A 57671-nucleotide genomic window follows, 5' to 3' on the forward strand; every position below is an offset into this window, starting at 1 on the left:
AATAATAAGTGGATGTGGGCCTCTGGACGGACATTGGCGTTAGAGGCAGCTCTCGTTTATTCAGCTTGAAAGATTGTCATAAAGCGCCTCCTAGAACGTTCAATATGTTGGCGCATTGCCCGCTCAGCTGCAGCTGGATCGCGCGCCTTGATCGATTGAATGATGAGGGCGTGCTCGTCATTGGCGTCACTCGTTGCTCTTGAATGAAAATAGAGCCGGAAGAGATGTACATGCGTGTGAAGCCGGGCCAGGGTTTCATGGATGAGCGCGTTGCCGCTACCAAGGGCAATCATGTCATGGAACAGCCCATCGCTTTGCGCAAACTGTCCATAGGCGAGTCTCGCATCGCCCTTGCGGACTGAGCGCATTTCGACGTCGACGGTTTCCAGTGCGGCGATTGCATCCTCGGTCATCGCCTCTGCGGCACGGGCCGCCGCATACGGCTCGACCAGAAGCCTCAATTCATAAAGTTGCTCGAGGCGCTGTCTGTCCAACTGCGCCGCCGCACTATAACCGATCAGATGCGTCTTGATGACTAAGCCCTGGGCTTCCAGCCGCGAGAGCGCCTCACGGATCGGCGTCTGGGAAACGCCGAGTTCGCGCACCAGATTGTCGACCGAAATGCGGCCGCCTGGCGGGATCTTCAGCGACATCAGCTGCGCGTAGATCGCATTATAGACCTCTTCTCCAAGGCGCGGTGGGCGCCGCAGAAGTCCTGTTTCTCCGCTTGCAATGTCCTTTAGGTCTTTTGTCATTCTTCAAATTGCTCCTTGACGTGCCTCTTTCTTATCAGCATGATGCGCTCATCGCAATCAGATATCCGATCGGATTTTATATTTTGGCGGTAGTTCAGGCGGATCTTCTGAGGCGTGTTGCGCACGAGGTGCTGCGGCGCGCCGGCGTCAGAGACGAGCACCGGCAGCAGCAGATCGATCTATTGATGGAGGCGGATCTGCGGGGCGTTTCCTCGCATGGTCTCCTGCGGCTCGAGCGCATAGTCCAGCGCATCAGCAATGGCGTCTCCGATCCACATGCAAAGGGAAGCCACGTCTGGCGCGCGCCGGGCTTCCTTGCCGTCGATGGCGAGCGGGGACTTGGCCCGGTCGTCGCCAATCACGCACTCGAAGCCTTGAAGCCCCGTGCCAGGGAAAATGGCGTGGCGCTCGCAGCCATCACCAATTCCAACCATATCGGCATGCTCGGCTGGTATGCGGAGCGCATGGCGCAGGAGGGCTATACGTTGATCGCTCTCTCTACCAGCGAAGCGCTCGTCCATCCGTGGGGCGGCAGGATGGCGATGCTCGGTACGAATCCGATTGCCATCGGCATTCCGACCGGGGATGCGCCGTTCATGATGGATACGGCGACCAGCGTCGTCTCGATGGGGGAGATCCACGACCACGCCAATCGCGGACAGCCAATCCCCTCGGGCTGGGCAGTAGATCGTGCTGGCAACCCGACCACGGATGCCAATGCTGCCAAACAGGGGGCCATCGGCCCCTTCGGCCAGGCCAAGGGATATGCACTCGGCCTTGCATTCGAGCTGATCGTCAGCAGTCTTTCTGGAGCAGCCATCGGACGCGAGGTTCGCGGAACCCTCGACGATACCAGTATTTGCAACAAGGGTGACGTTTTCATCGTCATCGATGGCCCGAGGCGAGACCTGCAGGCCTATCTCGAGGAAATCCGGAAACTGCCGCCGGCCGAAGGTTATGACGCAGTACTGATTCCCGGCGAACGCGGAAGAGCCTGTCGCGAGAAGCGATTGAACGAGGGCGTTCCTGTCGCCGACGAGGTCTGGAACCGCCTGCAGGCGCTGGCCTGCATTGAAGCCACAGCCTAGCAAGATCGGGGAGGATGGATTTTGTCGCTGTTTGGAACTTTGCGAAACACACGTAACTTAGTCTTCGGCCCGGGCCAGCGAGCCGCCATGCCGGGATATGCTGCCCAGCTTGGCCGAAAGGCGCTCGTCGTCACCGATGAACGGCTGAGCGCGGAAGCCGATTTCCGCGCGCTCGTCGACGGCTTGAAGAAGGCTGGTATCGAGACCAAGGTCTTTGACCAAACAATCGCGGAGCTGCCGCTCGACTGCATCAACAGGGCGCTGGAAGCGGGCTCCTCCTTTGGCGCCGACATGGTGATCGGCATTGGCGGCGGCAGTTGCCTCGATGCCGCCAAGGTCGCCGCCCTTCTTCTCACTCATGGCGGACGGGCCTCGGACTATTACGGCGAGTTCAAGGTCCCCGGTCCAGTGCTGCCGCTGATCCTCCTGCCGACGACCGCCGGGACCGGATCGGAAGTCACTCCCGTTGCCGTCATCACCGATCCCGACCGGGCCGTCAAAGTCGGCATCGCCAGCCCGCATCTGATCTGCCACACGGCGATCTGCGATCCGGAACTCACCTATTCCTGCCCGCCCGGGCTGACCGCAGTCTCCGGTGCCGACGCGCTGACACACGCGATCGAGGCCTTTACCACCATCAGGCGTGAACTCTCGGCCGATCTCGTCCACCAACATGTGTTCCTCGGCAAGAATGCGCTGAGCGATCATTATGCGCTTCTGGCGATCTCGAATATTTCCGCCAGCCTCAAGCGCAGCTATGACAATGGCCAGGATCTCGAGGCACGCCAGCAGTTGATGTTCGGCGCAACCGCCGCAGGGCTTGCCTTCGGCGTTGCGGGCACGGCTGCCGCGCATGCCGTCCAGTATCCGGTCGGCGCCATGACCCACACCGCCCATGGTGCCGGCGTTGCCGTGATGATGCCCTATGTCATGGAATTCAACCGCAACTATTGCGAACAGGAGCTTGCCGAGATCGGCCAGGCCATGGGGCTCGACCTCAAGGGTCATTCGCTCGAGCAGCAGGCCGACGCGACCATCGATGCGGTGGCGAGGCTCTTTGCCGATATCGGCATCCCCCGGACCATCGCCGACCTCGGCGTCGCAAAAGACCAGCTCTCCCAGGTGGCCGAACAGGCCATGGGCAGTGCCCGGCTGATCAAGAACAATCCCCGTCCGCTCGATCCGGCCTCGATGGCCGTTCTGGTGGAGGCTTCGTTCCACGGCAATCGCGATGCGTTGCGGGCCGACTCTCGCTTAAGGAAGGCAAGCTGATCATGACGATCATGGAAAAAATCACCCCGCAGATCGGCTTCGACATCGGCTCGATCCCGACCGATCTGTTCATCGACGGCAAGTGGCGCAATGGTGCCACGGGCAAGCGGCTCGACGTGATCGATCCCTCGACGGGTGCCGTCATTGCTGCGGTTGCCGATGCCTCGGTCGATGACGCCATGGACGCGGTAGCCGCTGCCTACGCAGCCGGCCCGTCCTGGGCGGCAACGGCGCCGCGCAAGCGCTCGGAAATTTCACGGCGCTGCTTCGAACTGATGATCGAGCGCAAGCAGATGCTTGCTGAGCTTATCAGTCTTGAAAACGGTAAGGCCCTTAGCGACGCGCAGGGCGAAGTTGCCTATGCCGCGGAGTTCTTCCGCTGGTTTTCGGAAGAGGCGGTGCGCCTCAATGGCGAAATCTCGACGGCGCCTTCCGGCGCGAACAAGATCATCGTGCAGCATCAGCCAATCGGCGTCGCCGTTCTCGTCACTCCCTGGAACTTCCCGGCGGCGATGGCGACGCGCAAGATCGCTCCGGCTCTCGCTGCCGGCTGCACCTGCGTGCTGAAACCGGCAACGGAGACGCCTCTCACCGCCTATGCGCTTGCCGCCCTCTATGCGGAGGCCGGAGTACCTGAAGGTGTGGTCAATGTCATCACCACGGAGCAATCTGGGCCTGTCGTCAGCAAGATGCTCCATGATCCACGCGTCCGCAAACTGTCGTTCACCGGTTCGACAGAGGTGGGCCGCAAGCTGCTTCATGAGGCCGCCGATTCGGTGATCTCATGCTCGATGGAACTTGGCGGCAACGCGCCATTCATCGTCTTCGACGATGCCGACATCGATGCTGCGATCGAAGGCGCGATGGTCGCCAAGATGCGCAATGGCGGCGAAGCCTGCACAGCCGCCAATCGCTTTTACGTCCATGCCGATGTCGTAGACGAGTTTTCCTCCAAGCTTGCGACCCGGATGGGCGCCATGGCCGTCGGTCCCGGATATGACAAGGCCACGCAATGCGGGCCGGTCATCAATCGCAAGGCGCTGGATCGAATCGACGGTCTCGTTGCCGATGCGGCTGGACGCGGCGCAAAGGTTCTGACCGGCGGCAAGCCGCTTGAGCGAGATGGATTCTACTATCCGCCGACCGTCATTCGCGACGTTCTGGCCGGGGCCAAGATAGCCCGCGAGGAAATCTTCGGACCGATCGCAGCGCTGACGACTTTCACCTCGGAGGAGGAGGTGATCTCGGCGGCAAATGATACCGAATATGGTCTGATTTCGTACGTCTATACCCGGGATCTCGCCCGCGGGCTCAGGGTCTCTGAGAGGTTGGAGGCCGGGATGGTCGGGCTGAATCGCGGCCTGGTCTCCGATCCGGCCGCTCCTTTCGGAGGTGTCAAACAGAGCGGTCTTGGGCGGGAGGGCGCCCATCACGGCATCCTGGAATTTTCGGAGACGAAATACATCGCCGTCACATGGTGATCAGCAGCATTGGGAGGAAATACGTTGAAGATAACCAAGATAGAGCCATTCCAGCTGGTGCTGGGAGATGGCCCGAACGCGTCGAAAAGCGCTTTTGTCCGCATTGAAACCGAAGACGGCCTGTTTGGTCTCGGTGAAGCGTCGCCGATGCAGGGAGGCTATGCTTCGCTCGTCGTCATTGCGCGAGACATGGCGCCGTTCCTGATCGGCAAGGACGCTCTCGATCATGCTGTCCTGCTGGATGAGCTCTTTCATCGCTGCGTGAAGCTCGGACCTGAAGGCATCGCGACAGCTGCTCTTGCAGCGCTCGATATCGCACTTTGGGATCTGAAGGGAAAGTACTTCGAGCAGCCGGTCTACAAGCTGCTCGGCGGTGCCTGGAAGACCAGCCTTACTTGCTATGCCTCGGTCGGCGGAAACGCGGCTCGAACCGTCGACGAGGTGGTGCGCGTAGTCGAACGGCGCGTCGCCAAGGAAAACCCCGCCGCCGTCAAGATCCGCTGGGATGGCGACCGCAGTCGGCAGGATGTCGATATCCCCGGCGATATCGCCAAGGCAAAGGCTGTCCGCAAGCTGCTCGGCGATGATTTCGTTCTCGGTTTCGATGCCAACAATGGCTATTCCGTGGGCGGCGCCATGCGCGTCGGCCGAGTGCTGGAGGATCTCGGCTACACATGGTTCGAAGAGCCGGTGCAGCACTACAATGTGCGCGCCATGGGAGAGGTGGCGCAGCGTCTCGACATTACCGTTTCGGCGGGAGAGCAGACCTACACGCTGCAGGCGCTTCGCGATCTCATCGACGCAGGCGTCCGCATGGTCCAACCTGACATCATCAAGATGGGCGGGATCACCGGCCTGATGAAATGCGCAGCCGTCGCGCATGCGGCGGGCGTCGAGCTCGTGCCGCATCAGACGCAGCCGACTGTTGGCCATCTCGCCAACATCCATGTGCTGAGCACGATCATGCATTTGGCCAAGCCGGTGGAACTGGCGGATAACTGGGAGAGGGGAGCTTCCGTATTCGTCAATCCGTCCGAGCCGAAGAATGGCCGGTTCGAGCTGCCGCAGTCGCCGGGTCTCGGAATGGAATTCGATGCGGCTGAACTGGAGCGTCGCAAGATCGCCATCCAGCACTGAACCACACCAACAGTATCCTTGGGAGGAAGGAAAATGACCACATCACGCAGAGAGTTTCTCATCCGGTCCGGACTTGCCGTCACCACGGCGGTCGTCGCATCAAGGGTCGGGCACGGCTCGGCCTTGGCGGCGGAGGGAGATACCATTTCGATCGCACTGGCGTCGCGAGCGCCGGTCGGCCTCAATCCGCAGCAGTCGGGCCTCAATGGCGGCGACAACTGGGCCATCAACCAGTTGTTCGACACGCTGGTGACCCAGCCGGAAGGCCGCTGGGCCGTCAAGCCGGACGAGTTTCTGCCCTGCATCGCCGAGAGCTGGGAATCGTCCCAGGATGCCAAGACCTGGACCTACAAGATCCGCAAGGGCGTCAAGTTTCACAAGAATTATGGCGAAGTCGCCGCCGATGACGTGGTCTTCACCTTCCAGCGGCAGCTCGATCCCAAGCAGGTGACTGCCAACAAGGTCTTCTATTCGAATATCGCCACCTGCGAGGCGGTCGATCCGATGACGGTGCGCTTCACGCTGAAGAGTGCCGATCCGCTCTTCAACGGCAGCTGTGCTTCGACGCTCAGCGTCTCGATCATGTCGAAGAAGGCCTTCGAGGAGAAGGGCGACGGATTCAATACGGATCCGATCGGCACCGGCCCGTTCCAGCTCCAGTCCTTCAGTCCGACGGACGGCCTGCTGCTGACAGCCTTCCCGGAGCATTTCGACGGCCCGCCTGCAACGCCGAACCTGCGCATCACCTTCATCGCCGATACGACGGCGCGTACGCTTGCCTTTGCCGCAGGCCAGGTGGACATGATCGAAGGCGTGCGGGCGCCGGGCTGGGTCAACTCGATGAAACAGCGCTCGCCCAATACGATCTTCGACGCGACCGCGCCCGGATCCCACAATGCACTCAACATCAACCTGACGCGCAAGCCGCTCGACAACCTGAAAGTTCGCCAGGCGATCCGCTACGGCATCGACAATGCGGCGATTGCCGCCGCCTTCCAAGGTATTGCCAGCCCGATGGTCGGCGCCATCGCCTCGCAATTTGCCGGTTCTGTCAGGGTCGAGGACCTGCCGCCGGAACTGCAGTACAAGCCTGATCCGGCCAAGGCGAAGGCGCTGCTTGCCGAAGCGGGCTTCCCGGATGGCGTGACCATTCCCTGCTATGTCAGCCAGCGTGAGGACTATGCCTCGATCATGCTGATGATCCAGGAACAGCTGCGCGCCTCGAGCATCAATCTCGACCTGAAGATCATCGACCATACGACCTTCCATTCCGACAACCGCCAGGACAAGAACGCGCTTGCGCTCTATTCCTCGAGCTTCCCGCCGGTACCGACGCTGACGCTCGCCTCGCAGCTGGCCGCCTCCGCCGAGGTCAAGGCCGATGGCAAGGGGCAGGGCAACTACAGCCATTACGGCGTTGCCATTCCCGGCATCGACGATCTCCTGGCCAAGGCGCAGAACGAGCCCGATTTCGACAAGCGCATCGCGATCATCCAGGAGGCGGAAAAGAAGGTCCTGACCGATCTGCCGCTTCTCGGCATCATCGCGCTCTCCTATGTGATCGCCCGCAATCCGCGTGTCGATATCGGCTACAAAGTCGAGTCGGGGCCGGCCTACTGGTCGCTTTCCAAAGCCAAGCGCGTCGCTTGAGGCGAGGTCGTCATGCCCGGTATGATCTCCGTCAAGCTTCTCGACGCTATTCCGACCATCTTTCTGGTCCTCACCCTCGTCTTCGTGGCGCTGAGGATATTGCCGGGTGATCCCGCGCTGGTAGCCCTTGGAGATTACGCGACCCCGGAGCAGCTCGCGCTGTTCCGGGCGCAGACGGGTCTCGATGCCCCGTTGTGGCAGCAGTATCTGTCCTTCCTGTGGGACATGATCCGGCTCGATTTCGGCCAGTCGCTGATGCAGCATCGGCCGGTTGCTGATATCCTGGCCGAAAATCTTCCCTACACGATTGAGCTCACCATCTTCGCAACCGTGCTCGGCGTCGTCTTCGGCATCCCCTTCGGCGTGCTTGCGGCCGTCAGGCGCAACCGGCTGCCGGATACGGGCATGCGCATCTTCTCTCTGATCGGTTATGCCATCCCTGACTTCTATCTCGGTGCCCTGCTGCTGATCGCCTTCGCGCTTAATCTCGGTTGGTTTCCGATCAACGGCGGCGGCGAGGGATTCGTCGATCGGCTCCACCACCTCGTCCTGCCCGCTATCACGCTTGCCATGGTCAAGATCGCCTTCCTCGGCCGCCTGACGAGGACGTCGCTGCTCGAAGTCCTCACCAAGGACTATATGCGCACGGCCAGAGCCAAGGGCGTGCCGAAGAGCAAGATCATTTTCAAGCATGGCCTGCGCAACGCACTCCTGCCCGTGGTTACCGGCCTCGGGCTCAGCCTGCTGGCGACCCTGTCGGGCTCGGTTGCGATCGAGCTTGTCTTTAACAGGCCGGGCATCGGCGAGACGCTGATCAACGCGATCTCGGTGCGCGATTATCCGCTAATCCAGGGCGGCGTCGTGGTCTTCGCCTTCTCCGTCGTGCTCGTCAATCTCGTCGTCGACATCGTTTACACGCTCGCCGACCCGCGCATCAGAGGATAAGAGATGGCTCTTGCTGACAACGCACCCGTCGTCGTCCTTGAGACGAACTATTTTCGCATCATCCGCCGGGCGATCTTCTCGAAGCCGTCGACCATTTTGGCGTCGATCGTCATCGCTCTGTTCTGCGTGATCGCGATCTTTGCACCGTGGATCGCGCCCTACGATCCGTTAAAGCAGAGCTATTTTGCGATCGGTGCCTATCCCTCCGCCGAATACTGGCTCGGCACCGATCAGTTCGGACGAGACGTGCTGTCGCGGCTGATCTACGGCTCGCGTAACTCGCTGATCTTCGGGCTCATGGCGCCGGCCCTTGCCGCCGTCATCGGCACGACGCTTGGCGTCATGGCAGGTTATTTCGGTGGGATTACCGACCGGATCATCACGCGGCTGATCGATCTGATGATGGCCTTTCCAGAACTACTACTCGCTATCATCATCTCTGCCGCGCTCGGCGGCGGCTTCTGGAATGTCGTCGGGGTGCTGACGATCGCCTTCGTGCCGGGCTTTGCCCGCGTAGCGCGCGCTTCCACGCTTTCCATCAAGCAGGAGCCCTATATCGAGTCTTCGATTGCGATCGGCGTACGCACGCCGATCATCATCCTGAGGCACATCCTGCCGAACATCTCGGCGCCGATCGTCCTGCTGCTGACGCTCTGGGTCGCCTCCGCCATCCGCCTGGAGGCGGCACTCAGCTTTCTCGGCATCGGGACGCAGCCGCCGCAGGCAAGCTGGGGCAATATCATCCGCGATGGCCTCAGCAACGTCTTCGGTTCGCCCTGGCCGATCATTGGCGCCGGCGCGTCGATTACCATCGTCGTCCTCGCCTTCAATGTCATCGGCGATTCCGTCCGTGACGCGCTCGATCCGGACGCCGCCGAATGACGGGAATCACCACAATCGAAAAGGACGGGGTAACCGCCATGTTGAAAACTGGAGCTCCGCAGCAAGGCTCGGTTCTCTCCGAGGCGGAATCGACCCCTGTCCTCTCGGTCGAGAACCTTAAGACCGCCTTCCGTTCCGCCAACGGCTGGAACGAGGTCGTCAAGGGCATCTCCTTCGATATCCGCGCCGGCGAAACACTGGCGATCGTCGGCGAATCCGGTTCCGGCAAGAGCGTGACGGCGTTTTCGATCATGCGGCTCCTGTCGGATGAGAAGACGAAGATCACCGGATCGGTACGGCTGAAGGGCCGAGAATTGCTCGGTCTATCCGAAAACGAGATGCGCGCAGTCCGTGGTAGCGGCATCGCGATGATCTTCCAGGAGGCGATGACCAGCCTCAACCCGGTGTTCACCATCGGCCAGCAGATCGTCGAGGCACTGACAGTCCACCGGCCCCTCTCGCGCACGCAAGCCGAAGCCGAGGCTCTGAAACTGCTCGACCGGGTGAAGATTCCGGCGGCGCGCAGGCGTTACAACGATTATCCGCACAATTTCTCCGGTGGCATGCGCCAGCGCGCGATGATCGCCATGGCGCTGGCCTGCAAACCGCAGCTGTTGATCGCCGACGAGCCGACGACGGCGCTGGACGTGACGATCCAGGCCGAAATCCTCAACCTGATCAAGGAACTGCAGGAGGAGGAGAGCATGGCCGTGATGTTCATCACCCATGACATGGGCGTGGTGGCGGAGATCGCCGAGCGCACGGTCGTCATGCTGCGCGGCGAGGCGGTCGAGACCGGTACCACCGAGGAGATCTTCAGCCGGGCGCATCATCCCTATACGCGTGCACTACTGCATGCCGTGCCCGTACTTGGGTCGATGAAAGGCCAGTCGGCGCCGCAGCCGCTTCCGATCGCCGACAAGGTTTCCGGCGACGTGCAAAAGCATAAGGCGCGGAAGGAAGAAGCTGCCGCTACGGGCAAGCCGCTGCTCGTTGTCAGGAATTTGACAACGCGCTTCGATATCCGCTCTGGCCTGTTCGGCAAGGTCTCGAACCGGATCCATGCTGTCGAAAACGTCTCCTTCGATCTCAGGCAAGGCGAGACGCTTTCGCTGGTCGGCGAATCCGGCTGCGGCAAGTCGACAATCGGCCGCTCGATCATGCGGCTGATCGAACCGAAGGGCGGATCGGTGCATCTGTGCGGCGAAGATGTCCTGGTGATGCCGGCCGATCGCTTGCGGGTGGCACGGCGCAATATCCAGATGATCTTCCAGGATCCCTTCGCCAGCCTCAGTCCGCGGCGCACCGTCGGCCAGGCAATCGCCGAACCCTTCCTGACGCATGGGTTGGGCACCAGGGAGGAAGCCGAAAAAAAAGTGGTCGAACTACTCGAACAGGTCGGTCTGGAGCCGGCGATGGCCGGACGTCTGCCGCATCAGTTTTCCGGTGGCCAGCGACAACGTATCTGCATTGCGCGCGCGCTTGCGCTTTCACCGAAGATGATCGTTGCCGACGAATCCGTTGCAGCGCTCGACGTCTCCATCAAGGCGCAGGTCATCAACCTGATGATGGACCTGCAGAAACGCCTCGGCATCTCCTACCTGTTCATCTCGCACGACATGGCAGTCGTCGAGCGGATCAGCCACCGAGTGGCCGTCATCTATCTCGGCGAGATCGTCGAGATTGGCACGCGAGAGGAGATCTTCAGCAACCCGCAGCATGCCTATACGCGCAAGCTATTGGATGCGGTACCGATCCCCGATCCGGAGCGGCGGAAGACCAAGCGCCGGGTCGAATCCCATGAGGTAAAAAATCCGATCCGCCCTGTCGATTACATAGCGCCGGAAAGAGCATATCGGCAAATATCCAGCACCCACAGCGTCATGGACGGCCCTGACAGCTGAACTTGCAGCGAGAGTCTGTCAAAGGGGAAAGCGCTGTTCCGGTATAGGTGGAGACGTTCGACCTTTGCGGCGCTCGCGAGCGAATAGCTGCTCAGGATTTCGTGGCTCGCCTGGCCGGCGGCTTCATTGACCCCCCCCTGGGGCCGGCAAGACTTCCGAACGAGCGCGGTGGAAAAATTCGCAGGGTTTGTATAACCCGCAGATTACTTGCCGAAATTCCGGCTGCAAACAGTCACGGAATCCAGTGGTGCGAACTGCCGGAGCGAATTAAGAAGAACGCATGTCCGTTCACCAGCTCTCACTCTATGCGCTCTGCGGTAGCCTCCGCCAAGTCTCGACCAGCCGCAGGCTGCTCGAGGCGCTTCGCGATGGCGCGCCGGATGGTGTGTCGATCGAGATTTGTACGCCTGCCGCAGGCCTTCCGATCTTCAATCCGGACGATGAAGGCGATCGCACGCCTTTATCGGTGAGGGCCTTTGCCGAGAAGATAAGAGCAGCTGACGGATTGATAGTGTCATGTCCGGAATATGCCCACGGTATTCCGGGCAGTTTCAAAAATGCTTTGGATTGGCTGGTGTCCCGCGACGAAGTGCCGTTTAAGCCAGTGATGTTCGCGCATGCTTCACATCGCGGCGATCTCGTGCTTGAGCTTCTCACGGAGGTTTTAACCACAATGTCTCTGCGCATTGTACCTGAGGCGTTCTTGCGCCTTCCGCTCGCCGGCAGGTCGGATGAGGCGCAGCGGGAGATCCTGGAGGCAGCAAGGCGGGACGGAGTTCTCGCCGCAAGCCTGGTCCGATTCCGACGTGCCGTCCTCGCCACCGAGAGATAGCTATACGAGGTCCGCTGGCGTCGAAGGAGGCCCGCTTGTACCAAACGCGGATTGTCCCGTTATCTGTTCACCGCATCCTCGAGCGCCTGGCTGGGCGGAGGCTCCACTGCCACGCGATTTCAAGCATCGCGTTCTAACATTCTGAAGCGGATCGCCTCGAAATAGGAGATGGGAGGAAGCTTTACTGTTCTGCGCTCCCCGCTTTTGCCTTCAATGGCAAGAATTTGATCGGCGACCAGCGCGTGGCAACTGGCGACCGGCAGGTCCAGCAAGAGTTCCATGTCGTGGATAGCAATTGGCTCGTCGTAGCAATTGTCGTTCTGTCCGGAATAATTCACCAGATGCACGACGAGGTCGCCGCTTTCGCGATGGCGCTGGACCGTCATTTCAAGCCGCCGGGGCGCGGACAGCGATATTTTCGCCGGCGCCAATTTCAGCGCCAGCTGCGCCAGGAGCGCGCGATGCTCAAGCAGCCCGTGCTCGTGATAGAGCACGTCAACATTCCACGGGACATAGATCGCCTGCCCCTTGCCGTAGCTTGCCTGCAGCACGCCCGGCAAGTTGGACCCGAGTTCCGGGTCGGGATAGCAGAGTTCCGGGGGGCCGAAACGCTGTGGCAGCAGGATCGAATAGAGCGTGCTGGCGCCAGCCTTCGCGCTGACACGGCGGTAGGTGCCATCCAGCAGGATGAGATCGGAATCGAGCCCGCCGACTGCGCCCGTACCCACCCTGACATAGGCGCCCCGCATATCCTCAAGAACCTCTTCGACCTCGTCGAAAGGACGGGAGTTCAGCCGGTTCTGTGATAGCGCTTCGCCCATTTCGTCGTAGCTGGCGGCATCGCCGACCATCAGCAATGTGCCGCCGGCCTCGACAAACGCGTCGAGCGACTTCGCCTCGGCTTCGCTCATGCAGCCGGCACCGGAAAGGATGATCGTATCGTAGCGGTTGTGCGCTTCGGCAAAATCCGCCTCGCCGGCGCGCAGGTCGTGGATGGTGTCAAAGACGATACCGGCATCGACGAGAGCCCGATAGGCGCCGCGGAAGGCCGCAACGGAGGCACCGCGGCGCGGATGGTAGCGGCGCGACTTATGGGAGGTATAAAGCGCGACTCGGGCGGCGGACTCCAGATCGCCATAGAGCGCCTCGTTGGCGCGATGATAATCGAAGATCGCCCGCACCGCCGGCAGGGGCTTGCGGTCGGCCTGCTCGAGCGTGCCCATGAAATAATAATGGGGGTCGGCGCCGTTGGCGAGTTGCTGGGCGAGACGCAATGCTTGTGCCGCTCCCGTCTCGGCGCTGTAGCGCCAGGGAAAGTCGATAAAATGCGTCAATGCACTGGAATAGCGGGTGCGGCCGCCGCCGAGCGAACGGAAGTTGCGGGCCTCCTCGCCGGAGATATGCACCCATTCGGGACGTGCCCGGTCAAGCCGGCGATTCACCTCGCCACGGAAGAAGTCGCTCTTTCGGCCCATGTTCGAGACGGCAACGTTCGGCCGGACGGATTTGATGACGTCGTAGATCTCGTCCGCCAGCGTCCGACTGGTGGTCTCCTGGAAGCGCAGATAGGTGCGGTAGAGCCTGTCGGAGACATCGGTGTGCACAGGCAGGTCCTCGCCCGAGAAGGCACGAAATTCGCGCCGGCAGTTCTCGCAATGGCAAAGTCCGTACTGCCTGTAGCTGTAGTCGGTGCTGAGATAGCCGAACATGTTGAAGAACAGGCCGTCGATGTCGTAGCGCCCGAGGGATTCCTTCAGCACCTGGATACCCTGATGGTGATACCAGCCGCCGTTGACGCAGGCCTGATAGGTGCCGTTATATTCGAAGGGCCGCCCGTCCCGAGCGTGGCAGAACCATTCGGGATGCGCGTCATAGGCAAGCTGCGTCGCTTTCGACAGGTCGTAGCGGCCGATGAAGCGGATATCGTGGCGGTGTGCCGCATCGATCATGCGGCCGAGCAGGTCTCCCTCCAACTTAGGGTTCTTCGCCTGCAGTGCGAGTTCGGTCGGATACCAGGCGAAGATGCCGCCGACGTTGAACAGCATCGCCGTTGCGCCGAAGGCTGCGACATCGGCGGCCAGCCGCTCGGAATCCAGGGTGCCATCGATCAGCCGCAGGTTTGTCTGGACAATGCGCTGCGTCCTGCGCCACCACTCCGTCATGATTTCCTCCCGATTTTCGGCTTCGCAGGCACGGTTCCGATGCCGGCGCACTCGTAGACGAACCGTTGCAAATAACACATAAAAACTCAATAATTATGTGTGATCTGTCAATATCAAATTTGATCGACAGCGTGTTTTGCGCAGAAGCTGTAAAAATCGTGGTCTTCACGTGTGGAATGGTGCTAGGTTTGCGAAAAGTTGCGCCCACTGCAAAGAGAGAGACCCATGGAGCAGCGCGCCGTCAGGCAACGACAGACATCCGCGGTGCGCGGCAAGGCCACTGAGAGCCGGGAGGTGCGCGAACCCGGTTACGGACGCCTGCAGCAGATGCTGCGCGACGACATTCTCGAGGGACGCATCCCCGCCGGAGCGCGGCTGAAGGTCTCCGAAATCGCCGAACGCTACCAGACGAGCACCAACCCGGCGCGCGAGGCGCTGCAGGCACTGGAAGGCGAGGGGCTGGTCGTCATAACGCACAATCGCGGTGCCCGCGTGCGGCTGATCAACGAAGATCTGGTCCAGAACATCTTCGACATACGCGGCCTGCTGGAACCATATTTCGTCAGGACCTTCGTGGAATATGCCACGCCTGAAGATGTGGCGGTGCTGCGTCGCTGCCAGGAGGGCTGTCAGACGGCCGTCGAGGCGGCCGACTATCCGAGCTTCCACCAGAACAATCTCGTCTTTCACGATTTCATCATCGAGCGGCATTTCAATGTTGAGGCGGTGCGGATCATGAAGCAGCACAATGGCTGGCTACGCGCTTTGTCGCGCAAGAACCCGCTGACGCTCGCCCATATGCGCCGCTCCAGCAACGAGCACTGGGAACTGATCGAGGCGGTGGAAAAAGGCGACCCCGACAAGGCGGTCGAGGTCATCGAGCGGCATATGCGCAATTCGCGCGCCGTCTTCCTGGCCAATATGCGGCGCGATCGCCTACGCGATGCTGGCGACGAGGCAATCTAGAGCGCAACCGATGGCTTTGCGTCGACTATTCCTATGAAATAGCACATTAAATTACCTAACTTCCGCAACTTAGTGGATTTTTGTACAAAAATCGCACACTATCCGTTATCATCCTCGATGTTTGGTGAATGTCGGCGTGGTTCCGGACGCCAGCTCGAAAGGGCGGCGGCGTAGCGGGCAGCGACGCAATCACCTTCCTGCACAAAGACTTTGGGAGGAGTCGGATGAATATGCTTGCGAGAATATTTGTGGGCGCAGGAGCAGGGCGGGCGTCGTTCGCCTGCGGCTTCGCCCTTGCCCTGGCTGCCGCGTTTCCCGCGGCAGCCGGCGAGTCGCCGATGCTGGCCAAGCGGGTCGAGGCGAAGAGCCTGCCGTCGCTTGAGCAGCGCCTGCCGAAGAACCCGCTGGTGGTCACACCTGCCGAACGCGTCGGGGAATATGGCGGCACCTGGCGCTCGGCCATGGTCGGTGGCTCCGATGACGGCTGGATCCTGAGGACGGTTTCCTATGAGAACCTGATGCGCTGGTCGCCGGACTGGAAGGATGTCGTGCCCAACATCGCCGAATCCGTCGATGTCAGCGCGGATGCGAAGAGCTTTACCATCCATCTGCGTGACGGCATGAAATGGTCGGACGGTGCGCCATTCACCGCAGACGACGTTCGCTTCTGGTACGAGGATCTCTTCACCAACAAGCAGTTCACGCCGACGCCCTCGGAACCCTTCATCAATACCGACGGTTCGCCTGTTGACTTCAAGATGGTCGACAAGACCACCTTTCAGTTCCACTTCAAGAACCCGAAGGGCATCTTCCTGCAATATCTCGCCACGGCGCGACCGCTGGACAACGCCACGGTCCGTTACCCGCGGCACTATCTGGAAAAATTTCACCCGAAATACAATCCCGACGTCCAGAAGGAGATTTCGGCCTCCGGCCAGTCCGACTGGGTTGGCCTGATGGTCAATCGCTCGAACTTTTGGTCCAATATCGACGTGCCGACGGTCAACCCGTGGATCTTCAAGACCGGTTATGGCAGCGGCTCCGCCACGCAGGCGATTGCCGAGCGTAATCCATACTATTGGAAGGTCGATACCGCGGGTAATCAGCTGCCCTATATCGACATCCGTCATTTCGACGTGCTGTCGGATCCGCAGGTCCTGGTGGCAAAGACGCTTGCCGGCGACATCGACTTCCAGGACCGCAACCTCGCCGTCGCCGCCAACAAGCCGGTGCTGTTCGAGGGTCGGGAGAAGGGCGGCTTCGAGTTCTTCGAGGAAAAGCCGGCGAGCCCGAACCTGATGATCATGATGTTCAACCTCAACCACAAGGATCCGGATACACGCGCGATCTTCCAGAACAAGGACTTCCGCATCGGCCTGTCTTACGGCATGGATCGCCAGGAGGTCCTCGACGTCGTCTGGCTTGGCCAGGGCCAGATCGCCCAGACCTCGGTGACGCCGGGCTCGGTTTACTACAATGAGCGCCTTGCCAAGCAGTACACCGAATACGACGTCGAAAAGGCCAACAGCTTCCTCGACAAGGTGCTGCCGAACAAGGGATCCGACGGCATGCGCCTGCGTCCGGACGGACGGCCCTTCGCCTTCACCTTCGCCTACAGTGCCGCAAACCCGGTCTTCGGCGATGCGCTGGAACTGGTTGCCGCCCAATGGGCCAAGGTCGGCATCGCCATGACCCCGACGCCGCTCGACCGTACGCTGATCCAGACGCGGCAGGATGCCGGCGAGCTCGAAGGCGTTGCCTGGGAGCGCGGCGGCGGATCTGGCCAGGAAGTCGTGCTCGATCCGCGCTGGTGGTTCCCGTCCAATACCGACAGCTACTACTGGGCTCCGGCCTGGGCCGCCTATTTCCTCGGCGTCAATCCGGACTCGGCGCAGGTCAAGCCCGAAAAACCGGCACCCGCGGCGCTCAAGCAGATGGAACTCTACGGACAGTTGCAGGCATCGGCGAGCGCCGACGAACAGGTCAAGCTTATGAACCAGATCCTCGATATCGCTGCCGATGAATTCTGGACGATGGGCGTTGCCTGGGAGGCGAGCGGCTACGGCGTGAAGAAGACGAATTTCCACAACGTGCCGGCCTCCATGCCTGCATCGTGGATCTACCCGACGCCCGGACCAACCAATCCCGAACAGTATTTCATGGCCAAGCAGTAAGGCTTCCCTTCCGCCCCCGTCCTATCCTTTGCCGGGGGTGGACCTTTCTTACGAATGTGCAAGCCGAGGCAGGCGCCGCCGCCCGCTTTTCCGCCAAACAGCAATCCAGGAATTTCATTGATGTCGGAACGTATTGTCTTTGTCGCACGCGACCTTCCCTTCGAAGCCGGGCACTGGCAGCGTCTGCAGGAGGCGATCGGTTCCGACCGTATGCTGCTTGTGGATACAAAGGACCCGAGCGCGGTGTCGGCAGCGCTTGCGCAGGCCGAGATCGCAATCCTTTCCGGCGACCTCGACGATCGCCATGTCCGCGCGCCGAAACTCAAATGGGTGCATTGCGACCATGCCGGTCTGACGAAATCCGCCAGACCCGAAGTCTTCGAACGCGGCCTTGAGGTCACCGGGTCCGCCGGCCGCTCCGGCCCCGCGCTTGCCGAGCACGTGATGATGTTTTCGCTGATGCTCTGCTCGCGCTACCCGGATCTCTACGATGCCCAGAAGCGCCATGAATGGCATCGCACGCCCGGGATGATGGACCTTCGCGCGCTTTACGGCCGCACCATCGGGATTCTCGGCATGGGGCATACGGGCGTCGCGCTTGCGAGCCGCGCCAAGGCCTTCGACATGCGCGTGCTCGGCTACCGCCGCCGCGATCTCGCGCCGCCGCCGGGGGTCGACCGCATGTACAGCGCCGACAAGGGGGAGGGCATCGACGAGATCCTGGAACAGGCCGACATTCTGGCGCTGGTGCTCAACCTCTCCGACGCGACCTATCGGATGATCGGCCGCGAGCAGCTCGCCCGCATGAAGACGTCGGCGATCATCGTCAACCTGTCACGCGGCGGCGTCATCGACCAGGACGCGATGATCGAGGCGCTCAAGGAGGGGCGGCTGGCCGGCGCCGGGCTCGACGTCACCACGCCCGAGCCGCTGCCGGCAGACCATCCGTTGTGGGATACGCCCAACGTGCTCATCACGCCGCATTTCACCGCGGCTTTGCCAGACAAGGTCGACCGCTCCGTCGAGGTGATCACCGAGAACTTCCGCCGCTACCGGGCCGGTGAACCGTTGCTCAACCGGATGACACAGGAAGATTTGTGGACCAAGGACGCCTAGCAGGACCGAGGGGGAGGATTGCCATGCTGCGTTATGTCTTCAAACGGCTGCTCTACATGATCCCGACTCTGATCGCGATCTCGATCGTGGCCTTTGCGCTGATCCAGCTGCCGCCTGGCGACTTCGTCACGACGCTCGCTGCGCAGATGTCGCAGGCCGGCGATACGGTCGATCCCAATACGCTGGCAATGCTGCGCCGCCAGTACGGCCTCGATGAACCGATCTGGGTGCAATACTGGATCTGGATCTCCAATATCGTGCTCTACGGTGATTTCGGCCGCTCCTTCGATTGGGATGCACCGGTCTCCGATCTGTTGTGGAACCGCCTTGGTCTGACGATCGTGCTGTCGCTGACGGCGCTCGTCTTCACCTGGGTCGTCTCGCTGCCGATCGGCATCTATTCGGCGGTGCGCAAATATTCGGTCGGTGACTATGCCGCCACATTCTTTGCCTTTGTCGGGCTTGCCATCCCGAATTTCCTTCTGGCGCTCATCCTGATGTATGCGGCGCTCCGCTTCCTCGGCATCAGTATCGACGGGCTCTTCTCCCGCGAATATGTCGACGCCCCCTGGAGCTGGGGCAAGGTCATCGACCTTGCGCAGCACCTGATCGTGCCCGTGATCGTTCTTGGCTGCTCCGGTACCGCGGCGCTGGTGCGCATCATGCGCGCCAACCTGCTCGACGAGCTTTACAAGCCCTATGTGACGACCGCGAGGGCCAAGGGCCTGTCGGAATGGCGGCTGATCCTGAAATATCCGGTGCGCGCCGCCCTCAACCCCTTTGTCTCGACGCTCGGCTGGACGCTGCCGGAGCTCGTCTCCGGCGCAACCGTCACCGCGATCGTCCTCAACCTGCCAACGACAGGCCCGCTGCTGTTGCGAGCGCTGATTTCGCAAGACGTCTATCTCGCGGGGGCCATGATCCTGATGCTCTCGGTGCTGACGGTCATCGGCACGCTGATCTCGGACCTGCTGCTCGCATGGCTCGATCCTCGCATTCGCTACAAGTGAGGAACGGGTGATGGCACGAACTGACGGAGTAAGGCCTTTGTTCACCTGGAACAGGAACAGGACCGGCAAGACCGCGGCTGCGGATGGCGCAGGCGCGCCAGAAGAAGTGGCCCACATCAAGGACGCCGAGCATGCCGGCGCCTGGCAGCTGGCCTGGTGGAAATTCAGGAAGCACCGGCTTGCAGTTGCAAGCGGCATTATAGTGATCTGCATCTATCTGGTGGCGGCCTTCGCTGAGTTTCTGGCGCCGCAGGGCGCCGGCGACTATTCGGCTCGCTACACCTACGCGCCGCCGCAGCGGCTGCACATGTGGGACAATGGCGGGTTCGGCCTCTACGTCCATGGCTACAAGGTCCGCGTCAATCCCGAGAGTTTCGCGCGCGAATTCGTCATCGACCCGGAGAGCAAGATCCCGGTCGGCCTGTTCGTGCGCGGGGCGCCCTACAAGCTCTGGAACCTCATCCCTTCCAATATTCACCTGATCGGGCCTGTGAAGGCCGGCCAGCCCATGTATCTCTGGGGCGCCGACCGCCTCGGCCGTGACATGCTGAGCCGCGTCATCTACGGCACGCGCGTATCCATGACCGTCGGTCTCGTCGGTGTCTCGCTGAGCCTTGTCTTCGGCATCATTCTCGGCGGCCTGTCAGGCTATTACGGCGGCGGCATCGACACCGCAATCCAGCGTGTCATCGAGTTCCTGCTCGCCATCCCGACCATCCCGCTCTGGATGGGGCTTGCCGCGGCGATCCCGCCGACGCTGCCGCCCCTTCAGGTCTATTTCATGATCACCATCATCCTCTCCCTCGTCGGCTGGACGGGCCTTGCACGCGTCGTGCGCGGACGTTTCCTGGCGATGAAGAATGAGGATTTCGTGACGGCGGCGCGCCTTGATGGCGCACGGGAGATGAGCGTCATCTTCCGCCATATGCTGCCCTCCTTCGCCAGCCACATCATCGCGGCGGTGACGCTGGCGATCCCGGTGATGATCCTCAGCGAAACCGCGCTTTCCTTCCTCGGCGTCGGTCTGCGTCCACCCGTCGTCAGCTGGGGCGTGCTTTTGCAGGAGGCGCAGAACATCCGCACTGTCGCGACCGCGCCCTGGCTGCTGCTGCCTGGCGTCGCCGTCATTGCGACAGTCCTGGCTCTCAATTTTCTCGGCGACGGCCTGCGCGACGCGGCCGACCCCTATTCCGACTAGGAGACAGCGATGAGCGAGCCCGTGGCCATGGACGTTCTCAAGGTGGAGAGGCTCTCGATCGAGTTCCAGCTGCGGACCTCAGTGTTCAAGGCAGTCAAGGATGTCAGCTTTTCGATCAAGCGAGGCAGCACGCGCTGCCTCGTCGGTGAAAGCGGCTCTGGCAAGTCGGTGACGGCGCGCTCGCTGCTGCAGATCGTTGACAAGCCCGGCCGCATCACATCGGGCAGGATCGTTCTGATGCGCGATGCCGAGGTCATCGATATCACCGCGCTCAAGGCGAACGGCCCGCAGATCAGAGCGGTGCGCGGCGGCAAGGTCGGGCTGATCTTCCAGGAGCCGATGGCGGCGCTATCGCCCTTCCACACGATCGGCGACCAGATCGACGAGGTTATGCAGATCCATCTTCACCTCGAAAAATCGGAGGCGCGCAAGCGCACGATCGAGCTGCTGCGCCAGGTCGAGATCAACAACCCGGCGGAGATGGCCAACCGCTATGCGTTCGAATATTCCGGCGGCATGCGCCAGCGCGTCTGTATCGCCATGGCGCTCGCCTGCAATCCCGATGTGCTGATCGCCGACGAGCCGACGACGGCGCTCGACGTGACGACGCAGGCCGAGATCCTCGATCTCATCAAGCGGCTGCAGCAGAGCCGCGGCATGGCGGTGCTGCTCATCACCCATGACATGGGCGTGGTGGCCGAAGTCGCCGACGAAGTGGCTGTGATGCGCAATGGCGAGATCGTCGAGATGGGGCCGGTCGAGGCGATATTCCACGATCCGCAGCACCCCTATACCCGCCATCTGCTGGAGGCGACCCGCAAGCTTGAACATAATTCGCGCCAGCGAAGTAATCTTTCCGACGGTGCCGCGGCCGCAATCGAACCGGTGCTTTCGGTTCGCAACCTCAGCAAATATTATGGATCGAGGCAGGCGGTCGACGGCACTTGGAGCGGCGGCCTGCGCGCCGTCGACGATGTCAGCCTTGATCTCTATCCAGGTGAAAACCTCGGTATCGTCGGCGAGAGCGGCTCCGGCAAGACGACGCTCGGCCGGCTCATCATGCAGATTGCCGAGCCCACAGCGGGCTCCGTCCGCTATCGCGACGCCAACGGCGTGGAGAGCGACGTCCTTGCGATGCGCGGTGCGGCGCTTCGCGCCTACCATGCCCAGGTACGGTTGATCTTCCAGGATCCTTTCGCATCGCTCAACCCTCGCATGACGGTGAAACAGATCGTCGGTGATCCGCTGCGGATCAATGGCATGGCTCGCGGCAAGGCCCGCGACGACCGGGTCTCAGAGCTGTTGCGCATGGTCGGCCTGTCGCCCGACATGATGGACCGTTATCCGCATGCCTTCTCGGGTGGTCAGCGGCAGCGCATCGGCATTGCCAGGGCGCTGGCGCTCGATCCGAGGGTCATCGTGGCGGACGAGGCGACCTCGGCGCTGGACGTCTCGATCCGCTCTCAGATCCTCGATCTGCTGCTCGACATCCAGACGCGTCTCGACCTGAGCTTCATCTTCATTTCCCACGACATATCGGTCATCCGCTATTTCTGCGACCGCGTGGCGGTGATGTACAAGGGCAGGGTCGTGGAGGTCGGGTCGTCGGAAAAGATATGCACAAGTCCCGACGAGCCCTATACCAAAGCGCTGATTTCGGCCGTGCCAAGTCCCGATCCACGCCAGAAGCGCATGATGCATCGCGTCCGCTTCGCACCGGAGGCGGCCATCGCACCCGCCGGCCCCTGATCGGTGTCAGGGATCAGCGCTGAAGCCGCGCCTGCCAGGATCCAGGCCCCGGCGGCCCGGATGTCTGTCGCGCCACGAGGTGCGGCACAAGGCTGATGCGCATGGGAGTCGGATCGGCAACCGGCAGGGTCAGCCCGGCCCGCGAAAGGAGCAGGCGTACCGCCGTCAATCCCATCTGCCGGTGCGGCATGTGCAGCGTGGTGAGCTTGGGCGATATCTGCGAGGCGATCGCATAGTCGGCATGGCCGATGACGCTTGCGTCCTCCGGCACCCGCAGCCCCATCCGGACGAGTTCGGAAACGACGGTGACGGCCACACCATCGCTGCCGCAGAAGAACGCCGTCGGCACGAAGCCCTCATCGACCATGGCAATGAGCAATGACCGGAAGGTCGAGGCCTCATCGTCATATTCGAAAATCATCTCGCGCGCAGTCGCATCGCCGCGGCAGGCGATCGTCCGGGCAAAGCCGTACAGTCGTGCTTCGCGGCCGGGATAGCCGGCACGCCCGTGTACATACACCATTCTGCGATGGCCGAGGCCGATCAGGAAATCCGCGACGAATTCGCCGGCCTCGACATCGGTGGCAGTGACCTGGTCCATGCCGTCGAGCGGTGGAACGCGGTGATTGACGGTGACGGCGGGTCGATGGCTGTCACGCACCGCCTTGTGCATATCGGTGTCGTGTGGGCCGACGAGGATGAAGCCGACCGTCGATCTCTCGACACGAGAAACAATACGGCAGTCCTTCGTCCAGCGCACCGCCATGGAAAGACCCCAGCGGCTTGCTTCCGCCTCTATCCCGTGCTGAACGTCGCCCCAGAGCTCGCGGTTGGCGACGTTGCGATCATGGAAGATAACCTCGATCGACCGCCCGTCGCAGCCTTTCATGCGCGGGATGCGATAGCCGAGCTCTTCGGCGACCTCGATGATGCTGCGCCGCGTCTTTTCGCTGACGCCAGGTTTTCCAGAGAGGGCGCGTGACACTGCGAACTTCGAGATGCCGAGGCGCGTGGCGATCATGTCGAGTGTGACGTTGCTCATCGTGCTGCGGCTTCCCGCCCTTTCCCTGAATGCCGCCGCTAGGCGTACGGGACGCCGGCAAGCGTCTCCAACGTGCGGATCAGTGCCGAATGGTCCTTGTCGCCGTCGCCGAGCGCTACGGCGGCGTTCATCATCTGCTGCACCATGGCGACATTGGGCAGCGCGAGCTCTAGGGCACGGGCGCTTTCGACCGCAAGGGCTATGTCCTTGCGATGCAGCGCGATGCGGAAGCCCGGATCGAAGGTGCTGTTGATCATGCGTTCGCCATGCAGCTCGAGGATCCGAGACGAAGCAAAACCGCCCATCAGCGCCTGGCGGACCTTGGCCGGATCGGCACCAGCCTTCCTGGCGAAGAGCAGCGCCTCCGCAACCGCCTCGATGGTCAGACCGACGATGATCTGGTTGGCAACCTTGGCTGTCTGGCCGTCACCGGCGCCACCCACCAGCGTGATGTTCTTGCCCATCTTTTCAAACAGCGGCAGGGCACGCCTGTAGGCTTCTTCCTCTCCGCCGACCATGATTGTCAGCGCCGCGTTGCGGGCGCCGACCTCGCCGCCGGAAACGGGCGCGTCGAGATAGGAGCAGCCGCGCTCTTTGATCTTCCGGGCGAAATCCTTGGTGGCGATCGGCGAGATCGAGCTCATGTCGATCACCAGCTTGCCCGGGGAAAGCCCTTCGGCAACGCCGCCGGCGCCGAAGAGCACCGTTTCCACGTCGGGCGTATCAGGCAGCATCAAGATCACCACATCGGACTGCGCTGCCGCCTGCGCCGCGCTCGGGGCCTGGCTGGCGCCCCTGTCGACGAGAGGACGAGAGACCTCCTTGACGCGATGGAGCGACAGCGTGTGACCGGCATCGATCAGATGCCCCGCCATCGGCCTGCCCATGACGCCGAGCCCGATAAATCCGATCTTCATGCATGCCTCCCTACGCGTTTCACCTTGTCATCAAAGCTTGGATTTCCAGGAGCCTGCCGGCGCCCGCGCCGTCGACTGGCGCTCGACCAGATGCGGCACGAGGCTGAGGCGCTGCGGCGGCAGGTCGTTCAGCTGGCCGTTGAGGCCAATACGCGACAGCAGCTGGCGCACTGCGGCGATCCCCATCTGCTTGTGCGGCATATGGATCGTCGTGAGGTTCGGCGAGACCTGGGTGGCGATCGGATAGTCCGCATGGCCGACCACGGAAACGTCCTCCGGCACAGAAATGCCCATCCGCATCAATTCCGAGACCACGGTTACAGCAACGCCGTCGCTGCCGCAGAAAACTGCCGTCGGTTCGAAGCCATCATTCGCCATCTTCAGCACCGCCTCGCGAAGGTCGGCGGCCATATAGTCCTCCTTGAAGGCGATCTCCCGAAGCTCGGCACCCTCGAGCTCGGCGATCGCCTCGGAGAAGCCCCTCAGGCGCGCATAGCGGCCGGGATAGCCGAGCTGGCCATGTGCATAGACCATGCGCCGGTGCCCGAGGCCATAGAGGAACTTCGCCACGAAGACGCCGGCCTCGACGTCGGTCGCGGTGATCTGGTCCATCGTGTAGAGTTCCGGCACGATATGGGCGACGACGACGGCCGGCACGGAGCTGTCGCGGGCAGCATCGAACATCTTCTGTTCCTGCGGCCCGACCAGTACGAAGCCGAGCGAGGCGTCCTCCAGCCGCTCGATGATGCGGTGGTCACTGGTCCAGCGCACCGCCATCGAGCAGCCGAAGCGCGTCGCCTCCATTTCGATGCCGTGCTGAACGTCAATCCAGAGCTCGCGGTTGGAGACCGATCGGTCGTGGAAGATGACCTCGATCGATTGTGACGTCACCTTCGTGCGCCGTGCGATGTAGCCGAACTGCTCGGCAACGGACAGGACGTTACGCCGCGTATCCTCGCTCACTCCGGGCTTGCCTGTCAGCGCCCTCGAGACTGCAAATTTTGAAATTCCCAGATGATCAGCGATTTCCTGAAGTGTGACACGGCTCATCGGTGTTTTCTTTTCCAAGATGAAATTGCGGCAACACGGGAAGCGCAACTTTACACTTGTTAGGTTAATGTTGCGGTTCCTGTCAATCAAATCTCATTGTGCGTCGCACCACTTTTGCCCGGATTTCGCGTAAGTCCAGTCGAGCGTGGCAGCATGTGACTGTATTTTTTGCTTTACTCGCCTTTTCGCACACGCAGCAAGCCAGATTCCAGCGGTTTTTTGATCGCTCGAAGCAAACAATCTGCTTGACGCGTAGTTTCTTTGCCGCCAGTTTAGGCTAACAACAAGCAAACAACATTCCCATTTCGGTGTGAAGTTGCGGCTAAGGGAGGAAGCCTGTGGCCTTGTCTGCGTTGCCTAGAAATGAAATCAACGGGTTGGTCGCCCCCACCGGGAGTACACCGGCATGGCGGCGATAGCTGAAGCCTCGACGCCGCCGCAGACCGTTGCCGCGGCGGCGGCCATCGGTCTCGCCAGCCAGCGCCAGCTGATATGGCTTAAGTTCAAGGAGCACAAGCTCGCCTATTGGAGCGGGATCGTCATCCTCCTGATCTATCTCGTCGCCGTCTTTGCGGAATTCCTGGCACCGCGCACGCCCGATTACTATGATTCCGCCTATACGATGCTGGCGCCGCAGGGGATCAAGCTGTTTTCCGTGGACGAGGCCGGCTCCTATCGTTTCGAGCCGCATGTGACGGGATTCAGCTCGAAACGCGACCCGAAGACGCTGCGCAAGGTCTTCGCGGTCGATCCCAATGTCCGCATACCGGTTGGTCTGTTCGTGCGCGGCGAGACCTATAATTTCTGGGGTCTGTTTCCCTCCAGCATTCATCTGATCGGGCCGAAGGATCCGAAGCAGCCCTTCTACCTTCTCGGTTCGGACAGGCTTGGGCGCGACGTGCTCAGCCGTCTCATCTACGGCACGCGCGTGTCGACCTCCGTCGGCCTGATCGGCGTGGCGATCAGCCTCGTGCTGGGCGTCTTTCTCGGCGGCATCTCCGGCTACGTCGGCGGCATGGTCGACAATGCCATCCAGCGCGTCATCGAGTTCATCATGTCGGTGCCGACGATCCCGCTCTGGATGGGCCTCGCCGCCGCAATCCCAGTGACCTGGTCGCCCATCCTCGTCTATTTCATCATCACCATGATCATCTCGCTGATCGGCTGGACCTCGCTCGCTCGCGAGGTGAGAGGACGCTTCATGTCCTGGCGCAACGAAGTCTTCGTTGTCGCCGCCCGGTTGGACGGCACGTCGGAGATGAGGATCATTACCCGCCATCTCGTGCCTGGCTTCATCAGCCATATCATCGCGGCAACCACCCTCGCCATTCCGGCAATGATTATTGCCGAGACGTCGCTTTCCTTCCTTGGCATAGGCCTGCGTCCGCCGGTCGTCAGCTGGGGCGTGTTGTTGCAAGAGGCGCAGAACATCCGTTCGCTCGCCGAGGCGCCATGGCTTCTGGCGCCGGGCGTTCTCGTCATCGTGACCGTACTATCCTTGAACTTCCTCGGAGACGGGCTCCGTGATGCAGCGGATCCATACTCATGAGCACCATGTCCGAAACATCCATCCTCTCCGTTCGCGGGCTGAAGACTCATTTCAACCTTCGTGAGGGATTGATCAAGGCGGTCGACGGCGTCGATCTCGACGTCCGCCGTGGCAGGACGCTCTGCATCGTCGGCGAATCCGGTTCGGGAAAGTCGATGATGGCGCGCTCAGTGCTGCAGATCGTCACGCCACCCGGGCGCGTCGTCGGCGGCAGCATGGTCTTCAGCCGCGATGGCAAGACGAGCGTCGACATCGCCAGGCTCGATCCGGCCAGCAAGGAGATCCGTTCGATCCGCGGCCGCGACATCGCGATGATCTTCCAGGAGCCGATGAACTCGCTGAGCCCTGTGCATACGGTCGGCGATCAGCTGGTGGAAAAGATCCTGTTGCACCACAAGATCGGCACCAAGGCCGCAATCGAGCGAACGGTCGAGGCACTCGATCGGGTGGGCATCCCCGATCCGCGCCGGCGGCTCGGCTCCTATCCCTTCGAGTTGTCGGGGGGCATGCGGCAGCGTGTTATGATTGCCATGGCGCTCGCCTGCCGACCGGCCATGCTGATTGCCGACGAACCGACAACGGCGCTCGACGTCACCACGCAGGCGAACATCCTCGAGCTCATGCGCGCACTGCAGGACGAAACTGGCATGGCCGTCATGTTCATCACCCACGATCTCGGCGTCGTCGCCGAGATCGCCGACGAGGTGGCGGTGATGTATCTCGGCCAGGTCGTCGAGCGCGGCAGCGTCGACGACATCTTCTACGATCCGCAGCATCCTTACACCTTGGCGCTGCTCGCCTCCATTCCCAAGCTCGGTGCCAGGCATGCGGCCGGCAAGCGGCTGAAGGCGATCGAGGGCATGGTGCCGCATCCGCTCGACAGGCCGGCGGGCTGTCCGTTCAACACGCGCTGCCCGGAAGCCATTGCCGGGCTCTGCGACCGGACAGGTCCGGCGCTGAAGGAACTGCGGCCCAATCATTTCGGCGCCTGTCATCTGCGCGATCCGCAGTATCTCAAGACCCAAAATCCGGTGGAGGCATGAGTATGAACATGATGCATGCCGGCCAACCCCGACTGGATCTCTCCGCCGACGAACCGCTGATCCGGGCCGAGAATGTCAAGGTGCATTTTCCTGTTACGTCGGGCTTCTTCAAGCGCACGGTCCGCCACATCAAGGCGGTCGACGGCGTAACGCTCTCGATCAACCCCGGTGAAACCCTGAGCCTCGTCGGGGAATCGGGTTGCGGCAAGACGACCTTCGGACAGGCGCTGGTGCGGGTGCTGGAGCCGACGGATGGCCGGATCCTTTACAAGAAGGGCGGCGAGGCCGTTGACCTCTCTCATCTGACGCCCGCCGAGATGCGGCCCTATCGTTCCGACATCCGGATGATCTTCCAGGATCCCTTCGCTTCGCTCAATGCGCGCCGCCGGGTCATCGACATCATCGCCGAACCGCTGCGCAATTTCGGCGTGACCGACAAGGCGGAGGTGGAGAGCCGGGTCGCCGACCTGATGCGGCGCGTCGGCCTCCGGCCGGAGTATATGGCGCGTTACCCCTATGCCTTTTCGGGCGGCGAGCGCCAGCGCATCGGCATCGCCCGCGCATTGTCGGTCCGCCCGAAGATCGTCGTCGCCGACGAATGCGTCTCGGCCCTCGACGTCTCCATCCAGGCGCAGACGCTCAACCTGCTGCAGGACCTGCAGGAGGAGTTCGACCTGACCTATCTCTTCATCTCGCACGATCTCGGCGTCGTCGAATACATCTCCGACCGTGTGGCTGTGATGTATGCGGGCAGAGTGGTGGAACTGGCGACGACGGACCGGCTTTTCTCGCGTCCGCGCCACCCCTACACGGCGGCCCTATTGGCATCGGTGCCGCGCCCGGATCCGCGCCTTGCGCGCAGCCAGAAGCGCATGCGGCTGAAGGGCGAGGTCGCCGACCCCGCCAACCGTCCGCTCGGCTGCGCTTTCCATCCGCGGTGTCCGTTTGCGACCGACCTCTGCCGGACAGTGGATCCCGCCACGAGGGATGTGAACGGAACGCAGGTTGCCTGCCACCACGCTGAAAGTCTCGATTTAAAGGGAGTAAACGAGAATGCTGCTTGACGCCGTTGAAAATAAGGCCGCCGCCGCGACGCAGCCGGTCTGGTGGAAACGTCCCTACCGCATGGTGCAGACCAATCTGCGCCAGCCCGATGCTCTCTATGACCAGAAGCGGCTGGCGAAGGAAATACGCGAGTTCGGTGCCGACGTATTGCTCTACAATATCGGCGGCATCTTCGCCTTCTACCCGACCAAGCTGCCTCTCCACGCCGTCAACCCCTACATGAAGGGCGATGCTCTTGGCGACGCGATCGAGGCGGCGCATGCGGAGGGCCTCTCGCTGGTCGGCCGCTTCGACATGTCGAAGGCGACCCGCATCGCCTACGAGGCCCATCCCGACTGGTTCGTGCACAACATTAAGGGTGACGCGCTCGAATACAACGGGACCTACCAGGCCTGCGTCAATGGCGGCTGGTATCAGGATTACGCGCTGGAGATCATCTCGGAATCGCTTGGCAAGTATGAGGTCGACGGCGTGTTCTTCAATATGTTCGGCTATACGAACTTCACCTATTCCGGCGACTACTTCGGCATCTGCGTCTGTGACAATTGCCGCCGACGCTTCCGCGCGATGTACAAGAAGGAACTGCCGCTCAAGGAGGATTTCTCTGATCCGGCCTATGCCGATTACCTGAGCTTCAAGGAGAAGACCTCGCTCGACCTGCGCAGCAAGGTCTACAAGCATATCAAGCAGGTCAATCCGAAGGTGGCGATGACCGGCCATCGTGGCGATTCCGACCTGATCCGCATGGAGGTGCAGCGCGCCGTAGACCGCCCGCAGCCCGAATGGCCCTATCAGGCTGGCGAACAAGCCCGCTGGGCCGCCGCCTACGGCCAGGGCAAGACCTTCTCGTCGACCTCGACCAATTTCGTCGACTTCGCCTGGCGCTTCCATTCGGAGAGCGGCGGCTACCACATGCTGCGCTTTGCCCAGCAGCTCGCCAGCGGCGCGACGCTCGACTACTACCTGCTCGGCGTCATGGATCAGGACGACAAGACGCCCTTCGCCGACATTTCGAAACTCTTCCGCTGGCACCGTGACCACGAGGCGCATTATACCGGGCTGCGCTCCGGCGCGCGCATCGGGCTCTACCACTCCCATAGCAACGGCACCTTCCGCAAATGCACAGGCAGCGCGGCCCTCGGCGACACCGCCTTCCGCGGCGCCTATCGCGCCCTCGTCGAGGCACGGCTTGCCTTCGATTTCGTCAGCGATGATCTGGTCAAAGGAGACAACGGCAAGGAGATCCTCGCCGGCTATGACGCCATCGTGCTTGCCAACGTCTCTTGCCTCGGCGACCAGGAGGCGAAGCGTCTCGACGCCTATGTCAAGGGCGGCGGCGTGCTCCTCGTGACCGGCGATACCGGCTTTTACGACGAGCGTGGCAGCGCGCGCGAGACGCCGGCGCTTGAAAGCCTGCCGGTCAAGGACAAGCCTTCTGCGCGCATGCACATGCGGGGATCGTATTTCCGGATAGCCGACGGCGAACTGCCAACGCCACTCACCACCCTGCTGATGCTCGACGGACGTTATTTCGTCTCCCATCCGAAGGACGGGGCCAAGACGCTGCTGACGCTGCTGCCCCCCCAGCGCTTCGGACCTCCCGAACTCTGCTTCCCGGATATTGAGAGCGAATTGCCGGGCGTCATCACCGGCGATTACGGCAAGGGCAAGGTGGTCTACATCCCGTGGAATCCGGAATGGCAATATTTCCGCGACAGCCTGCCCAACCATCGCCTGCTCATTTCGGAACTGCTGGAACGCAATGTCGCGCCGGCCCCGGTGAAGCTAGAAGGCCGTGGTTCGCTGGAAGTGACGATCCAGCATCAGCAGTCGAGCGGCCGCATGCTCGTGCATGTCGTCAATTTCGGCGGCCAGCGCAACAATCTCTATGAGGATGCGCCTGCCGTGCACGGGCTTCGGCTTGGCATCCGCAACGCCGCGGACAAGGCACAGGCGCTCGTCGCCGGTCAGCCGCTGACGGCTGCGGCCGGTCCTGATGGTGAGGGTTACACTTGGTTCGACCTGCCACCGGTAGAAGCATTCGAAGTGCTTTCCGTGGAGGGGAAGCACTGACGCACAAGGGATGGAGAAGCAGGGCGGACGGCAACGACCGTTCTCCCTCGAGGAGGAAGAGATCATGGACCTGAATACCGGAATGAAACTGCTGCGGCGGCTTTCAACTGCTGCCGCTTTGCTGGCGCTGACGGCGGGGACTGCCCTCGCTCAGGACTATAAGGACGCGCCGATGCTGACCCAGGAGGTCGACGCAGGCAAGCTACCACCAGTGGCCGAACGGTTGCCGAAGGAGCCGCTCGTCGTCAAGCCCTTCGAAAGCGTTGGGCAGTATGGAGGAACCTGGCGGCTGACCATGGCATCGGCAAGCGACATTTCCTCGCTGGTGCGCACGATCGGATACGAAAACTTCACGCGCTGGGAGACGTGGCAACCCGGCATGGAGCAGAAGGACATCGTGCCGGGCGTCGTCATGAACGTGGCCAGATCTGTCGACGTCAACGCCGACGGTACGGAATATACCTTCAAGCTGCGCGAAGGCATGAAGTGGTCGGACGGTCAGCCCTACACGGCTGACGACGTGATGTTCTGGTATGAGGACGTCTACTCCAACACCGAGGTCATGCCGACAAAGCCGACATGGTCTGTCCGCGGCGGCAAGCCGCTGGTCGTCGAGAAGATCGACGACTATACGGTGAAGTTCAAATTTGCCGCGCCGAACGGCCTGCTGCTGCAGGCGCTCGCAACACCGGCAAACGATCCCGAGCCGAATGTGCCCACGGCCTATCCGAAGCATTACCTCGAGAAATTCCACACCAAATATAACAAGGATGCCGATGCCGAGGCGAAGGCCTCCGGCGGCCAGAACTGGGTGTCGAATTTCAACGCCAAGGCGGATGCCTGGCGCAATCCCGACCTGCCGCGCCTCAACCCGTGGATCGTGTCTTCCGGCATCGGCCAGGGCAATGGCAGCCAGGTCGTGGCAAAGCGCAACCCCTACTATTTCAAGGTCGATACCGCGGGCAATCAGCTGCCCTACATGGATCAGTCGACGATCGATATCATATCCGATCCGCAGGTGACGCTGCTCAAGGCCGCCAATGGCGACTTCGACATGGTCGACAGCTATATCGGCTTCGTCACCACGCCTGAGAACAAGGGGACCTTCTTCGACAACCAGGAACGTGGCAACTACGACTTCTACGAGGTCCTGCCGAACCGCGCCAACCTGATGATCGTGTCGCTGAACCTGACCGACAAGAACCCGGTCAAGCGCGAGATCTTCGGCAACAAGGCCTTCCGGGAAGCGCTGTCGACGGCGATCAACCGCGATGAGATCATCGAGGTGATCTGGCTCGGCCAGGGCCTGCCCTACCAGACCGTCGAACGACCCGAGTCACCTCTCTTCGATGAGGAGATGGCGACCCAGTTCACCAAGTTCGATCCCGGCCAGGCCAATAAGATGCTCGATGATGCCGGTTTCGCCAAGAAGGACGGTAACGGTACCAGGCTCGGTCCGGATGGCAAGCCGATCCAGTTCACCATCGACGTCTCCGTGCTGCGCCAGCCGTGGATCGATACCGCCGAGCTGATTAAGAAATACTGGCGCAATGTCGGTATCGACCTGCTGATCAACACGACCGACACGACGGCGCTCAACCAGCGTGTCGAATCCAACGATCACGATGCGGCCGTCTGGTCCGCCTCTGGAGGCGCCGATACGCTGTTCGATCCGAAATACTTTCTGCCCTCGTCCTGGGCATCCTTCTACGCGACCACCTGGGGCCAGTGGTACGCCAAGGACAGCAATGCAGAGGAGCCGCCGGAGGCCGTCAAGAAGCAGATGGCGCTCTATGACGAGATCTTCGCCACTGTCGATGCCGGCAAGCGTCTCGATCTGATGAAGCAGGTGATGCAGATCGCTAAGGAACAGTTCTACACGATCGGCATCATGCAGCCGACCACGGACTACGGCATCATCAACAAGCAGCTGCACAACGTGCCGAAAACGCTGCTCGCCAGCACCGAATATACCCATCCCGGTGCCGCCAATCCCGAGCAATTCTACTTCGCGCCGAAATAGCGCGGGAAGATAAGCCTCCGCTCTCCCGAGCGGGGGTCTTGGCCCTGGGCCAGAATCAATTTCGGAGAGTTCCATGGCAGCTTTCATCGCACGCCGCTTTTTGTATATGCTGGTGACCCTGTTTGCGATCTCGGTGATGACCTTCGTCATCATCCAGCTCCCGCCGGGTGATTTCGTCACCTCGATGGTCGCGCAGCTGAACCTGCAGGGCACCACCGTCGATGCCGGCGCCATGGCCGTGATGCGTGAGCGCTACGGTCTCGATGACCCGATGTATGTGCAATACTGGAAATGGATGTCCGGCATCCTGCTGCGCGGCGATTTCGGCTATTCGCTTGAATGGCGCCGCCCGGTCTCCGATCTGCTCTGGAACCGCCTCAGCCTGACTTTTGTGCTGGCGCTGTGCAGCCTGCTGTTCATCTGGGCAGTATCGCTGCCGATCGGTATCTATACAGCAGTGCGCCGCAAGACGGTGGGCGACTATGTCGCCACTTTCTTCGGCGTCATCGGTCTCGCAATACCGAATTTCCTCTTCGCGCTCGTGCTGATGTATGTTGCCTTTCGCTATTTCGGCACTGGCATCGGCGGCTTGTTCTCGCCAGAATACGAAACAGCGCCCTGGAGCCTTGCCAAGGTCGGCGACCTCCTGATGCACCTGATTATTCCGACCATCGTGCTGGGGCTTCACGGCACCGCGGCGCTGATCAGGCTTCTACGCGCCAACCTGCTCGACGAGCTCAACAAGCCTTATGTCGTCACCGCCCGCGCCTACGGCCTTTCGGAACGCAGATTGCTTTTGAAATATCCGGTGCGCATAGCGCTCAACCCCTTCGTCTCCACCGTCGGCTGGGTGTTGCCGACGCTGGTGTCAGGTGCGACGATCACTGCGGTTGTGCTCAACCTGCCGATGACCGGACCGCTATTGCTTCAGGCCCTGATCTCCCAGGACATGTATCTCGCCGGCAGCTTTATCATGATGCTCAGCGCACTCACGGTCATTGGAACGCTTCTTTCGGACCTGTTGCTGGCCTGGCTCGACCCTCGCATCCGCTATACCTGACGCGAGCTCAATCAAGCAATGTACCGCTGGAAATGTCATCGACGGTGTGAACCGGCCGGTGAGGACGTGTCGGTGATTAAGCCGATATCGACGTTCATGGCAAAGTCCCAGGTACCGGCACCGTTTTTGGCCAGACCGATCATCATCAGGCCGAGCGCCTCGAGCGTCTGGGCCATGTGCAGGCCGCCGACATCGAGCGGACGAAGCTCGAGGCTTTCGAGGAAAGTCGAGACGCGCGCTTTTGCGTCCGTGTCGTCCGCGGCGAAGAACGCGTCGAGGCGTCCTCCTCGAGCAAGCACGTGGCCGAAGATGGTGTTGAATGCCTTCACGACGTGCGCGCCAGACATAACGCCCTTGGCGATCTCCTGCGCACCAGAACTGCCGTCAGGCGTGACGAGGCCCGAGAGGTCTGGCGCAATCGGGTTGGTGATGTCAATGATCACCTTGCCGTCGAGGGCATCCCCGTACTCAGCTACCACCGCCGCCGCATGGGCATATGGCACGGCGAGGATGACGATGTCGCCGGCCGGCGCGGCGCCGTACATGCCTGTAATCGCTCCGGCTGCGATTTGGTCGGCCCGCGCCCGCGCCTTGGCGGGGTCGCGGCTTACCACCTCGACGATGTGTCCAGCCGTGGCGATACGGCCGCCGATGGCCGCTGCCATCTTTCCAGAGCCAATGATGCTGATAGTGCTCATGTGCGTTCTCCTGATGAGTTGGGGTATCGTTGGTGTTCTCAAGCTAGGCATTCCCGGTTTGAGAACTTCATGTGCAGCTCGACTTCAGACGGCAGGGAAGTAGTGGCCGTTGTCCAAATCCTCGATCAGGCCGGGCTGAACGCATTTCCAGCCGAGCGTCTGGCGGGTGACGAGATTGGACGCCGGGACATCCAGCGTGACCAGATTCGCGAGGAACCCGAAGTATCCCGGCAGCATCAGGACGTCCGCTGGAATGCTGACGGCGGGCAGGCCAAGACGGGTCCCGAGGGCCTCCGCTATCTCGCGGAACGAGATGCCCTCGTCGCCGATCGCATGCCAGTTCCGGCCAGCAGGCCCCTTCTCCAACGCCAGGCGGAACAGGGAGGCGACGTCGCGGGCGTGCACGGCCGACCACAGGTTCGCGCCGCCACCGGCGTAGCCGACGACGCCCTTCTCCTTCGCGAGAGCGATCAGCAGCGGGAGGAAGCCGGCATTGTCGGTAGTGCTGTGCATGATCGTAGGAATCCGCACGATCGATGAGCGCACGCCCCGCTCCGCGAGGCCGACGACCGTGGTTTCCACGATGTTACGAACCCGCAGAGTACCCTTGTACGCTTCGCCGCCTGGTAGCGCCGGATCCTCCTCGGTGGCCGGCCGGCCCAGATTTTCCCAACCGGGCGAGCCAATGCTCCCCGACACGACCAGCGGCTTTCCGGTTCCGGCCAGTGCCTCGCCGTAGGCGAGCATGATCTGAACTTCTGCAGCGGCCACGGCGTCGATCCCGCCAGAGGGAAGCAGGTCCTGCCTGTGCGCGACGTGGATGACGCCGTCGGATGCTGCGGCGGCTTTCTTGAGTCCGTCGAGATCATCAAGGTTGCCGCGAAGCACCTTCGCGCCGAGCGCCGACACCGCCGACGCGGCCTTGTCCGACCTGGCCAGGGCGGTGACCTCGTGACCGGCTGTTACGAGGTCGGAGATGATGTACGGACCGGAATGGCCGGTCCCGCCAGTGACGAGAACGTGCATGCTGCTTTTCCTTGTAGGTGAGGTGGTGCGAGAGGTGGTGGTACCAGTGCGGTCAGCCTTGGAGGCTGACGCCGATCGAGAAGTAGGCATGCTTGACGGAGTGGGTCATGAGGCCAAGCCACAGCATACAGGCGTGCTCCAGCGACCGCGCCATGGTGAGCGGCCCGGTATCCATCGGGCGCAACCCGAGGCTCTGGATGAACGCCGAGATCCGTGCTTTCGCCTGCGCGTCATCCCCCGCGATGAACACGTCCAATGGGTGACCCCCGACTGGACCGGTAGCCAGGACGCTGGAGTTCTGGGTGTTGAACGCCTTGACGATATCGGCCCTGTCCGGAGCGGCCTTGGCGATCTCAAGCGTGCCGAAACTGTCGTCAGGGGTCAAGAAGCCCGAGAAGTCGGCCTTGATGGGGTTTGTGATGTCGACAAGGAGCTTGCCTGCCAGTCCATCGCCGTACAGCTTCACCACATCGACAACGACCGAGTAGGGAACCGCCAGAACGACGATGTCCCCAGCAGGGGCTGCGCCGAACGTCCCTGTTGTCGTGCCAGGTCCGACCTGCTCAGCCCGCGCCCGCGCCTTCCCGGCGTCGCGGCCCATTAGCTCCACAGCATGACCGGCCCTGGCGGCAAGGCTGCCGATCGCTGCGGCCATTCCGCCTGTTCCGATAATGCTGATTGTGGTCATGTTCAAATTCCTGGGGGTCTGGTGATTGAGGGCACTATTGTCATTTGCTCGGATGCAGCCTATCTGGTGGACCGCTGATCCATTTAATTGGAGCGGTGATCCGAATATATGGTTCAGTGATCCGTTTATCAAGGCAGTCCATGCGAGCCGACGCGAAAAAAAATTACAGCCAGATCCTCACGGTGGCGCGGGAGGCCGTCACCGAGCATGGGGCGGACGTGTCAATGCGAGATATCGCCCGCCGGGCTGACGTCGGGTTAGCCACGCTGCTTCGTCATTTCCCGACGCGAGAGGGATTGTTCGAAGCGCTGCTGTGTACGAATCTGGATGCACTGACGCAGAAGGCTGCCGAACTCGAAATCTCGAATTCTTCCGGCGAAGCACTTGTGTCCTGGGTGCGCGATTGGGTGGTTTTCGCCCAAAGCTACAGGGGCGTTGTCGCCATGATGGCGGCGGCTCACGCGAACCCGGCCTCCGCTCTTTATGCTTCATGCGCAGCGGTGCACTCCGCGAGCGCGCGACTGCTGCTCCGTGCCCAGGGGGAAGGTGCGGCGCGAGCCGATATGAACGGGGACGACCTTTTCGCCTTGATGACGGCCCTCGGCTGGGCGGTCGACCAACCGTCGTTCGCGCCACGGGCGGATCATCTCGTCCGCCTTATGACGAGCGCCATCTTGAGAGGTTCGCCTAACAACGATGTCAAGAAGTCAAAGTGTTGAGCAAGGCGCCTGCTGAAAAGTCCGGATGATTGAATGGATTATCCGATGCCCGGCCGCCTTGAGGAACGCGACGGCGCTGACTGCCTTTTCGTTCGTGAAGATGTCGGCGAAAGCAACACGGGAGGCGTCGTCGATGCAGACATGGACGGATTCGCAGCCGATACCGCGTGAGTTGCTCTGGCCCGTCCTGTCACCGGTGATGCGGTGACAGACCCGATCGAGGCGGCCGAGGCGTTTGATGTCGAGATGGATCAAGCCGTCTGCTTTGCAAGCTCGTAGCGGATGACGGGCTCGGCTGAAGCAATGTCTTTCGTCCGGGACAGACCGGCTCGCCTGAGCACGCGGCTGACGGCGGCGGGAGACAGGTCTGTTTCCATGGCGATGTGCTTGCCGGTCAGGCACTGGCGACGAAGAGAGACAATGCGCTCGCTCAAAACCTGATCTGTTCCGTCGCGGGCTTGTTTTGGGCCGCGAAGAGCGATCGGCCATCCTGGCGCGGCCATCCTGGCGCGGCCATCCTGGCGCGCCCATCCTGTTTGAAGCGTTCGACCCAGCGCGACACGATCTTGGGCGAAACGCGATACCTGCGCCAGTGCAAACAATGTGGTCTGAGGTCCAGTTCCTATCAAGACCGCCGGTGATTTCAGTTGGTTGGTATCCGACCCTAAAGTGTCAGCGGCGCACCGAAGCGAGCTGAACGGTTCTACCGGCGGTAGATTGAGACATTGCTCTCGCCGTCGGGCGAGGGGCTGCAGACTGCTTGGAAACGGCATCGTCGAGCTTGAACTGCCTGACAAGCTCGCGAAGCTTCTGGGCTTCCTGAGCGAGCGAGGCGGAGGCGGCAGTCGATTGTTCCACCATAGCCGCATTCTGTTGTGTCGTCTGGTCCATTTGATTGACTGCCACGTTGACTTCGCTAAGGCCGACTGATTGCTCTTTGGCAGAGGTTGCGATCGCATCCATGTGCTGATTGATCTGCGCGATGAAGCTGCCGATGGTCTTGAGAGCCTGGCCGGTATCACGCACGAGCTTCACTCCGCTCTCCACCTCCTTGGAGGAGTTTTGGATGAGGCCCTTGATCTCCTTGGCCGCGCTCGCTGAACGCTGAGCAAGTTCTCGCACCTCCTGGGCGACGACTGCGAAGCCCTTGCCTGCCTCTCCTGCTCTGGCGGCTTCCACGCCGGCGTTCAGGGCAAGAAGGTTGGTCTGGAATGCAATTTCATCGATTACGCCGATGATATTGGAAATCTGTTGCGACGAAGTCTCGATGCGTCCCATCGCCTCTTCGGCATGGGAAACGACCTCCGCAGACATCGCGGCGCTTCGGTTTGCCTCCGTGGCTACTGCCCGGGTCTCTTCAGTCCGCTTGCTGGAATTCGACACGTTTGCAGTGATCTCTTCCAGTGCTGCAGCCGTCTCTTCAAGCGAGGCCGCCTGCTGTTCAGTACGCTTTGAAAGATCGCCCGCTCCCGAGGAAATTTCCCGGGTCCCATCGTCGATCGTGGTGATGCTGCTGGAAATCGACATCAGCGCGCCACCAAGCTGAGTGACGGACTGATTGAAGTCGTGGCGCAAAGCCTCGAAGTCAGGAGCGAACGGGTCATCGAGCTGGAAGGCAAGATCGCCTGCCGCCAGCCGCCTCAAGCCGGCTGCGAGACCTAATGTGGCAACGCGTAGACGCTCGGCAGCATCGGATTCCGCTTGCTGTTGGGCGGCGATCCGATCGGCCTCCGACTGCTTCCGGCTCTCCACTGCTTCCATCTCCATTCGCTTGTTTGCTATGGCGGCTTGGCGGAAGACCTCCACCGCCCCAGCCATGGAACCGATTTCGTCGGCGCGGCCGGCAAACGGAATTTTAGAACCGGTGTCGCCCTCGGCCAGTCGCCTCATGGAGGCTGTAATCTGGGTAATGGGATTGGCAATGCCGGTCAGCACGAAGGCAACTGCGCCGACAACCAGCAACGCTGCAAGACCAATCGCGACAAAGAGGTAGAATTCGACTGACGCGTAGGTCGTCCTACTCACCTTGGCAGCCTCTTGGCTGCCAATGACATTCAATTCCACCAGGCCCGTCGTCAGTTCTTTCAGCTTGTCTGAATAAGTACGCATCTCTCCGCCGAGGTATAGTCCGGCTTCTTCGGTCTTGTTCTCGCGGGAAAGGGCGAGAAGCTGCGGTTTGCTGGCGATATAACCCTCAACGTTCTCCTTTATACCGCTGATCAACTGGCGCTCGCGGTCCGACGATGCCAACGCAACATAGGCATCTATCGATTTGCGAACCGTATCCTCGGCGGCTGCAATGGCCTCTTCGCGTGTTTTCTTTTCCGCGTCTGACTGCGCGATGATGTGATCGCGGTAAGCGAGGCGCAAATTCGCCATGTTGAGATTGATCGTCCGCGATGCCTGTACGCTCGGCAACCAGTTCGTCGCGATCTCTTCCGTGGAGCCGTTTGTCTTGCTCAGGCCATCGATCGCGAGATACGCTACGATCCCGAAAAGAAGCGCAACACTGCTGAAAATCAGGAGCAGGCTCGACTTTATGCTTGGACGACGCATTGAAGGACCCCTTGAGAACGTCGACCCTTAGGTCGACTGGCAAAGAGTTTTTAACAAAAATAATTTAATGTTTTACTCATATGTAAAATGCCGTTTACCGAAGAATTCGGACCGTTGATGCGTAATGTTCGAGATCTGGCATCGGCAAGAGGGTTCGTCGCGATGGCGCAAGGCATTCGTCAAATGGATGGATGGCCACGAAGCACTCGTTAGATGTTTGATCCTAGGCTCGCAATGTCAGGCAGTACGTTGCTCTTCCTCCGGCCCTTCCGATCTCCTTAGCGGTACTGTCCGTTCGAACAAGAGACAGATCAGTGAATTTGGCGTTCTGCGTTTCGGCGAGATCGACGCGAGCGATGATCTTAAGATCGTTCACGAGTTTCGCTCGCAGGCGGCTCGCCGAGCCGCAGATGCTCTCCGGGCTGCCGTTCGCGAGCCGCCGCCCGCCGTTCTAGACCTTGGCGAAGGAGAAGGCGTCGATGGGCAGATCGGTCTGCCCATGAACGGCAAGGTCCGCCAGGATTTCACCGACGACGCTGGTGAACTTGAAGCCATGGCCGGAGCAGGGAGAGGCGACGACAATGTTCCTTTCGCCAGGCACGTGGTCGAGCAGGAAATCCTCGCTCGGCAGCATCGTATAGCGGCAGGTCGCTGCCTTCATGCGAAGACCTGTTGCGCCCGGAACGCGCTTCCTGATGAAGCTGTCAAGCAAATCCCGATCGGCATCGTTGACCGGCGGGTTTGGCTTGTTGGGATCGATCGGCTCGCGGAAATGTGCGTGTTTGCCGACCTTCACCCCATCGACGCCGATGGCGGGAAAACCGAAATAGGTGCCTTCTGCGCCTTCGTCCCGCAGGAAACAGGGCATGCGCTGCGGTTGCGCCGCGAAATCATCCTGCGGCTGGTACCAGGCAACGACCTGGCGGATTGGCACGGCGGCCTGCTTCAGTTGGGGTATCAGTTCGGCAATCCACGATCCGGTTGCCACAATGATTTTCCCTGCACGATACCGCCCGGTTTCAGAGATGATCGTCACACCGGCATCATCGGGCTCGATTGTCGTTACCTTCTCGCCGAAATGCAGGACGGCACCGTCCTCAACGGCAAGCCTCAGGTAGCCCATGACTGCCGCCTCGGGGCGAAGATAGCCGCCCTGCGGGTCGAGCAACGCCATCTCGTGGTCGTCGAGCTGGAAGGCCGGAAAGCGGCGCGCCATCTCCGCCTTGTCCAGCGCCTCATAGGCAAGTCCGTGCAGTTCGGAAGAGGCGCGCGTGCCGGCAACGATCTTGCTGTCGGGTGCGCCGATCTGCAGGACGCCTGTGATCGTCAGAATGTCCGTCTGCAGGCGGTCTTCCAGCGACCGCCAGTTCAGGTAGGCGCGCTTGAGCAGTGGAACATAGGACGGGTCCTCGAAATAGCCGAGCCGGATCAGGCGGCTGTCGCCATGTGAAGAACTCAACGCATGGGCGGGAAAATAGGCATCGAAACCGATCGCCTTGACGCCGCGGGCCGCGAGAAAGGCGAGCGCAGCACTTCCCATGGCACCGAGGCCGATCACGGCGACGTCGAAGTGAGCGGTCATGAACGTCTCCTCAGGATATTGCCGGCGCTGCAGCCTTGCTGACCAGTCTGCGCAGAGTCTCGATGTCGTGCGAAAGCGGCCGATCATCGGCGTAGGGGGGAACTATCGCGCGAACGGCTTTGTAGACAGCATCGGTGCCCGGCGCTCTCGAGCCGGTACCAACAAGGAATTCGTGGGCCTGTGCAGCTGCCATCAGTTCGATCGCAAGGATATATTCGGCATTTTCGATCAGCGCCAGAAGCTTGTTGGCGGCCGGGGTCGGATGCGCCAGGAAATCTTCCTGCAGGCCGGATGTTATGCCGCCATCAGTGGAGGCCGGTGCTGAAAGCCGCCGGTTCTCGTTGGCGAGGGCGGCTGCCGTATATTGCGCGATCATGAAGCCCGAATTGCTGCCGGCATCGCTCGCCAGGAATGGCGGCAGGCCGCTCACGAGCGGATTGACAAGGCGGTCCATGCGCCGCTCGCTCATGGCAGAGACCTGTGCAAGCGCCGTTGCCAGACTGTCGGCTGCCAGCGCAAGCGCCGGTGCGACGGCATGTGCTTCCGACGAGACGATTGGCTGTTCCGGCGTGCCTGACACGGCGGGATTGTCGGTGACGGAGGCAAGCTCTTGATTAACGACGAATGCCGAGGCATCGAAGACATCACGCGCGCCACCATGGGCATGTGGCACCGCACGCAGGCTGAGCGCATCCTGCGTGCGCCTGCCATGGGCTGCAACGATGAGCTCGCTACCGGCAAGCCGGGCACGCAACGACGCGCCGACATGGCCGATGCCCTTCGAATGGCGGAGCGCCAGTACGGCGGCGTCGAAAGCCGCGATCTGGCAACCGGCCGCTTCAAGCGTGAGTGCCGCGATCGCATCGGCCCAGTCGAGAAGCCGCTCGGCGCGCGCCAGGGCAACACTTGCAAGCCCGGTCGCGCAGGCCGTGCCGTTGACGAGGCTTAAGCCCTCCTTCGCACCAAGCACCAGCGGTTCGAGGCCGATGGCGGTAAGCGCTTCCCGGCCGCTCATGCGCGTGCCCGCAACACTGGCGCTGCCTTCGCCGATAAGAACCAGCGCATTGTGGGCGTTGTGGGTGAGGTAACCGGCCGACCCTTTCGAGGGAACGTCGGGAATGCAATTCTTTTCGAGAAAAGCGATGAGATGTTGAACGATCTCGGCGCGCACACCGGAATGCCCGTGGGCAAAATTGGCGATCTGCGCTGCGATGATGGCGCGTACTTCGCGCGGCGCCAGCAGCGCGCCGATGCCGCAGGCATGGCTGAGGATGATGTTGCGCGACAGCCTGCTCTGCGAGGCGCGATCGACCACGGTGTCGGACAGCGCGCCAACGCCGGTATTGATGCCATAAGCCCGCACGCCGGTCTCGACGATGCGCTCGACGATCCGGCTTGCATTGATGATGCGATCCCAGGCCGGCTGCGACAGCGCCAATGTCCCGCCCTCGGCCATGCGCGCGATATCGCGCCAGCCAAGCACCGTCTCGATGGTGATGGTCATTGGCCGCTTCCGAAATGGCCGATGAACTGGCGGAAGGCCGGCGATGCGCCGCCGCCGAACATTTCGTTCGGCGTGCCGCTGCTTTCGACCAGCCCTTCGCGCATGAAGACGACGCGGTTCGACACATTGCGGGCAAAGCTCATTTCGTGGGTGACGACGAGCATGGTCATGCCCTCTTCGGCGAGCGCGCGCATGACGCGCAGCACTTCGCCGACCAGTTCCGGATCGAGCGCCGACGTCGGCTCGTCGAACAACATGACCTTCGGCTTCATGGCGAGCGAACGGGCAATGGCCGCCCGCTGCTGCTGGCCGCCCGAAAGATGCGCCGGGTAGGCATGGCGCTTGTCGGCAATGCCGACCTTCTCGAGCAGCGCTTCGGCTTCGGCGATGCATTCAGCCCGTGGCCGCTTCAGCACATGGACCGGTCCTTCGATGACATTCTGCAGGATGGTCATATGCGACCACAGATTGAAGGACTGGAAGACCATGCCGAGTTCGGAGCGGATGTGATCGACCTGCTTCTGGCTCGCCGGTTTCGTCCGGCCGTTCTTGTGGACCATCTGGATATGTTCACCGTCGACCCAGATTTCACCGTCGCTCGCCACTTCAAGCAGATTGATGCAGCGCAGGAAGGTGGACTTGCCCGAGCCGGAGGCGCCGAGCAGCGAGATGACGTCGCCATCTTCGGCATCGAGCGATATGCCGCGCAACACCTCATGGGTGCCGAAGCTCTTTCTGATATTGCGGACCGAAAGTCGGGTTACGCCGGGCATGGAAGCTCCAATCACGTTCAGTCGGGTTCAAGCCTTCAGCGCCGGCGGAATGGCGCGGCGATGTCGGGACAGCCAATATTCCAGGAGGGACATGCCCTGCAGGATGATGAAGTTCAAAACGAGGTAGATGATGGCGGCACAGAGGAAGACCTCCATCGTCCGGTAGGTCTGAGAGATCAACCGCTGCGCCACCCCCGTCACTTCCCAGACCGTAACCAGGCTCGCAAGTGCCGTCGATTTCATCATCAGCACGATCTCGGTCGAATAGGCCGGCAGCGCATGCCGGAAGGCGATCGGCGCCAGGATCCGGCGCACCATCAGGAAGCCGGACATGCCGATGGCGCGCGCTGCCTCGATTTCCTTCGGCGAGACGGCGCGAATGCCGCCGCGGAAGATCTCGGCCGAGTAGCCGGCAGTGCAGAGTGCGAGCGAGAGAACCGCGCAGACCATCGGCTCGCGCAGGAAGGGCCAGAGGAAAGAATAGCGGATGACGCCGAACTGGCCGAGCCCGTAAAAGACCAGGAACATCTGGATCAGGAGCGGCGAGCCGCGGAAGACGAAGATGTAGCCCTTGGCGAAGCCGGAGAGGATCGGATTGCCGCTGACGCGCATGGCGACGATGACGAGCGCCAGCAATCCGCCAAAGAAGATCGACAGAAAGAACAGGATCAGCGTCGTCGGCACCGCTTTCAGGAGTGTGATCATGGCGCTGGAGAGGAAAGCGATATCCATCTGACTCTCCCTATGCCTGGCCCATAGCCGAGGCGGGCATGCTGCGATTGGCCTTGCGCTCGGCGCCGTTGAAGACACGGTCCGACAGGCTGGTGAGGATCAGGTAGAGCGCGCCGCCGACGATATAGAAGAAGAAATATTGTCGGGTAGAACCGGCGGCGACCTGGCTCGATCGCATCAGTTCGGCAAGGCCCGTCACCGAAATCAGCGCCGAATCCTTCAAGCTGAGCTGCCAGACATTGCCGAGGCCAGGGATGGCAAGGCGCAGGACTTGGGGAATGATGATACGGCGAAACCTGAGGCCGCGATGCATGCCGATCGCCGAGGCGGCCTCGAGTTCGCCCTTGGAAATTGAGTTATAGGCGCCTCGATAGACCTCGGCCTGATAAGCGCCGGAGATGATGCCGACCGCAAGCGCACCGGCAGCGAAGGACGGCAGGCCGAGAAAGCCCTCATAGCCCATCGACTGGCCGATCGCGGTAATGGCTGAGGAGCCACCGAAATAGATCAGATAGATGATCAACAGCTCCGGCACGCCGCGAAAGACTGTGGTGTAGATATGGCCGATCGTGGCGAGCGCGAAATTACCGGAGAGTTTAGCCGCCGCGATGATCGCGCCGAGCACCGCACCGATCGCCAGCGCGGTGGCGGTGACGCTGAGTGTCAACAGCGTGCCGAGAAGCAGAAATGCTCCCCATCCTGTTGAGCCGAAACCAATGAGTTCGATTGTCGCCATGGGCCTTCCCAGCGCTTTCGTCGTCGTTATGACGGGCGGTCAGAATAGCACGTGGTCTCCGATCACAAAGCGGAGACCACGGGACGCGGCATTCTGTCGAAAGCTTAGTTCTGCGGGCTGACGTCGACCTTGAACCACTTCATGGAGAGGTTTTTGACCGTGCCGTCGGCAAGTGTCGACTTGATGGCTTCGCTGAGCTTGTCCCGCAGGTCCGTGTCGGCCTTGCGGATGCCGAGGCCTTCACCTTCACCCCAGATCGAGCCGACGATTTCCGGGCCGGTAAAGGCGAGCGTATCGTTAGCGGATGCAAAGGCGTTGGCGAAGTAGACGGCATCGTCGAAGCCGAGGTCGATACGGCCGTTCTGAAGGTCGAGATCGCGGTCGGCGCCCGTCTTGTATTCGCGGATTTCGGCGATGCTGCCGAAATTGTCATAGACGAACTTGGCGTAGACGGTTGCCGCCTGGATGCCGATCGTCTTGCCCTTGAAGACTTCCTTGAGTGCGTCGATTTCCTTTACGCCGGTCTGGCCGGGCGTCATCTTAATCGTAGCACCTGTGCCGGCGGCATTGGCAAGCGGGCTGTCCTTGGCGGTGGCAAAGGCTGCCGGCGTCGCGGCATAGGGAATGGTGAAGTCGATGACCTGCTTGCGCTCATCTGTGATCGACAGTGCATCCATGATGACGTCGAACTTGCCGGCATTCAGCGCCGGGATCATGCCGTCCCAGTCGGATGCGACCAGGGTGCATTCGATCTTGGCGCGTTCGCACAGGATCTTGGCAAGCTCCGGTTCGAAGCCGCCGAGCGAGCCGTCGGCATTGGTGAGGTTCCAGGGAGCGTAGGCGCCTTCGAGCGTGATGGTCGCCTTCGTCCAGTCCTTGGCGGCGGCAGGAGCCGCAAAGGCGGCTGCCGTCATCGCGCAGGAAAGAAGTATCGTGCTCAGCTTCATTGATGTGATCTCCTCTGAGATTGGACAGACCTTGCGGTATGAATGCCGATCTTTGCCGGCTTGCCCGTCCTGATCCTTCGTTTCATTCTAGGATCGGCAGGTTGTATAGGGTACCATATGAAATATTTTATGATATGCAAGTGGAAAGTCGATTTAAAAGGCAGATTCCACTCATGCAAAGGGAATAGGCAATGAAGCGTTCCGGCGAGATGAAACGCGAACTGGCGGAGAATGACGGTGGCCCGCTTTATGCTGGCGTCAAGCAGGTCATTCTCGACCGGATCCGCAGCGGCGAATGGCCGCCGCGCCACCGCGTGCCCTCCGAAAACGAGCTGGTGGTGGAGCTCGGCGTCAGCAAGATGACCGCCAACCGGGCGCTCCGCGAATTGGCGAACGAGGGCGAACTCCTCCGCATCCAGGGCGTCGGTTCCTTCGTTGCGGAACGCAAGGGGTATTCGGCGCTCTTCGAGGTGCGCAATATCGCCGACGAGATCGCTGAGCGCGGCCACGTGCATGAGGCTGATGTCATCGTTCTGGCTGAGGAGACGGCCTCCCCGGAGGTTGCTGATGCGCTGGAGCTTGAGATTGGTGCCCCTGTTTTCCACTCGCTCATCGTCCATAGCGAGAATGGCGTACCTGTTCAGATCGAGGATCGCTTCGTCAATCCGGGGGCGGTGCCGGACTATCTGGCGCAGGACTTTTCGACGCTGACGCCCAATGCCTATCTGACGGCAGCGGCACCCCTCAGCGCGTCGGAGCATATCGTCGAGGCGGTGGTGCCGCGCGCCTGGGAATGCAAGCTGCTGACAATCCTGCAGAATGAACCATGCCTTGCCATCCGCCGCCGCACCTGGTCGGCCCGCCAGGTGGTTTCCACAGCCCGTCTCGTCTATCCCGGACACCGCTACAGGCTGGAAACGCGCAGCGGCAAGATCTTCGAGGAATGATCCAGTTGTATATGGAACTTGCTCCGAAAAAGCTGTGTTTCCAGCAGCGTTCATGGCTTTTCCGCCCTGTCGATTGAAATGGCGTAGAAAAGCGCCCGACCGTCGAGGCTCAGCCTGTCCCCTTTGCTGTCTTCGAACAGCAGCGCATCACCGGCGCTAAGCTCGATCCTCTCCGTGCCTGCGTGCACCGTTAGGTTTCCGTTGGCGCAGAAGAGCATGGAGGTTGCCTGCGCAAACTCCTCACTTCTCCCGCCATCGATCTTGAGCCGCGCGACAGTGTGCCTGACGGCACTGCGCCGGGTCATGACGTTCAGGTCGGTGATCGCTCCATCAGGCAGCGTTGCCGAGACCGCAATGTCGGCAGCAAAGGCGAGTGGATCGCTTTCCTGCGTCAACAGCACCGGATCGCGCCCCTCGATGAGGAGCCGCATGCCATTGCCTTCCAGGATCGACAGCGTGCGGTCGATCCCGGGAAAGACGGAAAAAGGCCCGTCGGAGGCGACGCTTGCCATGCTGACCCGCCAGTCGAAATCGGCAAGCCCGGCACCTTCAGGCGAAATGGCGATTTCCACCGTTTCGCCGCCGCCGTTCTTCCACGGCATGCGCTTGTGATCGGCAGCCCGCAAGACCTTCATGGCTCAGTTTCCAAGGATACCGGGCAGGCGAAGGCCCTTTTCCTTGGCGCAATCGATGGCGATGTCATAGCCGGCATCGGCATGGCGCATGACACCGGTCGCCGGATCGTTCCAAAGTACGCGTTCCAGGCGGCGGGCCGCATCGTCAGTGCCGTCGGCGCAGATGACCATGCCGGAATGCTGCGAGAAGCCCATGCCGACGCCGCCGCCATGATGCAGCGAAACCCAGGTGGCGCCTGAGGCAGTGTTGAGCAGAGCGTTCAGGAGCGGCCAGTCGGAGACGGCGTCCGAACCGTCCTTCATCGCTTCCGTCTCGCGGTTCGGCGAGGCGACGGAGCCGGAATCGAGGTGATCGCGGCCGATGACGACGGGCGCTTTCAGTTCGCCGTTCCTGACCATCTCGTTGAAGGCAAGGCCGAGCCGGTGGCGATCACCGAGGCCGACCCAGCAGATGCGTGCGGGCAGGCCCTGGAAGGCGATGCGCTCGCGCGCCATGTCGAGCCAGTTATGCAGGTGCTTGTTGTCGGGCAGCAGCTCCTTCACCTTGGCATCGGTCTTGTAGATATCTTCCGGATCGCCCGAGAGCGCTGCCCAACGGAACGGACCGATGCCGCGGCAGAAGAGCGGCCGGATATAGGCGGGCACGAAGCCGGGGAAGGCGAACGCGTTTTCCAGGCCCTCGTCCTTGGCGACCTGGCGGATATTGTTGCCGTAATCGAGTGTGGGAACACCGGCATCCCAGAAGGCGACCATCGCCTCCACATGCGCCTTCATCGAGGCGCGGGCAGCAACTTCGACGGCCTTCGGATCGCTCTCGCGCTTGGCCTTGGCTTCGGCAACGGTCCAGCCGACCGGCAGGTAGCCGTTGCGCGGATCATGCGCCGAGGTCTGGTCGGTGACGATGTCGGGGCGCGGGCCGCCTGCCTTCATGCGACGAACGAGTTCCGGGAAGATTTCGGCGGCATTGCCGACGAGACCAACCGACTTTGCTTCGCCGGTCTTGGTCCATTTGTCGATCATGGCAAGCGCTTCGTCCAGTGTATGGGCCTTTTCGTCGACATAGCGGGTACGGAGGCGAAAATCGATGCGGGTTTCATCGCATTCAACGGCAAGGCAGCAGGCGCCGGCCATGACGGCGGCCAGAGGCTGTGCGCCGCCCATGCCGCCAAGTCCGCCGGTCAGGATCCACTTGCCCGTGAGATTGCCGTCATAGTGCTGACGACCGGCTTCGACGAAGGTCTCGTAAGTGCCCTGGACGATGCCTTGCGTACCGATATAGATCCATGAGCCGGCCGTCATCTGGCCGTACATGGCAAGGCCCTTCTTATCCAGCTCGTTGAAATGATCCCAGGTCGCCCAATGCGGCACGAGATTGGAATTGGCGATCAGCACGCGCGGCGCATCCTTGTGCGTGCGGAAAACGCCGACCGGCTTGCCGGACTGTACGAGCAGCGTCTCGTCCTCGTTCAGCGTCTTCAGCGTTGCGACGATGCGGTCGAAATCGTCCCAGGTGCGGGCGGCGCGGCCGATGCCGCCATAGACGACGAGCTCATGCGGATTTTCGGCGACATCGGGGTCGAGATTGTTCATGAGCATGCGCAGCGGTGCTTCGGTCATCCAGCTCTTGGCGTTCAGCTGATCGCCGCGCGGCGCACGGACGTCGCGGATATTGTGGCGCGGGTTTACGGTCATGATGATGTTCCCTTGTTTAGCGTTTCAGACCGAGCGCGATCTCTTCGATCCGCGTCAGGATGGATTTGAGATGGATGCGCAGATTGTCGGCCTCCTCCTCGTCATAGGCGAAGGGCGGTGCCTCGGTTGCAAGATGCGTGGATTGGGCAAGCTCCATCTGGATGGCGTGTACGCCGGTTTCCGGCCTGCCGTAATGACGCGTGGTCCACCCACCCTTGAAGCGGCCGTTCAGGATGCTGTCGTAACCCGCCGCGGCCGCGGCAATGGCGACGGTCGCCTGCTCGATTGCCGGATCGCAGGTCTTGCCCATATCCGTGCCTATATTGAAATCCGGCAGCTTGCCCTCGAAGAGGAAGGGGATGTGGGAGCGGATCGAGTGGCAGTCGTAAAGGACGACGACGCCGTGAATGGCTTTCACCCGCTCGATCTCGGCTGCAAGGGCGGCGTGGTAGGGCGCATGGTAGTCGCGTAGCCTGATGGCGATATCGGCTTCGGTCGGCTCCGCTCCCTTCTTCCAGATCGCCTTGCCGTCGAAATCCGTCTCGGGGATCAGCCCGGTCGTGTTCTGGCCCGGATAGAGGCTGGTGCCAGAGGGATCGCGGTTGGCGTCAAGCACGTAGCGGTGGAAGGTGGCGCGTACGCTGGTCTGGTTTTCGAGCAAACCGTCATAGAGATGGTGGATGTGCCAGTCGGTATCAGCGAGCAGGCGGCCATTGTCATCAAGGCGCTCCCAGATATCAGCGGGAACATCGGTGCCCGTATGGGGAAAGCCGAGGATGACGGGGGAGGTGCCTTGCTTGACCTCGAAAACGGACATGTCAGATCTCCAGAACGGGCAAAATGCCGCTTGAAACGGATGCGTTGAGACCGCCATTTGCAACAAGCGTCGTTGCAGCCTTCAGGTCATTGGCCATGTACCGGTCCTCCTCCAGAGATGGCACCACGGTGCGGATGGCAGCGATGGCATTGCGAAGCTCGGGACTGGTCGCAAGCGGTGCGCGAAGCTCCACGCCCTGTGCGGCGGTCAGCGCCTCGATGCCGATGATGCTGAAGAGGTTTTCGGTCATTGGCAGAAGCCGTCGCGCACCGTGGCAGGCCATGGAGACATGGTCCTCCTGATTGGCCGATGTCGGCGTCGAATCGACAGAAGCCGGATGCGACATCTGCTTGTTCTCGCTCATCAGTGCGGCAGACGTGACCTCGGCGATCATCAGGCCGGAATTGAGCCCAGGCTTCTTGGCGAGGAAGGCCGGCAAGCCGTAGGAAAGGGCTGGATCGACCAGCAGTGCGATACGGCGCTGCGCGATCGCCCCGATCTCGCAGACCGCAAGGGCGATCTGGTCGGCGGCGAAGGCCACGGGCTCGGCGTGGAAATTGCCTCCGGAGACGACCGAATTGTCTGACAGGACCAGTGGATTGTCGGTCACCGCATTGGCTTCGATTTCCAGCGTGCGGGCGACCGAGCGCAGGAGATCGAGGCAGGCGCCGTCGACCTGCGGCTGGCAGCGGATGCAATAGGGATCCTGAACGCGCTCATCACCCTCGATATGGCTCTGGCGGATCGGCGAGTTTTCAAGCAGCGCCCGCAGGGCCGCCGCCGTATCGATCTGGCCGCGATGGCCTCGCAGCGTATGGATATCGGGATGGAACGGTGCCGATGAGCCCATGGCGGCATCGGTCGACATGGCGCCGGTGATCAGCGCCGATTGCGCTGCCCGGTGCGCCCGGAAAAGACCGGCCAGCGCCAGGGCCGTCGAAGTCTGCGTGCCGTTGATGAGCGCCAGCCCTTCCTTCGCGGCCAATACGACTGGCTGAAGCCCGGCTTTGACAAGCGCGGTTGCGCCATGCAGCCTTTCGCCACCGAAGAAGGCTTCGCCGTGACCCATCATCACTGCCGTCATGTGGGCAAGCGGCGCAAGATCGCCGGAAGCGCCGACAGAACCCTTTTCCGGGATCACCGGGATGACGCCCCGCGCCATCATCGCTTCGATCAGCCGCACGATGTCGAGCCGCACGCCGGAGGCGCCGCGGCCGAGAGAAACGAGCTTCAGCGCCATGATCAGGCGAACCACATTTTCCGGCAGCGGCTCGCCGACGCCACAGCAATGGGACAGGATGAGATTGCGCTGGAGTGTGGCCACATCGGCGCTGTCGATCTTGATCGAAGCGAGTTTACCGAAGCCGGTATTGATGCCGTAGACCGGCGCATTGCCGGCGGCGATCTCGGCAATACGTTTCGCCGCCTTGAGGATCCCCGCATTAAATGACGGGTCGAGCTTTGCCGGAATGCCCGTCCAGTAGATGGTTGCGAGGTCCTGAAGTGAAACGGAACCCGGATGGAGGGTGATGGTCATCGGTTGATCCTCTGGCCCTTGAAGATGTGCGCATAGAGTGGGTTGAAGCCGATGCGGTAGACGAGCTCGGCCGGGCTCTCGATGTTCCAGATCGCCAGATCGGCGGACTTGCCGGCTTCGATCGTGCCGGTCTCAGCAAGCAAGCCAAGAGCGCGAGCGCCTTCGCGCGTCGCTCCGGCAATGCATTCTTCCACGGTCAGCCCGAAGAGTGTGGCCGACATATTCATGGTCAGGAGCAGCGAGGTAAGCGGCGAGGTGCCGGGGTTGCAGTCGGTGGCGACTGCGATGTGCACGCCGGCCTGGCGCAGGGCCTGAACCGGCGGCTTCTGCTTTTCGTTGATCGCATAGAAGGCACCCGGAAGCAGAACGGCAACAGTGCCGGCCGCAGCCATTGCCCGTGCGCCATCCTCATCCAGATATTCCAGATGATCGGCCGAAAGCGCGCCATAGGAAGCAGCGAGTTTTGCGCCGCCGAGATTGGAAAGCTGTTCGGCATGAAGCTTGACGGGAATAGCAAGCGAGCGGGCCTTGTCGAAGACTCGGCTAATCTCATTCACCGAGAAGGCAATGCCTTCGCAGAAGCCGTCGACCGCGTCGACGAGGCCTTCCGCGTGTGCCTGTTCCAGTCCGGGCAGGACGACATCGGAAATGTAATCCTGGTTTCGTCCCTTATATTCGACGGGCGTCGCGTGAGCGCCGAGATAGGAGGTGACGACGCGTACCGGGCGGACCGTTCCAAGGGTTCGCGCGGCCCGAAGCATCCTCAGTTCCGCCTCGATATTGAGGCCATAGCCGGATTTGATTTCGATCGTGGTGACACCTTCCGACAGCAGCGTATCCAGCCGCGGCAGCGCCGCCTCGACCAGTCCCTCGACGGACAGCGCATTGGTTGCCTTCACCGAGGAGACGATGCCGCCGCCGGTCCGGGCAATTTCTTCATAGGTGGCGCCCTCAAGGCGCATCTCGAATTCGCGGGCGCGATTGCCGCCATAGACGATGTGCGTATGGCAGTCGACAAGGCCCGGCGTGACCCAGCGGCCCTCAAGGTCGATGATCTCTGCTGTCTCGATCAGAGCGGAGGGGAGTTCGCCTTCCGACCCGGCAAACAGGATGCGCCCGCCCTCGGAAACGATGGCACCTTTTTCGACAATGCCGAGGCCCGAAATATCCTCCCGCAGCGTCGCTAGGCGCGCATTGCGCCAAAGCGAACGGGTGCTCGAACCGCGGCTCGATCCAGAAAATTTGTTCCCACTCATCAGCTTTACGCCTTTCTTTATGGGTGAATATGTATATACATAATAACAGTGGTGACAAGTGGAATTTATGGCCCTGTGCACAAAGGCAAGCGGACGGGCTTCATAAGAAGGAAGGGGAGCAATCATGACGAAACTTCATGCGACGACTGCCTTGCTGGCCGAAGGCTGGCGCAAGAATGTGCGCCTGACGCTTTCAGGCGGGCGGATTGCTGCAATCGAGACAGATGTCGCGCCTGATGTCGGTGACGAGCGCCACGCCGTTCTCCTTCCCGCGATGCCAAATCTCCATAGCCACGCCTTTCAGCGGGCCATGGCCGGCCTTGCGGAAGTCCGTGGTCCGGCCAATGACAGCTTCTGGAGCTGGCGCACAGTCATGTACAAATTCGCGCTGTCGATGACGCCCGAGCATGTCGAGGCGGTGGCCGCCAAGCTTTATATGGAAATGCTGGAAGCCGGCTTCTGCCGTGTCGGCGAATTCCACTATCTGCATCATGACAAGGACGGCGGTGCCTATGCCAATATCGCCGAGATGGCCGAACGGATTGGTGCCGCAAGTGCGGAGACCGGAATCGGATTGACGCTGTTGCCGGTGCTTTATGCCCATTCCGGTTTCGGCGGGGCAGCACCCATCGAGGGGCAGCGCCGCTTCATCAATTCCGCCGAAAGTTTTGTGCGGCTGATGGAAGCCTGCAGGCAGATTACCGGCAAGCTTGAAGGCGCCGAACTCGGCGTCGCGCCGCATAGCCTCAGGGCCGTCACGCCGGAGGAACTCTCGGTCGCCATCGAGCTCGCGGCCGATGGCCCGATCCACGTTCATGTCGCCGAACAGGTCAAGGAAGTTGAGGATTGCCTTGCCTGGTCCGGCGCCAGACCGGTGCAATGGCTGCTCGACCATGCACCGGTCGATCAGCGCTGGTGTCTCATCCATGCAACCCATATGACCGAGGACGAAACCCGCCGCATGGCAAAAAGCGGCGCCATTGCCGGGCTCTGCCCGATCACCGAAGCCAATCTCGGCGATGGCACCTTTTCCGCGCCGTTTTTCCTCTCCGAAGGCGGGCGCTTCGGCATCGGCTCGGATTCCAACATTCTGATTTCTATTTCCGAAGAGCTGCGCCAACTCGAATATTCCGAGCGCCTAGCGCTCCGCGCCCGCAATGTCATTGCATCGAGTGGCGGCTCCACCGGTCAGGCCCTGTTCGAGCAGGCGCTTACCGGCGGCGGTGCGGCGCTGAAGGCGCCGGCCGGTCTTTTGGCCGGCAACTATGCCGACATGCTGTCGCTTGATGCTGGCGCCGTTCCTTATCTCTCCGAAAACCAGCTGTTGGATCACTGGATCTTTGCCGGCGGTGTCACGGTCGATAGTGTCTGGGCACTCGGCCGCAAGCAGGTCGAAAACGGCCGCCATCGGCGTCGGGACCAGATTGACCGCCGCTTCATTGCCGCCATGAACGAGCTCTTGGCGGCATGACGATCTTTCCTCCCCGCTGCTTCGGCATTACAGCGAGAAAAGAGCCGGAGCGCAATGATGAATGAACCCAAGGAAACGACCTTACACCAGCGCATCCTCACGGATATCGAAGGTCGCATCGTCTCGGGCGAATGGCCGCCGGGTTATCGCATTCCATTCGAAATAGAGCTGACGAAGCAATACGACTGCTCCCGGATGACGGTGAACAAGGCTCTGACTCAGCTTGTGAAAGCCGGTCTCATCGAGCGCCGCAAGAAATCCGGCAGCTTCGTCATGCAGCCTCAGGCGCAGTCCGCGGTGCTCGAAATCCACGATATCAAGGCAGAGGTTCAGTCCCTCAACCTCGCCTATTCCTTCAAGGTCGCAAAGCGTGTCCGCAGGAAGGCGCAGGCCCTGGACCGGCAGATGCTCGATCTGCAGCAGAATTCCAGCCTCGTCGAAATCGTCTGCACGCATTATGCCGGAGCGAAGCCCTTTTGCCTGGAAAAGCGGCTCATCAACCTGCAAACGGTGCCCGAAGCAGCCGGCGAGGAATTCGAGGAAACGGCCCCCGGTCCCTGGTTGCTGAGCCAGGTTCCGTGGAGTACGGCCGAGCACAAGATCTTTGCGATCGGCGTCGATGAGGAGGAAGGCGCCATGCTCTCCATTCCGGCGTCAACCGCGTGTCTGGTTGTCGAACGACGCACCTGGAACAAGTCCGGCCCGGTTACGCATGTGCGCTTCGTTTACCCCGGCAATCGCCACGCGCTCTATGCGCGTTTTACGCCGGAAGCGGTGAAATAGGCCGGAACCATAAACTAAAAAGCGTCCGGTCACCTCGTATGACCGGACGCCCGTTATTGCCGCCGCACTGGGTCAACAGCTTCCCATAGAAAGCGGTTTCAGCGCCGTCAACATCCCCAAATTCAGGGTATTGCGAAAGTCGACGCTTACGATCAAACCGTAGATGCTGGACCGTTCCCAATTCCGTTTTTCGGAACCCAGCCCAGCACCGATCCGGCCTTGGCATTGGAAACCGGCCCGCCTGAATCGACAATGTTGAAGGCGCCGCCCACAGCTGTCTGGACGGCCAGCAGGGCAGCGCGCGCAGCGTCCTCGACATGCACGGTCACAGGCCCGTTCGGAGCGTCGGAGCCGGTTGCAGGCCCATAGAGCAGGCCATATCGCAGCACCGTCCCGGCAATGCCGGTAGTGCCGAGCGTAAGCGCTTCAAGCGTCCTGATTGCCACCGCGCTCTCCTGAAGCGGCGTCTCCTCGGTGAGCGGCGTGGCACCTGTCTGATAAGCCCAGGCGATGCTTTGCGAGATCAGCCGCTTCACCCCGGCCTTAACAGCGGCGTCGACAAGATTCTTGGTTCCCACTTCGCGCAGGTGGGCATTGCGGATGCGCCCCTCCTCGATCAGCGCCGGCTCCAGGCCATAGGGAAGGTCGGTTAGTTGATGGACGACGATGTCAGGTTTTGCCTGCCGTAGGGCTTCGGTGAGTGCCGCAGCATCGAAGACATCGATGACGACAGGTATGGCACCCGCCTGGCGCAGATGGTCCTGACGCTCGGGCTTTCGGGTGGTGCCGTAAACCTGAAAACCGGCCTCTTTGAGCATGGGGACAAGCCTGCGTCCGATCGCTCCAGTCGCACCGGCAAGAAAGATGGTTTCAGCCATTGGGTATTCCTCGAAATTCTATCACGATTAGATAAGGCGCTATCCCATACGCTTGGCCCGCGAAACAGAGACAAAAAGCCTCAATTGGACTAGACCAAGGCCAGCTTCATCCGTGATCGGCAACCGCTGTGCAGATAGCCTTGAGCCTGATGCAAAGCGATCGGGCCGTCTGCCGGCTTGCTACATTGGTGAACCCGAGGAGCAGGCCGCCGATGGAGGGCGATCCCATCTGCCACGACGACAGCGGCTGCAGGCCCAAACCTTCAGCGTGGGCCAGCTCCCCGATCTTGCTGTAGAGTGACCCCACTCCCCTGATCTGCACGACGAGATGCAGCCCGGCAGGCGGCGAGACAATCGCGATCCCGTCGCCGAAAACCTCGCGCAGGGCATCGGCCAGAAACTCTCGGCGCTCGGCATAGAGCGAGCGCATTTTCTTCAGATGGCGGATGAAATAACCCTGCTCCATGAATTCGGCGACGACGGCCTGATGGAATTCCGGGCAACCGGCGCTCATAAACCGGCTGGCGCGTTCGAAATTGCCGACCTCCGACAGCGGCGCGACGAGATAGGCGAGCCGGAGCGCCGGAAAGAGAACCTTGCTGAACGAGCCGGTAAACAACACACGTTCGTTCCGGTCCATGGCTTTCAGCGATAGCGGCGGCCGGCGATTGTAGCGATACTCGCTGTCGTAATCGTCCTCGACGATCCAGCGCTGCCCTTCCTCCGCCCATTTGAGCAGCTCGGCGCGGCGCTCCATCGACATCATCACGCAAAGCGGGCTCTGATTGGCAGGCGTGACGACGGCGAAACGTGCGTCGGGCGCACGCCGTCGGCCTTCTTCCACCACCATGCCGTCCTGATCGACAGGCACCGGATGAAGCCTCGTCTTCAGCGACAGCAGGAATTCCCGAACGATGGGATAGCCTGGATCTTCGAACCAGATGCCGTCGCCCGGTTGGTAGAGTGTGCGCATGATGAGATCGAGGCTGGCGCGATGGCCTGATGTCACGAAGACCTGTTCCGGCCGGCAGGCAATGCCGCGTGAGAAGGTGAGGTAGGCCGCAATATGCTCACGCAGTGCCATGAGGCCGGCAGGCCCTGGATAGGCGAGCTTTTCTGCCCCCACCTTCCGCGCCTCCCGATTGACGAGCCTGCTCCAGGTCTTTAGCGGAAAGGCGTCGAGTGCGGGAAGGCCGAGCTGCAGGGGTCGGACTTCGGGCCACTGTTTGAGCCCTTCGCTGCTTGCAATCGATATTGGCGCGGATGGCGCACTCGCTTTAGGCCGTCGCGCATCGACGAAGGTACCGGCGGTGCCGCGAAACTCGAAATAGCCTTCCTCGGCCAGAATCTGATAGGCGAGGTTGACCGTTCCGCGCGACAGCCCGAGTTCGCTCGCCAGCGCCCGAACCGAGGGCACCCTGTCTCCGGGCGCCAGCCTGCCTTCGGCGATGGCCGCTTTGAAGCGGGCTGTCACCTGCAGGTAGATCGGCCTGATATCTTCGGACGAAAGCGTGATGCTGGTGGCGTCTTCCGGTTTTTGCTTCGCCATGA

At 61.5% G+C, this 57671-nt stretch carries 47 protein-coding genes and 1 pseudogene; 25 read left to right on the top strand and 23 right to left on the bottom strand.

The window, feature by feature from the left end; translation table 11 throughout:
- Positions 1-56: 56 nt before the first annotated feature.
- Positions 57-755, bottom strand: a complete 699-nt coding sequence (locus AC1DNW_RS17185) for a GntR family transcriptional regulator (RefSeq protein WP_477853753.1) — start codon at positions 753-755, stop codon at positions 57-59.
- 83 nt (positions 756-838) lie between these two features.
- Between AC1DNW_RS17185 and AC1DNW_RS17190 the strand changes: the two genes are divergently transcribed.
- The 9 genes from AC1DNW_RS17190 (at position 839) to AC1DNW_RS17230 (ending at position 11946) form a co-directional block, all read left to right on the top strand.
- A complete protein-coding gene (locus tag AC1DNW_RS17190) occupies positions 839-1843 on the top strand; it encodes an Ldh family oxidoreductase (protein ID WP_477853755.1) in 1005 nt (334 codons plus the stop codon).
- A gap of 21 nt (positions 1844-1864) precedes the next feature.
- Entirely contained in the window at positions 1865-3115 is a 1251-nt protein-coding gene (locus AC1DNW_RS17195; RefSeq protein ID WP_477853756.1) for an iron-containing alcohol dehydrogenase, read from the top strand.
- Between the two features lie 2 nt (positions 3116-3117).
- Positions 3118-4596 carry an NAD-dependent succinate-semialdehyde dehydrogenase gene (locus AC1DNW_RS17200; RefSeq protein ID WP_477853758.1) on the top strand — a complete coding sequence of 493 codons (1479 nt, stop codon included), beginning with the start codon at positions 3118-3120 and terminating at the stop codon, positions 4594-4596.
- Positions 4597-4620: 24 nt separating this feature from the next.
- Positions 4621-5733: a mandelate racemase/muconate lactonizing enzyme family protein gene (locus AC1DNW_RS17205; protein WP_162765481.1), complete on the top strand. Its 1113-nt coding sequence runs from the start codon at positions 4621-4623 to the stop codon at positions 5731-5733.
- 33 nt (positions 5734-5766) lie between these two features.
- Complete coding sequence (locus tag AC1DNW_RS17210; RefSeq protein ID WP_113299013.1) at positions 5767-7383, top strand: ABC transporter substrate-binding protein; 1617 nt, start codon at positions 5767-5769, stop codon at positions 7381-7383.
- Positions 7384-7395: 12 nt separating this feature from the next.
- Positions 7396-8328 (top strand): ABC transporter permease, encoded by a 933-nt coding sequence (locus tag AC1DNW_RS17215; protein WP_477853760.1) that lies wholly within the window; start codon positions 7396-7398, stop codon positions 8326-8328.
- Positions 8329-8331: 3 nt separating this feature from the next.
- Entirely contained in the window at positions 8332-9210 is an 879-nt protein-coding gene (locus AC1DNW_RS17220) for an ABC transporter permease (RefSeq protein WP_113299011.1), read from the top strand.
- A gap of 38 nt (positions 9211-9248) precedes the next feature.
- Entirely contained in the window at positions 9249-11114 is a 1866-nt protein-coding gene (locus AC1DNW_RS17225; protein ID WP_477853910.1) for an ABC transporter ATP-binding protein, read from the top strand.
- A 280-nt stretch (positions 11115-11394) separates the two neighbouring features.
- Positions 11395-11946, top strand: coding sequence for an NADPH-dependent FMN reductase (locus AC1DNW_RS17230; RefSeq protein WP_477853762.1), 552 nt, complete (start codon positions 11395-11397; stop codon positions 11944-11946).
- A 119-nt stretch (positions 11947-12065) separates the two neighbouring features.
- Here the strand turns inward: AC1DNW_RS17230 and AC1DNW_RS17235 are convergent, their stop codons facing one another.
- On the bottom strand, positions 12066-14108 hold the full coding sequence (locus AC1DNW_RS17235; protein ID WP_477853763.1) for a family 10 glycosylhydrolase: 2043 nt from the start codon (positions 14106-14108) through the stop codon (positions 12066-12068).
- Positions 14109-14333: 225 nt separating this feature from the next.
- On the opposite strand from AC1DNW_RS17235, the gene AC1DNW_RS17240 reads away from it, so the two are divergent.
- From AC1DNW_RS17240 to AC1DNW_RS17265, 6 genes are all read left to right on the top strand, one after another.
- A complete protein-coding gene (locus AC1DNW_RS17240) occupies positions 14334-15074 on the top strand; it encodes a GntR family transcriptional regulator (RefSeq protein WP_113299007.1) in 741 nt (246 codons plus the stop codon).
- A 230-nt stretch (positions 15075-15304) separates the two neighbouring features.
- The gene (locus AC1DNW_RS17245) at positions 15305-17248 is read left to right on the top strand and encodes an ABC transporter substrate-binding protein (protein ID WP_477853765.1); all 1944 of its coding nucleotides are present in this window, start codon (positions 15305-15307) and stop codon (positions 17246-17248) included.
- 120 nt (positions 17249-17368) lie between these two features.
- Positions 17369-18364: a D-2-hydroxyacid dehydrogenase gene (locus AC1DNW_RS17250; protein ID WP_113299005.1), complete on the top strand. Its 996-nt coding sequence runs from the start codon at positions 17369-17371 to the stop codon at positions 18362-18364.
- 23 nt (positions 18365-18387) lie between these two features.
- Complete coding sequence (locus AC1DNW_RS17255) at positions 18388-19374, top strand: ABC transporter permease (protein ID WP_477853767.1); 987 nt, start codon at positions 18388-18390, stop codon at positions 19372-19374.
- Between the two features lie 10 nt (positions 19375-19384).
- Entirely contained in the window at positions 19385-20572 is a 1188-nt protein-coding gene (locus tag AC1DNW_RS17260) for an ABC transporter permease (protein ID WP_113299003.1), read from the top strand.
- A 9-nt stretch (positions 20573-20581) separates the two neighbouring features.
- Positions 20582-22321: an ABC transporter ATP-binding protein gene (locus tag AC1DNW_RS17265; protein WP_477853770.1), complete on the top strand. Its 1740-nt coding sequence runs from the start codon at positions 20582-20584 to the stop codon at positions 22319-22321.
- A 13-nt stretch (positions 22322-22334) separates the two neighbouring features.
- Here the strand turns inward: AC1DNW_RS17265 and AC1DNW_RS17270 are convergent, their stop codons facing one another.
- Genes AC1DNW_RS17270 through AC1DNW_RS17280 form a run of 3 tightly spaced genes read right to left on the bottom strand, consistent with a single transcriptional unit; the run spans position 22335 to position 25330 of the window.
- Complete coding sequence (locus AC1DNW_RS17270) at positions 22335-23363, bottom strand: LacI family DNA-binding transcriptional regulator (RefSeq protein ID WP_477853772.1); 1029 nt, start codon at positions 23361-23363, stop codon at positions 22335-22337.
- Between the two features lie 38 nt (positions 23364-23401).
- Positions 23402-24280 (bottom strand): 2-hydroxy-3-oxopropionate reductase, encoded by an 879-nt coding sequence (locus AC1DNW_RS17275; RefSeq protein ID WP_477853774.1) that lies wholly within the window; start codon positions 24278-24280, stop codon positions 23402-23404.
- 30 nt (positions 24281-24310) lie between these two features.
- Complete coding sequence (locus AC1DNW_RS17280; RefSeq protein ID WP_477853776.1) at positions 24311-25330, bottom strand: LacI family DNA-binding transcriptional regulator; 1020 nt, start codon at positions 25328-25330, stop codon at positions 24311-24313.
- A gap of 406 nt (positions 25331-25736) precedes the next feature.
- Between AC1DNW_RS17280 and AC1DNW_RS17285 the strand changes: the two genes are divergently transcribed.
- From AC1DNW_RS17285 to AC1DNW_RS17310, 6 genes are all read left to right on the top strand, one after another.
- The gene (locus AC1DNW_RS17285; RefSeq protein ID WP_477853778.1) at positions 25737-26879 is read left to right on the top strand and encodes an ABC transporter permease; all 1143 of its coding nucleotides are present in this window, start codon (positions 25737-25739) and stop codon (positions 26877-26879) included.
- The gene (locus AC1DNW_RS17290; RefSeq protein WP_113298997.1) at positions 26876-27922 is read left to right on the top strand and encodes an ABC transporter ATP-binding protein; all 1047 of its coding nucleotides are present in this window, start codon (positions 26876-26878) and stop codon (positions 27920-27922) included. Before AC1DNW_RS17285 ends, AC1DNW_RS17290 begins: the two co-directional genes overlap by 4 nt.
- Positions 27923-27924: 2 nt before the next feature.
- Positions 27925-28986, top strand: coding sequence for an ABC transporter ATP-binding protein (locus AC1DNW_RS17295; RefSeq protein ID WP_477853780.1), 1062 nt, complete (start codon positions 27925-27927; stop codon positions 28984-28986).
- Positions 28976-31060: an alpha-amylase family protein gene (locus AC1DNW_RS17300; protein WP_477853781.1), complete on the top strand. Its 2085-nt coding sequence runs from the start codon at positions 28976-28978 to the stop codon at positions 31058-31060. The genes AC1DNW_RS17295 and AC1DNW_RS17300 overlap by 11 nt, the downstream gene beginning before the upstream one ends.
- Positions 31061-31124: 64 nt before the next feature.
- Entirely contained in the window at positions 31125-33083 is a 1959-nt protein-coding gene (locus tag AC1DNW_RS17305) for an ABC transporter substrate-binding protein (RefSeq protein ID WP_477853783.1), read from the top strand.
- Positions 33084-33156: 73 nt separating this feature from the next.
- On the top strand, positions 33157-34143 hold the full coding sequence (locus tag AC1DNW_RS17310) for an ABC transporter permease (protein ID WP_477853785.1): 987 nt from the start codon (positions 33157-33159) through the stop codon (positions 34141-34143).
- A 35-nt stretch (positions 34144-34178) separates the two neighbouring features.
- On the opposite strand, the gene AC1DNW_RS17315 is transcribed toward AC1DNW_RS17310, so the two are convergent.
- From AC1DNW_RS17315 to AC1DNW_RS17325, 3 genes are all read right to left on the bottom strand, one after another.
- Positions 34179-34841, bottom strand: a complete 663-nt coding sequence (locus AC1DNW_RS17315; RefSeq protein ID WP_477853786.1) for an NADPH-dependent F420 reductase — start codon at positions 34839-34841, stop codon at positions 34179-34181.
- A gap of 84 nt (positions 34842-34925) precedes the next feature.
- Positions 34926-35867 (bottom strand): SDR family oxidoreductase, encoded by a 942-nt coding sequence (locus tag AC1DNW_RS17320; RefSeq protein ID WP_477853788.1) that lies wholly within the window; start codon positions 35865-35867, stop codon positions 34926-34928.
- Between the two features lie 52 nt (positions 35868-35919).
- Positions 35920-36555, bottom strand: a complete 636-nt coding sequence (locus AC1DNW_RS17325; protein ID WP_477853790.1) for an NADPH-dependent F420 reductase — start codon at positions 36553-36555, stop codon at positions 35920-35922.
- 140 nt (positions 36556-36695) lie between these two features.
- Between AC1DNW_RS17325 and AC1DNW_RS17330 the strand changes: the two genes are divergently transcribed.
- Entirely contained in the window at positions 36696-37274 is a 579-nt protein-coding gene (locus AC1DNW_RS17330; RefSeq protein ID WP_477853791.1) for a TetR/AcrR family transcriptional regulator, read from the top strand.
- A gap of 51 nt (positions 37275-37325) precedes the next feature.
- Here the strand turns inward: AC1DNW_RS17330 and AC1DNW_RS17335 are convergent.
- The 8 genes and pseudogenes from AC1DNW_RS17335 to AC1DNW_RS17370 all read right to left on the bottom strand — a co-directional run.
- Positions 37326-37863 (bottom strand): annotated as a pseudogene (locus AC1DNW_RS17335) (transposase family protein); the annotation flags it as partial.
- Between the two features lie 83 nt (positions 37864-37946).
- Positions 37947-39830: a methyl-accepting chemotaxis protein gene (locus AC1DNW_RS17340; protein WP_477853793.1), complete on the bottom strand. Its 1884-nt coding sequence runs from the start codon at positions 39828-39830 to the stop codon at positions 37947-37949.
- A gap of 451 nt (positions 39831-40281) precedes the next feature.
- The gene (gene solA / locus AC1DNW_RS17345) at positions 40282-41412 is read right to left on the bottom strand and encodes an N-methyl-L-tryptophan oxidase (RefSeq protein ID WP_477853794.1); all 1131 of its coding nucleotides are present in this window, start codon (positions 41410-41412) and stop codon (positions 40282-40284) included.
- 10 nt (positions 41413-41422) lie between these two features.
- Positions 41423-42916, bottom strand: coding sequence for an HAL/PAL/TAL family ammonia-lyase (locus AC1DNW_RS17350; RefSeq protein WP_477853796.1), 1494 nt, complete (start codon positions 42914-42916; stop codon positions 41423-41425).
- Positions 42913-43689 carry an ABC transporter ATP-binding protein gene (locus tag AC1DNW_RS17355; protein WP_477853798.1) on the bottom strand — a complete coding sequence of 259 codons (777 nt, stop codon included), beginning with the start codon at positions 43687-43689 and terminating at the stop codon, positions 42913-42915. The genes AC1DNW_RS17350 and AC1DNW_RS17355 overlap by 4 nt, the downstream gene beginning before the upstream one ends.
- A gap of 27 nt (positions 43690-43716) precedes the next feature.
- Complete coding sequence (locus AC1DNW_RS17360; RefSeq protein ID WP_113509000.1) at positions 43717-44421, bottom strand: ABC transporter permease subunit; 705 nt, start codon at positions 44419-44421, stop codon at positions 43717-43719.
- A 10-nt stretch (positions 44422-44431) separates the two neighbouring features.
- Positions 44432-45157: an ABC transporter permease gene (locus tag AC1DNW_RS17365; protein WP_477853800.1), complete on the bottom strand. Its 726-nt coding sequence runs from the start codon at positions 45155-45157 to the stop codon at positions 44432-44434.
- 104 nt (positions 45158-45261) lie between these two features.
- Positions 45262-46104 carry a transporter substrate-binding domain-containing protein gene (locus AC1DNW_RS17370; RefSeq protein WP_113509002.1) on the bottom strand — a complete coding sequence of 281 codons (843 nt, stop codon included), beginning with the start codon at positions 46102-46104 and terminating at the stop codon, positions 45262-45264.
- 191 nt (positions 46105-46295) lie between these two features.
- Here AC1DNW_RS17370 and hutC (AC1DNW_RS17375) point away from each other — a divergent pair, with 191 nt between their 5' ends.
- Positions 46296-47051 carry a histidine utilization repressor gene (hutC, locus tag AC1DNW_RS17375; protein WP_113298982.1) on the top strand — a complete coding sequence of 252 codons (756 nt, stop codon included), beginning with the start codon at positions 46296-46298 and terminating at the stop codon, positions 47049-47051.
- Positions 47052-47101: 50 nt separating this feature from the next.
- Here hutC (AC1DNW_RS17375) and AC1DNW_RS17380 read toward each other — a convergent pair whose 3' ends face one another.
- From AC1DNW_RS17380 to hutI, 5 genes are read right to left on the bottom strand one after another with little or no spacing between them, the layout of a single operon-like run.
- Positions 47102-47686 (bottom strand): HutD/Ves family protein, encoded by a 585-nt coding sequence (locus AC1DNW_RS17380; RefSeq protein ID WP_477853802.1) that lies wholly within the window; start codon positions 47684-47686, stop codon positions 47102-47104.
- A gap of 3 nt (positions 47687-47689) precedes the next feature.
- Positions 47690-49378, bottom strand: coding sequence for a urocanate hydratase (gene hutU, locus AC1DNW_RS17385; RefSeq protein WP_477853804.1), 1689 nt, complete (start codon positions 49376-49378; stop codon positions 47690-47692).
- A 16-nt stretch (positions 49379-49394) separates the two neighbouring features.
- The gene (hutG, locus tag AC1DNW_RS17390) at positions 49395-50195 is read right to left on the bottom strand and encodes an N-formylglutamate deformylase (protein WP_477853805.1); all 801 of its coding nucleotides are present in this window, start codon (positions 50193-50195) and stop codon (positions 49395-49397) included.
- A gap of 1 nt (position 50196) precedes the next feature.
- On the bottom strand, positions 50197-51732 hold the full coding sequence (gene hutH, locus AC1DNW_RS17395) for a histidine ammonia-lyase (RefSeq protein ID WP_477853807.1): 1536 nt from the start codon (positions 51730-51732) through the stop codon (positions 50197-50199).
- On the bottom strand, positions 51729-52988 hold the full coding sequence (gene hutI / locus AC1DNW_RS17400) for an imidazolonepropionase (RefSeq protein ID WP_477853809.1): 1260 nt from the start codon (positions 52986-52988) through the stop codon (positions 51729-51731). Before hutI ends, hutH begins: the two co-directional genes overlap by 4 nt.
- Positions 52989-53112: 124 nt before the next feature.
- Between hutI and AC1DNW_RS17405 the strand changes: the two genes are divergently transcribed.
- The gene (locus tag AC1DNW_RS17405) at positions 53113-54459 is read left to right on the top strand and encodes a formimidoylglutamate deiminase (RefSeq protein WP_477853811.1); all 1347 of its coding nucleotides are present in this window, start codon (positions 53113-53115) and stop codon (positions 54457-54459) included.
- Between the two features lie 57 nt (positions 54460-54516).
- On the top strand, positions 54517-55242 hold the full coding sequence (hutC, locus tag AC1DNW_RS17410) for a histidine utilization repressor (protein WP_477853912.1): 726 nt from the start codon (positions 54517-54519) through the stop codon (positions 55240-55242).
- A gap of 152 nt (positions 55243-55394) precedes the next feature.
- On the opposite strand, the gene AC1DNW_RS17415 is transcribed toward hutC (AC1DNW_RS17410), so the two are convergent.
- Both AC1DNW_RS17415 and pdxR read right to left on the bottom strand, forming a co-directional pair.
- Entirely contained in the window at positions 55395-56120 is a 726-nt protein-coding gene (locus AC1DNW_RS17415; protein WP_477853813.1) for an NAD-dependent epimerase/dehydratase family protein, read from the bottom strand.
- 106 nt (positions 56121-56226) lie between these two features.
- A complete protein-coding gene (gene pdxR / locus AC1DNW_RS17420; protein WP_477853814.1) occupies positions 56227-57669 on the bottom strand; it encodes a MocR-like pyridoxine biosynthesis transcription factor PdxR in 1443 nt (480 codons plus the stop codon).
- Between the last annotated feature and the right edge of the window lie 2 nt (positions 57670-57671).

The sequence above is a fragment of the Rhizobium sp. 05L429 genome (genome assembly GCF_056397645.1).

What these genes read in the sequence shown, in the direction of transcription:
- solA (WP_477853794.1), bottom strand. Translation starts at nt 41,412, where the DNA reads ATGACCGCTCACTTCGACGTCGCCGTGATCGGCCTCGGTGCCATGGGA.
- AC1DNW_RS17350 (WP_477853796.1), bottom strand. Translation starts at nt 42,916, where the DNA reads ATGACCATCACCATCGAGACGGTGCTTGGCTGGCGCGATATCGCGCGC.
- AC1DNW_RS17290 (WP_113298997.1), top strand. Translation starts at nt 26,876, where the DNA reads ATGAGCACCATGTCCGAAACATCCATCCTCTCCGTTCGCGGGCTGAAG.
- AC1DNW_RS17365 (WP_477853800.1), bottom strand. Translation starts at nt 45,157, where the DNA reads ATGGCGACAATCGAACTCATTGGTTTCGGCTCAACAGGATGGGGAGCA.
- AC1DNW_RS17230 (WP_477853762.1), top strand. Translation starts at nt 11,395, where the DNA reads ATGTCCGTTCACCAGCTCTCACTCTATGCGCTCTGCGGTAGCCTCCGC.
- AC1DNW_RS17265 (WP_477853770.1), top strand. Translation starts at nt 20,582, where the DNA reads ATGAGCGAGCCCGTGGCCATGGACGTTCTCAAGGTGGAGAGGCTCTCG.
- AC1DNW_RS17285 (WP_477853778.1), top strand. Translation starts at nt 25,737, where the DNA reads ATGGCGGCGATAGCTGAAGCCTCGACGCCGCCGCAGACCGTTGCCGCG.
- AC1DNW_RS17185 (WP_477853753.1), bottom strand. Translation starts at nt 755, where the DNA reads ATGACAAAAGACCTAAAGGACATTGCAAGCGGAGAAACAGGACTTCTG.
- AC1DNW_RS17405 (WP_477853811.1), top strand. Translation starts at nt 53,113, where the DNA reads ATGACGAAACTTCATGCGACGACTGCCTTGCTGGCCGAAGGCTGGCGC.
- hutI (WP_477853809.1), bottom strand. Translation starts at nt 52,988, where the DNA reads ATGAGTGGGAACAAATTTTCTGGATCGAGCCGCGGTTCGAGCACCCGT.
- AC1DNW_RS17355 (WP_477853798.1), bottom strand. Translation starts at nt 43,689, where the DNA reads ATGCCCGGCGTAACCCGACTTTCGGTCCGCAATATCAGAAAGAGCTTC.
- hutC (WP_113298982.1), top strand. Translation starts at nt 46,296, where the DNA reads ATGAAGCGTTCCGGCGAGATGAAACGCGAACTGGCGGAGAATGACGGT.
- hutC (WP_477853912.1), top strand. Translation starts at nt 54,517, where the DNA reads ATGAATGAACCCAAGGAAACGACCTTACACCAGCGCATCCTCACGGAT.
- hutH (WP_477853807.1), bottom strand. Translation starts at nt 51,732, where the DNA reads ATGACCATCACCCTCCATCCGGGTTCCGTTTCACTTCAGGACCTCGCA.
- AC1DNW_RS17245 (WP_477853765.1), top strand. Translation starts at nt 15,305, where the DNA reads ATGCTTGCGAGAATATTTGTGGGCGCAGGAGCAGGGCGGGCGTCGTTC.
- pdxR (WP_477853814.1), bottom strand. Translation starts at nt 57,669, where the DNA reads ATGGCGAAGCAAAAACCGGAAGACGCCACCAGCATCACGCTTTCGTCC.
- AC1DNW_RS17210 (WP_113299013.1), top strand. Translation starts at nt 5,767, where the DNA reads ATGACCACATCACGCAGAGAGTTTCTCATCCGGTCCGGACTTGCCGTC.
- AC1DNW_RS17325 (WP_477853790.1), bottom strand. Translation starts at nt 36,555, where the DNA reads ATGACCACAATCAGCATTATCGGAACAGGCGGAATGGCCGCAGCGATC.
- AC1DNW_RS17200 (WP_477853758.1), top strand. Translation starts at nt 3,118, where the DNA reads ATGACGATCATGGAAAAAATCACCCCGCAGATCGGCTTCGACATCGGC.
- AC1DNW_RS17235 (WP_477853763.1), bottom strand. Translation starts at nt 14,108, where the DNA reads ATGACGGAGTGGTGGCGCAGGACGCAGCGCATTGTCCAGACAAACCTG.
- AC1DNW_RS17315 (WP_477853786.1), bottom strand. Translation starts at nt 34,841, where the DNA reads ATGAGCACTATCAGCATCATTGGCTCTGGAAAGATGGCAGCGGCCATC.
- AC1DNW_RS17225 (WP_477853910.1), top strand. Translation starts at nt 9,249, where the DNA reads ATGTTGAAAACTGGAGCTCCGCAGCAAGGCTCGGTTCTCTCCGAGGCG.
- AC1DNW_RS17260 (WP_113299003.1), top strand. Translation starts at nt 19,385, where the DNA reads ATGGCACGAACTGACGGAGTAAGGCCTTTGTTCACCTGGAACAGGAAC.
- AC1DNW_RS17275 (WP_477853774.1), bottom strand. Translation starts at nt 24,280, where the DNA reads ATGAAGATCGGATTTATCGGGCTCGGCGTCATGGGCAGGCCGATGGCG.
- AC1DNW_RS17300 (WP_477853781.1), top strand. Translation starts at nt 28,976, where the DNA reads ATGCTGCTTGACGCCGTTGAAAATAAGGCCGCCGCCGCGACGCAGCCG.
- AC1DNW_RS17415 (WP_477853813.1), bottom strand. Translation starts at nt 56,120, where the DNA reads ATGGCTGAAACCATCTTTCTTGCCGGTGCGACTGGAGCGATCGGACGC.
- AC1DNW_RS17250 (WP_113299005.1), top strand. Translation starts at nt 17,369, where the DNA reads ATGTCGGAACGTATTGTCTTTGTCGCACGCGACCTTCCCTTCGAAGCC.
- AC1DNW_RS17310 (WP_477853785.1), top strand. Translation starts at nt 33,157, where the DNA reads ATGGCAGCTTTCATCGCACGCCGCTTTTTGTATATGCTGGTGACCCTG.
- AC1DNW_RS17220 (WP_113299011.1), top strand. Translation starts at nt 8,332, where the DNA reads ATGGCTCTTGCTGACAACGCACCCGTCGTCGTCCTTGAGACGAACTAT.
- AC1DNW_RS17330 (WP_477853791.1), top strand. Translation starts at nt 36,696, where the DNA reads ATGCGAGCCGACGCGAAAAAAAATTACAGCCAGATCCTCACGGTGGCG.
- AC1DNW_RS17270 (WP_477853772.1), bottom strand. Translation starts at nt 23,363, where the DNA reads ATGAGCAACGTCACACTCGACATGATCGCCACGCGCCTCGGCATCTCG.
- hutG (WP_477853805.1), bottom strand. Translation starts at nt 50,195, where the DNA reads ATGTCCGTTTTCGAGGTCAAGCAAGGCACCTCCCCCGTCATCCTCGGC.
- AC1DNW_RS17370 (WP_113509002.1), bottom strand. Translation starts at nt 46,104, where the DNA reads ATGAAGCTGAGCACGATACTTCTTTCCTGCGCGATGACGGCAGCCGCC.
- AC1DNW_RS17360 (WP_113509000.1), bottom strand. Translation starts at nt 44,421, where the DNA reads ATGGATATCGCTTTCCTCTCCAGCGCCATGATCACACTCCTGAAAGCG.
- AC1DNW_RS17380 (WP_477853802.1), bottom strand. Translation starts at nt 47,686, where the DNA reads ATGAAGGTCTTGCGGGCTGCCGATCACAAGCGCATGCCGTGGAAGAAC.
- AC1DNW_RS17320 (WP_477853788.1), bottom strand. Translation starts at nt 35,867, where the DNA reads ATGCACGTTCTCGTCACTGGCGGGACCGGCCATTCCGGTCCGTACATC.
- AC1DNW_RS17340 (WP_477853793.1), bottom strand. Translation starts at nt 39,830, where the DNA reads ATGCGTCGTCCAAGCATAAAGTCGAGCCTGCTCCTGATTTTCAGCAGT.
- AC1DNW_RS17305 (WP_477853783.1), top strand. Translation starts at nt 31,125, where the DNA reads ATGGACCTGAATACCGGAATGAAACTGCTGCGGCGGCTTTCAACTGCT.
- AC1DNW_RS17255 (WP_477853767.1), top strand. Translation starts at nt 18,388, where the DNA reads ATGCTGCGTTATGTCTTCAAACGGCTGCTCTACATGATCCCGACTCTG.
- AC1DNW_RS17240 (WP_113299007.1), top strand. Translation starts at nt 14,334, where the DNA reads ATGGAGCAGCGCGCCGTCAGGCAACGACAGACATCCGCGGTGCGCGGC.
- hutU (WP_477853804.1), bottom strand. Translation starts at nt 49,378, where the DNA reads ATGACCGTAAACCCGCGCCACAATATCCGCGACGTCCGTGCGCCGCGC.
- AC1DNW_RS17280 (WP_477853776.1), bottom strand. Translation starts at nt 25,330, where the DNA reads ATGAGCCGTGTCACACTTCAGGAAATCGCTGATCATCTGGGAATTTCA.
- AC1DNW_RS17295 (WP_477853780.1), top strand. Translation starts at nt 27,925, where the DNA reads ATGAACATGATGCATGCCGGCCAACCCCGACTGGATCTCTCCGCCGAC.
- AC1DNW_RS17215 (WP_477853760.1), top strand. Translation starts at nt 7,396, where the DNA reads ATGCCCGGTATGATCTCCGTCAAGCTTCTCGACGCTATTCCGACCATC.